The 55146-nt window shown below is 67.2% G+C and carries 55 protein-coding genes and 1 pseudogene (2 of these 56 only partly in view); 33 read left to right on the top strand and 23 right to left on the bottom strand.

Features of this window, described 5'->3' with window-relative positions; all coding sequences use genetic code 11:
• The 5 genes from GXN78_RS38315 to GXN78_RS38295 all read left to right on the top strand — a co-directional run.
• Positions 1–1076 carry the 3' portion of a heparan-alpha-glucosaminide N-acetyltransferase domain-containing protein gene (locus GXN78_RS38315; RefSeq protein ID WP_164256309.1) on the top strand. 46 nt of this gene lie to the left of the window's left edge, so the window shows 1076 of its 1122 coding nt (coding positions 47–1122); its start codon lies off the left edge, out of view; its stop codon occupies positions 1074–1076.
• A gap of 147 nt (positions 1077–1223) precedes the next feature.
• Positions 1224–1496, top strand: coding sequence for a hypothetical protein (locus tag GXN78_RS38310; RefSeq protein WP_106556871.1), 273 nt, complete (start codon positions 1224–1226; stop codon positions 1494–1496).
• Positions 1497–1591: 95 nt separating this feature from the next.
• Entirely contained in the window at positions 1592–2050 is a 459-nt protein-coding gene (locus GXN78_RS38305) for a guanylate cyclase (RefSeq protein WP_106556870.1), read from the top strand.
• Between the two features lie 113 nt (positions 2051–2163).
• Positions 2164–2475, top strand: a complete 312-nt coding sequence (locus GXN78_RS38300; protein ID WP_146163047.1) for a hypothetical protein — start codon at positions 2164–2166, stop codon at positions 2473–2475.
• 252 nt (positions 2476–2727) lie between these two features.
• Positions 2728–3144 (top strand): hypothetical protein, encoded by a 417-nt coding sequence (locus tag GXN78_RS38295; RefSeq protein ID WP_146163046.1) that lies wholly within the window; start codon positions 2728–2730, stop codon positions 3142–3144.
• On the opposite strand, the gene GXN78_RS38290 is transcribed toward GXN78_RS38295, so the two are convergent.
• Positions 3135–3554, bottom strand: a complete 420-nt coding sequence (locus tag GXN78_RS38290) for a hypothetical protein (RefSeq protein ID WP_164256307.1) — start codon at positions 3552–3554, stop codon at positions 3135–3137. The two genes, GXN78_RS38295 and GXN78_RS38290, sit on opposite strands and share 10 nt — an antisense overlap.
• A 98-nt stretch (positions 3555–3652) precedes the next feature.
• On the opposite strand from GXN78_RS38290, the gene GXN78_RS38285 reads away from it, so the two are divergent.
• Complete coding sequence (locus GXN78_RS38285) at positions 3653–4918, top strand: lytic murein transglycosylase (protein ID WP_239143076.1); 1266 nt, start codon at positions 3653–3655, stop codon at positions 4916–4918.
• Between the two features lie 162 nt (positions 4919–5080).
• On the top strand, positions 5081–6310 hold the full coding sequence (locus GXN78_RS38280; protein ID WP_164256305.1) for a c-type cytochrome: 1230 nt from the start codon (positions 5081–5083) through the stop codon (positions 6308–6310).
• Positions 6311–6318: 8 nt separating this feature from the next.
• Here the strand turns inward: GXN78_RS38280 and GXN78_RS38275 are convergent, their stop codons facing one another.
• Positions 6319–7200 carry a LysR substrate-binding domain-containing protein gene (locus tag GXN78_RS38275; RefSeq protein ID WP_106556975.1) on the bottom strand — a complete coding sequence of 294 codons (882 nt, stop codon included), beginning with the start codon at positions 7198–7200 and terminating at the stop codon, positions 6319–6321.
• 118 nt (positions 7201–7318) lie between these two features.
• On the opposite strand from GXN78_RS38275, the gene GXN78_RS38270 reads away from it, so the two are divergent.
• From GXN78_RS38270 to GXN78_RS38250, 5 genes are all read left to right on the top strand, one after another.
• Positions 7319–8755, top strand: a complete 1437-nt coding sequence (locus tag GXN78_RS38270) for an amidase (RefSeq protein WP_106556864.1) — start codon at positions 7319–7321, stop codon at positions 8753–8755.
• Complete coding sequence (locus GXN78_RS38265; RefSeq protein WP_106556863.1) at positions 8755–9753, top strand: tripartite tricarboxylate transporter substrate-binding protein; 999 nt, start codon at positions 8755–8757, stop codon at positions 9751–9753. Before GXN78_RS38270 ends, GXN78_RS38265 begins: the two co-directional genes overlap by 1 nt.
• 36 nt (positions 9754–9789) lie before the next feature.
• Positions 9790–10821, top strand: coding sequence for a tripartite tricarboxylate transporter substrate binding protein (locus GXN78_RS38260; protein WP_106556862.1), 1032 nt, complete (start codon positions 9790–9792; stop codon positions 10819–10821).
• Between the two features lie 44 nt (positions 10822–10865).
• Positions 10866–11615: a class II aldolase/adducin family protein gene (locus GXN78_RS38255; protein WP_106556974.1), complete on the top strand. Its 750-nt coding sequence runs from the start codon at positions 10866–10868 to the stop codon at positions 11613–11615.
• 155 nt (positions 11616–11770) lie between these two features.
• Entirely contained in the window at positions 11771–13048 is a 1278-nt protein-coding gene (locus GXN78_RS38250) for an IS256 family transposase (protein ID WP_106561513.1), read from the top strand.
• Positions 13049–13196: 148 nt separating this feature from the next.
• Here GXN78_RS38250 and GXN78_RS38245 read toward each other — a convergent pair whose 3' ends face one another.
• The gene (locus GXN78_RS38245) at positions 13197–14225 is read right to left on the bottom strand and encodes a helix-turn-helix domain-containing protein (protein WP_106555467.1); all 1029 of its coding nucleotides are present in this window, start codon (positions 14223–14225) and stop codon (positions 13197–13199) included.
• Between the two features lie 124 nt (positions 14226–14349).
• Here GXN78_RS38245 and GXN78_RS38240 point away from each other — a divergent pair, with 124 nt between their 5' ends.
• The 3 genes from GXN78_RS38240 (at position 14350) to GXN78_RS38230 (ending at position 16452) form a co-directional block, all read left to right on the top strand.
• Complete coding sequence (locus GXN78_RS38240) at positions 14350–14991, top strand: HD domain-containing protein (protein ID WP_106555466.1); 642 nt, start codon at positions 14350–14352, stop codon at positions 14989–14991.
• A gap of 97 nt (positions 14992–15088) precedes the next feature.
• Positions 15089–15970, top strand: a complete 882-nt coding sequence (locus GXN78_RS38235; protein ID WP_106555465.1) for an NmrA family NAD(P)-binding protein — start codon at positions 15089–15091, stop codon at positions 15968–15970.
• 35 nt (positions 15971–16005) lie between these two features.
• Complete coding sequence (locus GXN78_RS38230) at positions 16006–16452, top strand: MarR family transcriptional regulator (protein ID WP_106555464.1); 447 nt, start codon at positions 16006–16008, stop codon at positions 16450–16452.
• Positions 16453–16468: 16 nt separating this feature from the next.
• On the opposite strand, the gene GXN78_RS38225 is transcribed toward GXN78_RS38230, so the two are convergent.
• The 6 genes from GXN78_RS38225 to betC are packed head-to-tail and all read right to left on the bottom strand — an operon-like array spanning position 16469 to position 22876.
• The gene (locus tag GXN78_RS38225) at positions 16469–17155 is read right to left on the bottom strand and encodes a GntR family transcriptional regulator (RefSeq protein WP_106555463.1); all 687 of its coding nucleotides are present in this window, start codon (positions 17153–17155) and stop codon (positions 16469–16471) included.
• 30 nt (positions 17156–17185) lie between these two features.
• Entirely contained in the window at positions 17186–17923 is a 738-nt protein-coding gene (locus tag GXN78_RS38220; RefSeq protein WP_106555462.1) for a hypothetical protein, read from the bottom strand.
• A 4-nt stretch (positions 17924–17927) separates the two neighbouring features.
• Positions 17928–18893, bottom strand: a complete 966-nt coding sequence (locus GXN78_RS38215; RefSeq protein WP_106555461.1) for a tripartite tricarboxylate transporter substrate binding protein — start codon at positions 18891–18893, stop codon at positions 17928–17930.
• 23 nt (positions 18894–18916) lie between these two features.
• Positions 18917–19810 carry a 3-hydroxyisobutyrate dehydrogenase gene (gene mmsB, locus GXN78_RS38210; protein ID WP_106555460.1) on the bottom strand — a complete coding sequence of 298 codons (894 nt, stop codon included), beginning with the start codon at positions 19808–19810 and terminating at the stop codon, positions 18917–18919.
• A 29-nt stretch (positions 19811–19839) separates the two neighbouring features.
• Positions 19840–21339, bottom strand: coding sequence for an aldehyde dehydrogenase family protein (locus GXN78_RS38205; protein ID WP_106555459.1), 1500 nt, complete (start codon positions 21337–21339; stop codon positions 19840–19842).
• Positions 21340–21352: 13 nt separating this feature from the next.
• Positions 21353–22876 (bottom strand): choline-sulfatase, encoded by a 1524-nt coding sequence (gene betC / locus GXN78_RS38200; protein WP_106555458.1) that lies wholly within the window; start codon positions 22874–22876, stop codon positions 21353–21355.
• 83 nt (positions 22877–22959) lie between these two features.
• Here betC and GXN78_RS38195 point away from each other — a divergent pair, with 83 nt between their 5' ends.
• Together GXN78_RS38195 and GXN78_RS38190 are read left to right on the top strand one after the other, a co-directional pair.
• Positions 22960–24183, top strand: a complete 1224-nt coding sequence (locus GXN78_RS38195; protein WP_106555457.1) for a CoA transferase — start codon at positions 22960–22962, stop codon at positions 24181–24183.
• 98 nt (positions 24184–24281) lie between these two features.
• A complete protein-coding gene (locus tag GXN78_RS38190; protein WP_164256303.1) occupies positions 24282–24983 on the top strand; it encodes an enoyl-CoA hydratase/isomerase family protein in 702 nt (233 codons plus the stop codon).
• Between the two features lie 10 nt (positions 24984–24993).
• Here the strand turns inward: GXN78_RS38190 and GXN78_RS38185 are convergent, their stop codons facing one another.
• From GXN78_RS38185 to GXN78_RS38175, 3 genes are all read right to left on the bottom strand, one after another.
• Positions 24994–25218: a hypothetical protein gene (locus tag GXN78_RS38185; RefSeq protein ID WP_106555455.1), complete on the bottom strand. Its 225-nt coding sequence runs from the start codon at positions 25216–25218 to the stop codon at positions 24994–24996.
• Positions 25219–25363: 145 nt separating this feature from the next.
• Positions 25364–27172, bottom strand: coding sequence for a glycoside hydrolase family 15 protein (locus GXN78_RS38180; protein WP_106555454.1), 1809 nt, complete (start codon positions 27170–27172; stop codon positions 25364–25366).
• 9 nt (positions 27173–27181) lie between these two features.
• Positions 27182–27463 (bottom strand): hypothetical protein, encoded by a 282-nt coding sequence (locus GXN78_RS38175; RefSeq protein ID WP_106555453.1) that lies wholly within the window; start codon positions 27461–27463, stop codon positions 27182–27184.
• A gap of 384 nt (positions 27464–27847) precedes the next feature.
• Between GXN78_RS38175 and GXN78_RS38170 the strand changes: the two genes are divergently transcribed.
• Positions 27848–28744 carry a tyrosine-type recombinase/integrase gene (locus tag GXN78_RS38170; RefSeq protein WP_239143075.1) on the top strand — a complete coding sequence of 299 codons (897 nt, stop codon included), beginning with the start codon at positions 27848–27850 and terminating at the stop codon, positions 28742–28744.
• 22 nt (positions 28745–28766) lie between these two features.
• Here the strand turns inward: GXN78_RS38170 and GXN78_RS38165 are convergent, their stop codons facing one another.
• From GXN78_RS38165 to GXN78_RS38140, 6 genes are all read right to left on the bottom strand, one after another.
• On the bottom strand, positions 28767–29267 hold the full coding sequence (locus tag GXN78_RS38165; protein ID WP_106555451.1) for an H-NS family nucleoid-associated regulatory protein: 501 nt from the start codon (positions 29265–29267) through the stop codon (positions 28767–28769).
• 153 nt (positions 29268–29420) lie between these two features.
• On the bottom strand, positions 29421–30389 hold the full coding sequence (locus GXN78_RS38160) for a tripartite tricarboxylate transporter substrate binding protein (RefSeq protein ID WP_106555450.1): 969 nt from the start codon (positions 30387–30389) through the stop codon (positions 29421–29423).
• Positions 30386–31549 carry a CoA transferase gene (locus GXN78_RS38155; RefSeq protein ID WP_164256301.1) on the bottom strand — a complete coding sequence of 388 codons (1164 nt, stop codon included), beginning with the start codon at positions 31547–31549 and terminating at the stop codon, positions 30386–30388. Before GXN78_RS38155 ends, GXN78_RS38160 begins: the two co-directional genes overlap by 4 nt.
• A 44-nt stretch (positions 31550–31593) precedes the next feature.
• Positions 31594–32400 carry an SDR family oxidoreductase gene (locus GXN78_RS38150; RefSeq protein ID WP_106555448.1) on the bottom strand — a complete coding sequence of 269 codons (807 nt, stop codon included), beginning with the start codon at positions 32398–32400 and terminating at the stop codon, positions 31594–31596.
• On the bottom strand, positions 32397–33281 hold the full coding sequence (locus GXN78_RS38145; protein WP_106555447.1) for an enoyl-CoA hydratase/isomerase family protein: 885 nt from the start codon (positions 33279–33281) through the stop codon (positions 32397–32399). Before GXN78_RS38145 ends, GXN78_RS38150 begins: the two co-directional genes overlap by 4 nt.
• Positions 33278–34456 carry a CoA transferase gene (locus tag GXN78_RS38140; RefSeq protein WP_106555446.1) on the bottom strand — a complete coding sequence of 393 codons (1179 nt, stop codon included), beginning with the start codon at positions 34454–34456 and terminating at the stop codon, positions 33278–33280. Before GXN78_RS38140 ends, GXN78_RS38145 begins: the two co-directional genes overlap by 4 nt.
• A 103-nt stretch (positions 34457–34559) precedes the next feature.
• Between GXN78_RS38140 and GXN78_RS38135 the strand changes: the two genes are divergently transcribed.
• Positions 34560–35270 (top strand): FCD domain-containing protein, encoded by a 711-nt coding sequence (locus GXN78_RS38135; protein WP_164256299.1) that lies wholly within the window; start codon positions 34560–34562, stop codon positions 35268–35270.
• A 2-nt stretch (positions 35271–35272) separates the two neighbouring features.
• Positions 35273–36976 (top strand): AMP-binding protein, encoded by a 1704-nt coding sequence (locus tag GXN78_RS38130; RefSeq protein ID WP_106555445.1) that lies wholly within the window; start codon positions 35273–35275, stop codon positions 36974–36976.
• Here the strand turns inward: GXN78_RS38130 and GXN78_RS38125 are convergent.
• Positions 36924–37676 (bottom strand): TetR/AcrR family transcriptional regulator, encoded by a 753-nt coding sequence (locus GXN78_RS38125; RefSeq protein WP_164256297.1) that lies wholly within the window; start codon positions 37674–37676, stop codon positions 36924–36926. The genes GXN78_RS38130 and GXN78_RS38125 overlap by 53 nt on opposite strands.
• A gap of 127 nt (positions 37677–37803) precedes the next feature.
• Between GXN78_RS38125 and GXN78_RS38120 the strand changes: the two genes are divergently transcribed.
• From GXN78_RS38120 to GXN78_RS42335, 5 genes are all read left to right on the top strand, one after another.
• Entirely contained in the window at positions 37804–38745 is a 942-nt protein-coding gene (locus GXN78_RS38120) for a TauD/TfdA family dioxygenase (RefSeq protein WP_106555443.1), read from the top strand.
• Positions 38739–40238 (top strand): aldehyde dehydrogenase family protein, encoded by a 1500-nt coding sequence (locus GXN78_RS38115; protein WP_106555442.1) that lies wholly within the window; start codon positions 38739–38741, stop codon positions 40236–40238. The genes GXN78_RS38120 and GXN78_RS38115 overlap by 7 nt, the downstream gene beginning before the upstream one ends.
• A 39-nt stretch (positions 40239–40277) precedes the next feature.
• Positions 40278–41246, top strand: a complete 969-nt coding sequence (locus tag GXN78_RS38110) for a tripartite tricarboxylate transporter substrate binding protein (protein ID WP_106555441.1) — start codon at positions 40278–40280, stop codon at positions 41244–41246.
• 124 nt (positions 41247–41370) lie between these two features.
• Entirely contained in the window at positions 41371–42525 is a 1155-nt protein-coding gene (locus GXN78_RS38105) for an acyl-CoA dehydrogenase family protein (protein WP_106555440.1), read from the top strand.
• 16 nt (positions 42526–42541) lie between these two features.
• Complete coding sequence (locus GXN78_RS42335; protein WP_219910060.1) at positions 42542–44956, top strand: CoA transferase; 2415 nt, start codon at positions 42542–42544, stop codon at positions 44954–44956.
• Positions 44957–44985: 29 nt separating this feature from the next.
• Here GXN78_RS42335 and GXN78_RS38090 read toward each other — a convergent pair whose 3' ends face one another.
• On the bottom strand, positions 44986–45891 hold the full coding sequence (locus GXN78_RS38090) for a LysR family transcriptional regulator (RefSeq protein ID WP_164256295.1): 906 nt from the start codon (positions 45889–45891) through the stop codon (positions 44986–44988).
• A 179-nt stretch (positions 45892–46070) separates the two neighbouring features.
• Between GXN78_RS38090 and GXN78_RS42330 the strand changes: the two are divergent.
• From GXN78_RS42330 to GXN78_RS38055, 8 genes and pseudogenes are all read left to right on the top strand, one after another.
• Positions 46071–46202: pseudogene (locus GXN78_RS42330) on the top strand (GntR family transcriptional regulator); the annotation flags it as partial.
• A gap of 117 nt (positions 46203–46319) precedes the next feature.
• Positions 46320–46820: an FCD domain-containing protein gene (locus tag GXN78_RS38085; RefSeq protein ID WP_239143074.1), complete on the top strand. Its 501-nt coding sequence runs from the start codon at positions 46320–46322 to the stop codon at positions 46818–46820.
• A 133-nt stretch (positions 46821–46953) separates the two neighbouring features.
• Positions 46954–47748 (top strand): CoA-transferase, encoded by a 795-nt coding sequence (locus GXN78_RS38080; protein ID WP_106555436.1) that lies wholly within the window; start codon positions 46954–46956, stop codon positions 47746–47748.
• Positions 47745–48647 carry a CoA-transferase gene (locus GXN78_RS38075; RefSeq protein WP_219910059.1) on the top strand — a complete coding sequence of 301 codons (903 nt, stop codon included), beginning with the start codon at positions 47745–47747 and terminating at the stop codon, positions 48645–48647. Before GXN78_RS38080 ends, GXN78_RS38075 begins: the two co-directional genes overlap by 4 nt.
• 10 nt (positions 48648–48657) lie before the next feature.
• The gene (locus tag GXN78_RS38070; RefSeq protein ID WP_106555435.1) at positions 48658–49851 is read left to right on the top strand and encodes a CoA transferase; all 1194 of its coding nucleotides are present in this window, start codon (positions 48658–48660) and stop codon (positions 49849–49851) included.
• 38 nt (positions 49852–49889) lie between these two features.
• Entirely contained in the window at positions 49890–50894 is a 1005-nt protein-coding gene (locus GXN78_RS38065) for a tripartite tricarboxylate transporter substrate binding protein (protein ID WP_106555434.1), read from the top strand.
• Positions 50895–50928: 34 nt separating this feature from the next.
• Positions 50929–51624 carry a nitroreductase gene (locus GXN78_RS38060; RefSeq protein WP_106555433.1) on the top strand — a complete coding sequence of 232 codons (696 nt, stop codon included), beginning with the start codon at positions 50929–50931 and terminating at the stop codon, positions 51622–51624.
• 26 nt (positions 51625–51650) lie between these two features.
• Complete coding sequence (locus GXN78_RS38055; RefSeq protein WP_106555432.1) at positions 51651–52787, top strand: acyl-CoA dehydrogenase family protein; 1137 nt, start codon at positions 51651–51653, stop codon at positions 52785–52787.
• Positions 52788–52789: 2 nt separating this feature from the next.
• Here GXN78_RS38055 and GXN78_RS38050 read toward each other — a convergent pair whose 3' ends face one another.
• The 3 genes in view from GXN78_RS38050 to GXN78_RS38040 are tightly spaced (at most 30 nt apart) and all read right to left on the bottom strand, a layout consistent with a single transcriptional unit that may run on beyond the window.
• The gene (locus tag GXN78_RS38050; protein ID WP_106555431.1) at positions 52790–53599 is read right to left on the bottom strand and encodes a TIM barrel protein; all 810 of its coding nucleotides are present in this window, start codon (positions 53597–53599) and stop codon (positions 52790–52792) included.
• Positions 53600–53603: 4 nt separating this feature from the next.
• Positions 53604–54398, bottom strand: coding sequence for an amino acid ABC transporter ATP-binding protein (locus GXN78_RS38045; protein ID WP_106555430.1), 795 nt, complete (start codon positions 54396–54398; stop codon positions 53604–53606).
• 30 nt (positions 54399–54428) lie between these two features.
• Positions 54429–55146, bottom strand: the 3' portion of a protein-coding gene (locus GXN78_RS38040; protein ID WP_164256293.1) for a transporter substrate-binding domain-containing protein. It continues 116 nt past the right edge of the window; 718 of the gene's 834 nt are visible here — the last part of the coding sequence; the start codon falls outside the window, past its right edge; the stop codon is at positions 54429–54431.

The raw sequence follows: 55146 nt of genomic DNA, 5'->3' as shown, positions 1-55146 counted from the left end.
TCACGCCGTCCGCGCGGCAAGGCTATGTAGACGCCTTTCGAGGCCTCCTCATCGCCCACATGGCACTGGACCACGCTTCGCTGATGTTCAACGCCGGCCGGGCCGGCGAGGAGCTGGCCGCGGGCGCGGCGCCCGCGTCCGGCGACCTGCTGCAGTTCCTGACGCGCTTCACGGGTGTGCCGGTCGCACCGGCCTTCTTCTTCATGGCCGGCTTCATGGTGGCGCTGACCAGCGCTTCGCGCGAGCAGCGCGGCCTGCCGCATGCCGAGGTGACTCGACGGCTGATCCTGCGCGGCCTGGTCCTGATCGCCGTGGACGCGCTCGTCATGGGCCTGCCGCGCGCCGCCATGGGCTTCTATTCGTTCGTCGTGCTCAGTTCGATCGGCGCAGCCATCATCCTCCTCGCGCTCGTGCGCGACGCGCCGGGCAAGGTGCTGCTGGGCGCGGCGATCGCCATGCTGGCGCTGCACCCGCTGCTCGATGTGTCGGCGCTGCCGCTGCCCTTGCGGGCGGTGCTCTACGAGCCGGTTCGAAGCGGCGCGTTTCGTTCGCTCTACCCGGTGGTCCCCTGGGCCGGGATCGCCGTCGTGGGCTTCGTCGTGGGGCGCGGTGCGCTGCAGCGCCGTGAGCCGGCACGGTTCTGGCTGGGGCTGGCCGGCGCCTGCCTGGCGCTGTTCCTGGCGATCCGCCTGAATGGCGGCTACGGCAATGCCTACGCGTACACGAAGGTCGACAGCTTGGCGTTCTGGACCTTCGCCAAGTACCCGCCGGACCTGCCCTTTCTCGCCTGGTCTTTCGTCGCGATCTTCGCGGGCTTGGCTGTGCTGTGGTGGGTCACGCGCAGCGGCGTGCCCCTTTGGCTTCGCCCGTTCGTGATCTTCGGCCGGGTGCCGTTCTTCTTCTATGTCGTTCACTTCTACGTACTGGGCATCGCCGCAGCCGCCGTGCACACGAAATGGGGATTGGCACCCACCTATCTGATCTGGCTGTTGCTGTTGGTCCTCATGCTCTGGCCTTGTGCCTGGTACTACCGCAAGAAGCGGGACCGGCCGAACTGGGTCACACGCTACTTCTGATGCTCCGGCGGGCGGCCCACGGTGGCCGCAGGCAGAACCTGCCTCACTTGAACAGAAGTTCACCGAACTTCGCTGCAGCCTCACGCGTGCTTTACCTCTGGCCTGCAGGATTGGGGCTCCTGAACACAATGCCTCGAAGGAGCTGCCATGAAGAAGATGTTTTTCGCGTTCGGCGCTGCAGCCGCGGTCGCCCTGGCTACGTTGAGCGGTGCGGCACAGGCGCAGCCGCACCACGGTGACAGGGGTTATCGCCCCCACATCGTCGTCGTTCCGCCGCCCCCGCCGCGTCACATCGTCCGGCATGGCTACGACTCGCGTCATGACCATCGGGCTTACAACCGCCATGCGCGCAGAGACAGCGATCGCGATGGCGTGCCCAACCGCTACGACCGCCGTCCGCACAACCCGTATCGATACTGAGCACACGTGGCTCCTGCGCACCCCCTCGCCAGCGACACCCCTGGCGTGGGGGTTTTTGTTCGTTCGGCGTACTCGCGCAACGCGACAATCAAGCCATGGCGTTGCCCCGCGATCTGGAGACGTTTTCGGCCATCCTGCGTGCCGAGGGCCCGAGTGCTGCACTCGCCTACTTGAACGAAGGCGTGCCGCACCGGTTCAGCGCGGTCTATCGGTTCGCCGGCCCCCTCCTTCGCAACGTTTTGTTTCACGACAAAGCAGGAGAGATGCGGCCCGAGTTCCTTGCGGCGGTGCCTTTCGACGCGAGCTTTTGCCAGTTCGTGCTTCGCGATGGCGTGTTCCGGACGAACGACTCGGCGGCCGACACGAGGCTCAAAGGTCACCCTTACCAGGGCGTGGTCGTCTCGTATCACAGCGTTCCACTGATGAGCGACGCCGGCGAACCGTGGGGCACGCTGAGCCATTTCGACTTGGCATCCCTGCCGCTCTCGGACGATGAGTTCGAGCTTCTGAAGAGCGCCGCCAAGCTCATGCCGAGCTTTCTCGTCGAGCACTGACGGCGGAGCACCGTGGGTCCAGCCGCTTGGAGCGCCTGCAGGAATCGAGCCGCGCGTTAGGTCGCGCACTCTACTTTCCGCATACCCCCACACGCAAAATGCTGCACTGCACCATGGATACGCTCTCAGACAGTCTCTTGCTGGGCCTCGACGATCTCGTTGCGGACGTTAGCCATGCGCGGCGCAGGGAAGACCTCGGGCGCCTCGCGCTCCTTTGCTATTGCGACCTGCGGCCGTGGGCACGCTGTGCGGGAGCAGAGCGCCTGGCTGAACTCACCTGGGCGTTGAACACACGTGCCCCACCCGGCAGCCGGGCATTGTTTCTGCAACGAATCGACGTCGTTATCCAGGAGCTCGAAGACATCTGTCGCCGCTCCGGGCGGACAGCAACTGCCGAATCGCTGCTGGCTGCGCGGCGCCACTGACCACTGGTTGCTCTTCACGGCGTTACACCGGAAGATGATGCAGAGGCCATCGCCACGCCGACCCGCCTTCAACTGACGACTTTGGAACTCACGTCTGGCAACACGCTCGAGTGCGCAATCATGCTCCTGCAGGCACGTCACGAGAAATGCAAGCTTTCAGCGTAGGACCGAACCGCAAATTGACGACCTGCCTCCGCCGCACGCCCTAGCATTGCGCTCAAGTCCACATGAGCACCCGAAGGAGTTCGGCCCATGAATCAGCGCAGCGATGACACCGCAACGGTACCCCGAGATTTGGATGCCTATGCATTGCGGCCTCGCGCCTCTGCCGGCGGAGCGACGCTCGCATCCTCGCTCGCGAACTTCTTTCGCAAGAACGATCGCGCGACCCCTTCTTCTTCTTCTTCTGCCGCCGAAGTTGAATTCGCCGCGAGCGAAGCGGAAGCGCGAGAGGCGGCCGTGCAGGCGACGCTGTTCAGGCATTGGAACGCTATCAAGGCCGAAGGCATCTCCGCATCCCAGTTCATCGCATTCCTGCAGCCGCTCGCCGACCTGGACGGGATCATGGTCTCGTACATCTCCAGCGATGAGGACGGGGGCGAATGCCTGTACACGCCTCGCCGAAACGAGGCCGGGCCGAATAGCAAAGTCGAGGCGCTTTACCGATAGGTCGGTTGCTCGCGCCAGGCGTCGTCGGCGCGCCGCCGGCCGCTTAGCAAAGCGGACAACGCAGCACCCCCGATCGCGGCGATCAACACCGCACACATCGGCTGCCGGATCACATAGCCGCGCACAACGTCGAGCGAGTGCTCCACCTGACTTTTGAGTCGCGCTGTGCCCGGCGGCACCGATGCCGTGGGCAGCGTTTTCGATATCACCTGCGCGTCGTCGACCACGGCGCTGGCTTCATCCGCGACGGTCGGGGTCGGTTCATCGAGGTCGTTTGGCATCATCTTCAAGGTCCTTCGTCGCTGGGCGGTGCAATCTGTTGCGGTGAAGAAATCCTCCCAGACCTCGCGTCGCTCCTTGTCAGAACGGGACGATGCGCGACGTAAGAGCAACGCGGTGCCGGCTGCCAACTTGACCCGCCACGGACAGCCCTGACGATTGCAGGGTAAAAATCGATGGGATGCATCAAGTCCATTGCCCTTTGCCGCGTTTCCCTCGTCTCGCCCTGATGGCGCTCGCGCTTGCCCTGCTGGGAGGCTGCGCCTCTGCGCCGGCCACCGCGCCCTTGCAGCCATCGCCGCCGACCGCGAGCCCCGCAGCAGCCACAACGCCCCCCGCGCCCATGCCCGCGCCACCAGGCGAAGCGGAGCTGCAACCGGGCTTCGCACAGTGGGTGGCGGACTTCCGCGCCAGCGCGCGCGCAAGAGGCATCAGCGAGGCAACGCTGCGCAGTGCCTTCGACAACGTCCAGTACCTGCCCCGCGTCATCGAACTGGACCGCGCGCAGCCCGAGCTCACGCGCACGGTCTGGGACTACCTCGAGAACGCCGTGACGCCCCAACGCGTGGCGGCAGGCCAGGACAAGCTCCTGCAGTTGCGCATCGAGACCGAAGCGGCGGCGTCGCGCTACGGCGTGCCGCCCGGCATCCTTGTCGCGATCTGGGGCATGGAGAGCAACTACGGCAGCAACTACGGCAACACCCCGACCGTCGACGCACTCGCGACGCTCGGCTTCGAGGGGCGTCGCGGCGACTGGGCGCGCGCCGAGTTGCTCGCGGCCCTGAAGATCCTCGACAGCGGCGACATCGCGCGCGAACGCATGATCGGCTCCTGGGCGGGTGCGATGGGCCAGACCCAGTTCCTGCCGTCGAACTTCCTGGCCTACGCGGTGGATGCCGACGGCGATAGCCGGCGCGACATCTGGGGCAGCATGGCGGACGTCATGGCCTCGACCGCGAACTTCCTCTCGCGCGCGGGCTGGCAAGCGGGCAAGCCCTGGGGCGTCGAAGTCCGGCTGCCGCCGGGCTTCGACTTCGGCCGCGCCGACACGGCCGTGCGCCAGTCCACCGCTCAATGGGCCGCCGAGGGGCTGCGTGCGGTGGAGGGCCAGCAGCTGCCGGAATTCGACGACGGCACCATCCTGCTGCCCGCCGGCGCTCGTGGGCCCGCCTTCCTGGTCGGACCGAACTTCCGCGCCATCCTGCGCTACAACAACTCGACCAGCTACGCGCTGGCGGTCGGCCTTCTGGCGCAGCGCCTGGGCGGCGGCTCCGGCGTGCAGGCGTCCTGGCCGCGCGATCTGGTCGTTCTCACGCGCAGCCAGTTGCTCGAGCTTCAGACCGCGCTCAACCAGCGCGGCTTCGCCAGCGGAACGCCCGACGGCGTGATGGGCCCGGCCACGCGTGACGGGTTGCGCCGCTATCAGCGCAGTGTCGGCCTGCCTGCGGATGGCTATCCGAGCGTGGAGCTGCTTCAGCGGCTGCAGCAGCCTTAGCGAAGCACGCTTCTCTGCTCGCTTTTCGCAGCGCTCGGCCCGCCGGCGCTGCCCGCGGCGCTGGGAACAGGACGATCCCCTGCTCCATCCAATGGACACAGGCTGCTGATTCGCCATCCGCTGCGGGCGTCACGCAGCCCAGTGTCCGTCGAGGAGCTGCGCATGATCACGTCACGTTGTCGAACTCCAGTCGCTCTCGCGGCCGCTGCCGCGCTGACCGTTGCATGTGGCGGTGGTGGCGGTGGTGGCGGAGTTGGGAGGCACGAGCGGCTCGGCCGCCAACCAGGCCGCGCGCTCATCGCGGAGGGCCAGAAGATCTTCCGCTTCGACACCTTCGGCGACGAAGCTCGATGGACCGACACGCTTCGGATGCATGAGGTCATCAGCACCGCGGTCAGCCCCGCGACAGCGCTGGCGGTTGGGCTGAAGGTCGACGCCGAGGCGCTGCCGCCGTCCGTGGTGGCGGGCATCCAGGACGGCAGCGTCGATCTCGCGAGCCCCGCCACGACCGTTGCCTTGCTGAAGCTCGACGCGGTGGTCGGCCTCAAGGGCACCGTGGAAACTGTCAACGGCAAGGATGCGCTGACCCGCGTCGGCATCACCTGCGCGCTCTGCCACTCGACGGTCGACAACTCCTTCGCGCCAGGCATCGGCAAGCGGCTCGATGGCTGGGCCAATCGGGACCTGAACCCCGGCGCCATCATCGCGCTCTCCCCTGCGTTGGACGCCGCCAGGAAGGCCGTCTATCTCTCCTGGGGCAAGGGCAAGTACGACCCGCGCTTCAACATCGATGGTCTCAACAAGCCGGTGGTCATCCCGCCGGCCTATGGCCTGGAGGGCATTCACAGCGTGACCTTCACGGGCGACGGGGCCGACATCGCCTACTGGAACCGCTATGTCGCCGTGACCCAGATGGGCGGCCAGGGCAACTTTTCCGACCCGCGCCTGAACCTGAACATCACCAACGGCACCGTGGACCTGGTCACGAGCAAGCTGGCTGCGTTGCAGGCGTACCAGCTGTCATTGAAGGCCCCTGCCGCACCCGCGGGCAGCTTCGACCCCGCTGCAGCCGCGCGCGGCAAGATGGTCTTCGACGGCGCGGGAAAGTGCGTGACCTGTCACAGCGGCGCCCTCCTCACGGACGCCAATTCGACGTTGCATCCGCCCGCCGACTCGATGGCGGAACCGGAAACGCCGAGCTACGCCGCCCGCTCGGCGACCAGGATGTACCGCAGCTCGCCGCTGCGAGGCGCTTGGCAGCACGCGCCCTACTTCCACGACGGATCCGCCGCCACGCTCGAAGAGGTCGCCGCGACCTACAACACCCGGCGATCGCTGGGCCTCACGCCGCAGGAGATTGCAGATCTCGCCCAGTACCTGAAGTCGCAGTGAACGCCGTCTTATCGCAGCGCCTGCCTCGCAGCGGCGATGAACGGCTCGATGAACGGACTGTCCACGTCGTGGCGCCGGGAGACGGCCACATCGAAGCCTTCGCTGACGCCCGTCAGCTTGCGCACGACGACACCCGGAGGCAGGCCCGCGGCAGCGCACGCAGGAACCACGGCACAGCCCTCGCCGGCGAGCACCAGAGCCAGCGCAGCGTGCACGGTTTCCACGCGCTCGACCACCTGAACCGTCACCTGGTGCCGCCGAAACAGGGCGGCCACCATCGAGGTGTCCACGTCCTCCCTGAGCGAAGGCAGGGCAATCATCTTCTGGCCCTGAAGCCGTTCCATCGGAACCGAGGCGAGACGGGCGAGCGGCGAGCGTGACGGCATGGCGAGCCGCAGCGGCTGCGTGCCGACGATGGTGTTGGCCACTTCGGCGCGCTGGATCGCCGGCATGCACAAGCCGACGGTCACCTTATGCTGCAGGACCTGCGCTTCACAAGTGGCAGCACTCATCTCGACGAATTGCAGTTCGACGTCCGGCAAGGTGCGATGAAGAAGGGGGACGAGCTTGGGCAGGATGGCGTAGCCCAAGGAGAACATGTAGCCCACCGTGAGCCGGCCGCGTCGTCCGGACCCGACCGCGCGAGCGGCCTCGAAGCCTTCGTGCGCCAGGGCCAGGGCTTCACGCGCGCGCGCGAACAGGGCACTGCCTGCGTCGGTGAGCCGCATTCCCGTCGATTCGCGCAGGAACAGCGGCGTCCCGACCTGCGCCTCGAGGTTGCGAATCTGGACGGACAACGGCGGCTGCGCCATGTGCAGCCGCTGGGCCGCCTTGCCGACGCTGCGGGCCTCTGCCACGGCGACGAAGTAACGCAAGCTCTTGAGATCCATGCTCATACGATTTCGATATGTGCGGATTGTGAACGAGTATTGGACCGACAAGCAGGTCGTTGGCACTCTTGATCCTGTCGCCGGCTGAAGTGGCCGGCATCTGACAGAGGGATGCTGGATGACCGAGGAACTTTGCTTCTGGACTGCCGTGCGGCTTCGCGAAGCGATCGCGCGCCGTGAAGTCTCGCCCGTGGAGGTGACCCGTGCCGTGCTGGACCGCGCCGCGCGGCTGCAGCCGAAGCTCAATTGCTTCATCACGCTCTGCGCGGACGAGGCCATGCGCGACGCCAAGGCTGCGGAGCAGGCCGTCATGCGCGGCGAAGCCACGGGGCTGCTCCACGGCATTCCCTATGCCTGCAAGGACCTGGTCAACACCCAGGGCGTGAAGACCACCTTCGGTTCGCTGCTGTTCGCCGACAACATCCCGGCCGAGGACGCGGTGGCCATCGCCCGCCTGCGTCACCAGGGCGCGATCCTCGTCGGGAAAACGACGACCTCGGAGTTCGGCTCGAAGTGCCTGACCGATGCGCCCTTGTTCGGACGCACGCGCAACGCATGGCACCCGGATCGCACCAGCGGCGGATCGAGCGGCGGCGCAGCCGTGGCGGTGGCGGCAGGGCTCGCACCGATCGGCATCGCCACGGATGGCGGAGGCTCCACGCGGATCCCGGCGGCCTGCAATGGCGTCGTGGGCCTGAAGCAGTCGATCGGCCTGGTTCCGCATTCGCAGGCGGAGGACGTCATCGGCAATCTCACCTACGTCACGCCCATCTCGCGCACGGTCGCCGACACCGCGCTCATGCTCCAGGCGATGGCGGGCGAGGATGCCTGCGACCCCTGGTCTGCCGGCGCCCAGGCTGCGGACTACCTGCAAGCCGTGCAATCGGCGAGGAGCCTGCGCGGCAAGCGCATCCTCTTCGCGGATGTGCCGTCCGGAAGGCCGATCGCTGCCGACGTTGCGTCCTGCTTCGAGTCTGCCCTGGGACTGTTGCGGGACCTGGGCGCGGAGCTGGCCGAGATGCCGCCGGCGTCGGACTTCGACATCGAGCCGCTTTGGCGCACCATCAATCACACGGTGTGGAAGGCACGCTTCGGCAAGATGGCCGAGGAGCAGCCGGATCGGATGAGCCCCTCCCTGCTGCAGCAGCTCGCGCTCGCGAACGACTACACCGCAGTGGACTACCAGCAAGCAAACTTCGCTCGCACCCGGCTGTTCCGGCATGTGCAGGCGCTGCTGCGTGACCACGATTTCATCGTGGTCCCCACGCTTGCGCGCACCGCCCTGCCGATCGACCAGGACCTGTTCGGCAAGCTCGAGATCGACGGGCGGCTCTTCGACGAGGTGCGCTCCAACTGGTTCCCCTGGACCATGCCCTTCAATCTGACGGGCCACCCCGCGATCACCATCCCCTGCGGCTTCGGGCGCGACGGACTCCCGATCGGGCTGCAGCTGGTGGGGCGCCTGCGCCAGGAGTCGGACCTTCTTGCCGCGGCGGCGGTGTTCGAAGCCGCCAGTAATCTTTTGGGCCGTTGGCCGGATCTAGAGGTGCAGTGATGAATGTGTTGCAGTATTTCCGTTCCTCGTTGTGGGTCGCAGGCTTTGCGGCGCTTGCAGTCGCCTCGGCGCCGGCGCAAGCGCAAGTGCCGGCCGGAGGCGCCCATCCGCTGCGCCTCGTCGTCGGGTTTCCACCCGGCGGCGCGCTGGACACGCTGGCGCGGGCGCTCGCCGAGCAACTGCGCACCGGTGGCGAGGAACAGGTGATCGTGGACAACCGGCCCGGCGCCGCCACGCGGATCTCCATCGAGTATGCGAAGCGCGCTGCGCCCGATGGCAGGACCGTGCTCCTGTCTTCCAACGCGCCGTTGGTCATCTTCCCGATGACCTACAGGCAACTGGCCTATGACGTCGATCGCGACTTCATTCCCGTGGCCCATCTTGCCGAGGTTCCCACGGTGATTTCCACCGGCGCGGACCGGCCCTACAAGACCTTGCAGGACTACGTGGGCTGGGTGCGCGCCAACCCGTCGCAGGCGAGCGTGGGGCTCACCAACCTGGGCGGGACACTGCACTTCGCCGTCCTCGGCATGGCCAAGACCGTGGGCGTTCCGCTGACGCCCGTGGCCTACAAGGGTGGCGCGCCGCTGGTGACCGACCTGGTCGGCGGGCACGTTCCCCTGAGCGCGGATGCCCTGGCCAGCCAGTTGGAGCTCCATCGCGGCGGCAAGGTGCGCATCCTGGCAGTCTCCGGCACGCGCCGCAACGCGTCCCTGCCAGATGTTCCGACCGCGCGCGAGGCCGGCATCGATGCCTTCGACCATGCGAACGCCTCGTACAGCGCCTTCGTTCCCGCAGGCACGCCTGCGGCGGTCGTGCAGCGCCTGGAACGGGCCTTCGTGGCCGCCATGCAGCAGCCGCAGGTGAGGAGCGCGATGACGCGCGCAGGCCTGGAGGCCACGGGCCTGCCCGGCGCCGCAGTCAAACGCATGCTGGGCGAGGAGCGTGACTTCTGGCGTCCCCTGGTGCAGGCCTCGGGATTCCGCAGCGAGGAGTGACCGCGCCCCGCGCGCCGTTCAACCAAGGAGATTTCCATGCGCAAAGCGATCAGGAAGACTTCTGCCTGCACGCATCGTCGTGCAGCCGTTCGGGCCGTGGCCCTGCTCCTTGCGGCGTATGTGGTGCCGCTGGGACAGGCGGCCGCCGCGGCCTACCCCGAGCGTCCGGTGACGATCGTCTCCGCGTTCCCCGCCGGCGGCATCGTGGATGTCATTGCGCGCCGGCTCGCGCAGCATTTTTCCGAGCGCTTCAAGCAGAGCTTCATCGTCGACAACCGCTCGGGTGCTGCCGGCAGCATCGGCTATTCGGCCGTGGCCCGTGCAGCCCCCGACGGCTACACGCTGGTCGTGGCCAGCGGCCCCACGACGATGGCGCCACCCGGCGCGGCGGCGCCTTCCTGGCAGCCGCAGACCGCGTTCAGCGCGATCGGGATGATCGGCACCATTCCCCAGGCGATCATCGTGAGCAACGGCTTGCCGGTCCGCTCGCTGCCGGATCTCGTCGGCTACGCCAAGGCACGACCGGGCCATGTCAACTACGGCTCTGCAGGCGCAGGCACGACGCCCTTCTTCACGATGGAGCTGCTCAAGAGCCAGCAGAAGATCGATCTCACGCACGTGCCTTATCGAGGCCAGCCCGAGGTGATGACGGACCTGGTGCGGGGCGAAATAGGCGTCACCGCGATGACCGTGCCGCTGGTCGTCCAGCAGGTTCAGTCGGGCAAGATCAAGGCGATTGCCGTCACTTCGAGCACCCGGGTCGCGTCGCTGCCGGACGTGCCCACGGTCGTCGAACAGGGCATGCCCGACCTGGCCATCTCCAACTGGTTCGCCCTGATGGGGCCAGCCAGGCTGCCGCCGGAGGTGGTGGCCACCCTCGCCCGTGCGCTGACGGAAGCGCTCGCGGCGCCCGATGTCCAGGCCAGCCTCAAGGACCTGGGGCTGCTCATCCAAGCCGCACCGCCCGCCGAGACACAGGCTTTCGTGCAGGCGGATCTCGCGCGCTGGATCGCCATGTCCCGAACGCTCGGCACCGACACCCCTACCCTCAAGGAGACAACGAAGTGAACAACGATATCGCGCAACTTTCATCGCGTGCCAGACCCGAAGGCATGGATGCCGACGAGTGGCGGCTGCGCTGCGACCTCGCGGCCTGCTACCAGCTGACGGATTTGCATGGCATGTCGGACCTGGCCTCGACCCACATCTCCGTGATGCTGCCCGGACCCGAGCATCACTTCCTCGTGAATCCGCTGGGCACCCTCTTCGACGAGATGACGGCATCCGCCCTGATTAAGGTGGACCTCGACGGTCGCGTGGTGCAGGGGGACCCGTCACTGCTCAACCCCGCGGGGTTCATCATCCACAGCGCCGTCCACATGGCGCAGACGGACCTGGTGTGCGTCATGCACAGCCACACCCGTGCGAACAACGCGATCGCGATGCAAGCCATGGGCCTGCGGCCCCTGAGCCAGAAGGCCTGCGTCATGCTGGACTTCCTGGGCTACCACGACTACGAGGGCACGGCGCTCGACGAAGACGAACGCGAGCGCCTCGTGCGTGACCTCGGCCCCGAAGGCCGTGTCCTGGTCCTGCGCAACCACGGCGCCCTGACGGTGGGACGCAGCGTCGCAGAGGCTTTCTGCTGGATGCTGCGACTGGAGACGGCATGCCAGTTCCAGATCGACGGACAAGCCGGCGGAGTGCCGCTGCACGAACTGTCCGAAGCCACCATCCGGCACACCCGCGCCCAAGGCCGCAAGATGCTGGGGCCTGGTGGCTTCATGGAGGTCGGCAAGCTGGAGTGGCCGGGACTGCTGCGCAAGCTGGAGCGCGAGCGCGGGAGCTCCTATCGGACGTGAGCACGAGCTGCGACGGAGGCCGTTGGCGCGCCAATGTCGGTTCTCAATTCACCTGGAATTTTTGCAGCTTGGTTTGAACTTGAGCCTGTCAAAAATTTTGTGTTCGAGGCATAGCATGACGACCAGGAGCATGTATGCCAGTAAGCAAGACGAAGATGAAGAACGCGGCGATCGCCGCCAAGATGGCGGCGCTGCCGTCGATTCCGAAGGAGTTGATTGACCAGTTCGTCACCGGCCCCATGACCGGTGACGCAGTCAATGAGGCGACGGCCGCGTTCAAGAAGGCGCTGATCGAGCGCGCCCTGGGTGCCGAGATGTCGCACCACCTGGGCTACCCGAGCGGCGCGAGCAAGCCCGAGGCCAGCGGTGGCAATCAGCGCAATGGCAGGAGTGCCAAGACGGTTTTGGCCGGTGACGGGCCACTTCGCATCGAGGTGCCGCGCGACCGCGAGGGCTCCTTCGAGCCAGTGCTCATCCCAAAGCACGAACGCCGGTTCACCGGCTTCGACGACAAGATCGTGGCCATGTACGCGCGCGGCATGACCATGCGCGAGATCCAGGGCTTCTTGATGGAGAGCTACGCGGTGGAGGTGTCGCCCGAGTTCATCAGCTCGGTCACCGACGCCGTCATGGCCGAGGTCGGAGCCTGGCAGGCCCGGCCGCTGGAGCCGATGTACCCGGTGGTCTTTTTCGACGCCTTGCGCGTGAAGATCAAAGAAGACGCGGTGGTGCGCAACAAGGCCATCTACTTGGCCTTGGGGGTGCTGCCCGATGGCACGCGCGACATCCTCGGCCTGTGGATCGAAGGCACCGAGGGCGCCAAGTTCTGGATGAAGGTATTCAACGACCTGAAGACCCGCGGCGTGGGTGACATCCTCATCGCCGTCACCGATGGCTTGAAGGGCATGCCCGAGGCGCTGGCGGCGGTGTATCCGGCTACCACGTTGCAGACCTGCATCGTGCACCTGATACGCAACTCGCTGGACTACGCGAGCTGGAAGGACCGCAAGCTGCTGGCCGCGGCGATCAAGCCAATCTACACGGCCGCGAGCGCCGAAGCGGCCGAGGCCGAACTCGATGCCTTTGCTCAAGGCCCCTGGGGTATCAAGTTCCCGACCGTGGTCGCGGCTTGGCGCCGTGCGTGGGATCGGGTGATTCCGTTCTTCGCGTTTCCGCCGTCCATCCGCCGGGTGATCTACACGACCAATGCCATCGAGAGCATCAACGCGCAGTTGCGCAAGATCATCAAGTCGCGCGGCCACTTCCCCAGTGATGACGCGGCCTCCAAGCTGATCTGGCTGGCGTTGCGCAACATCACGACCGACTGGGGGCGCGCGGCGCACAATTGGAAGGAGGCGATGAATCAATTCGCGATCCTCTACGAAGAGCGCTTCACGCACGCGGCCCAAGGCAACGCAAAATCAGGAGGTTGAACCATGAATACATGGCTCAACCGGGGCGCCTCCGGCGGCCTGGCGGGGGCCTGAAGACATAAGAAAAAACAATCGAGAACAAATCAATCAACCGGCCTCGAACACAAAAATCCTGACAACTCCTTGAACTTCCCCGGCTCCATCGCCCCTAGGTCTGCGTGGCAGCCATCGCGAACCGTTGTGCGTACTCTTTTGGCGTCACCCCAAGGCGCCGGACAAACGCCCTCCTCAAGACGTCCGCGCTCTGGTAGCCGCATCGGCGCGCAATCGATTCCAGTGACCGCCCTCCAAGCTCCAGCGCTTGGCACGCTGCTTCGAGCCGTACCTCCTCAACATACTTCGCAGGCGTGGTCTTCATCTCTCGTTGGAACATCCGCACCAACGTTCTGACACTGGTGGTTGCGACCTCAGCAAGCATCTCGACCGTTATCTCCTTGCCCAGGTGCTCGTTTACCCAAATACGCAGGCCATCGAGGACAGGGCTCAACCCTTTCTGAGCCTGGAGCGAGACGCTGAACTGAGCTTGTCCTCCTGGTCGTCGAAGAAACAAGACCAGGCCCTTTGCGAGCTCCAACGCAACAGCGTTGCCCAGGTCTTCCGCTACCAATGCGAGGGCGAGGTCGATTCCAGCCGAGATTCCCGCGGACGTATAGAAGTTTCCGTCCTTCACCCAAATCGGATTCGGGTCGACCTGCACTGCAGGGTAGCGCTCGGCAAGCCGATTCGCCATGGCCCAATGGGTTGTCGCTCGGCGGCCGTCCAGCAGCCCGGCCTCTGCCAACGCAAACGCGCCAACACATATCGAGCAAACCCGCCTTACGGTTTTGGCTCGAACTCGTAGCCAATCGATAGCAGTGCGGTCCAAGTGCTCCAGTGAGCCCATGCCAGTGGCCACGATGAGCGTGTCGACGGGTCTGCCCGCGCGGCGCTCATCGGCCAGCGTCCGGTGCCCTCTGAGACCGATACCAGTGTCGCTTTCCAGGTGCACGTCTGTGCCTGCACTCACCAGCTCCAGCGTGTAGGGCGCAGTTTCTCCTGTGTGCATCTTGTTGGCCAAGGCAAACACCTCTGCCGGCCCTATGACATCCAGAGCGTCCACAGGCGGCAGGCCCAAGATGAGCACCCGCTTTTGAGCGGACCCGATAGGGGGGCTTCCATGCTTCGTTCGCTTGTTCATCAGACCTCCGGCGTCGAGGAATCAAGACTTCATTTTGGCGCAAATCGTCTGAATAATGTCTTTTGCGCCACCCCTCCGGTTTTTAAACTTGAGTCCAAGTCAACCAAATCCGAGGCATTCCAAAATGGGCTCACTTGTCACTGTCAGAGGAATCACAAGTCCCGACACGCAGCTTGCTCGCAAGGCCGTCTCGCTGGTCCATCGAATGCACTCCGAGACGATGAAGAACCACTTGCACCGCACCTGGTGGTTCTCCGAGTTCCTTGGCAAGAAGCGCGGCCTGAAGTACGACCGAGAAGCCGTCTACCTCGCCTCTCTTCTTCACGACCTGGGCCTCACCAACGAGTACGCAGCAGACAACCGATTCGAGGTCGACGGCGCGGATGCCGCCAGCCGATTCTTGATTGCAGAGGGCTACCCGGAGGCAAAGGCCCAGCTGGTCTGGGATGCCATCGCCCTGCACTCCAGTGCCGGCATTGCCGACCGTCGAGAGCCGGAAGTTGCCCTGGTGCACATGGGCGCGCACGTGGATGTCATGGGGCTTCGGATCGAAGAAATCACCCCCGGACTCATCGATGACACGCTTGCCCTGTACCCACGTCTTGGCTTCAAGGCGGCGTTTCAAGAGGCTCTCGCAGCGGTCGCGCGCAAAAAGCCGCATACCGCGGTCGGCACCGGCCTGGCAGACATCGGGCGCCGCCATGTTCATGGATTGGAGGTCCCGAACGTTTGCGACTTGCTCGACCACGCTCCGTTCGAGAGCTGAACCGCAAAAAGGAAAAAGTGGCCTTGTGCCTCCACTGAACGGGCACAGTTTTGTCGACTGCGAGCATATGCCCGTAGCGGCTGAAAGGAACGAAATCATGACTCAAGCAGACATTCTCGTAAGTGGCGCAACCGGCCGTACCGGCGGCGCAGCGATAGACACATTGTTGAAGATGGACAGGCGCGTGCGGGCCTATGTGCGTGCGGATGGCGACGCTGCCCAGGCCCTGCGAGAGAGGGGCGTCGAGATTGCCGTAGGCGACTTCACCGACCTCGATGCCATTCGCTCGGCGATGGAAGGGATTCGCTCCGCCTACTTTCTGCATCCCCTCAGCCCGGGCATCGTGCACGCAAGCGCATTCTTTGCGCAGGCTGCGAAGGAGGCGGGTGTCACTGCCATCGTCAACATGTCGCAGATTTCGGCCCGGCGGGACTCGAAGAGCCATGCCGCGCAGGACCACTGGGTTGCAGAACGTGTTTTCGACTGGTCAGGCGTGGCGACGACCCACCTGCGTCCCACCTTCTTTGCCGACTGGCTCGTCTACCCCCATTTCGCGCATGAGATCTGGGCGAAGAAGCGCATTCAGTTCCCGTTCGGAGACGGGCGTCACGCGCCCATCGGCACCGACGACCAGGGTCGCGTCATTGCAAACATCCTGCACAACCCTTCGGGACACGGGGGAAAGACCTACACCCTTCATGGCCCGGTCGAGATGAATCACGACCAGATTGCCGCAACCATGAGCGACGTACTTGGCGCGAAGATCGAATATGCGCCGCTCTCCATCGAAGCGTTCCGGCATGAGATGCAGCACACCTACAAGTTCAACCCGTTCCTCGTTCAACACCTGGTCGAGGTGGCCCAGGACTATCAGAACGGAGTGTTCGCGGGGACAAATGATGCCGTCGAGCAGGTGACGGGTGAGGCGGCGCTATCCGTTGCGGACTTCATCGCGAAAAACCGAGACGCGTTTGTCTAAAGGGCTGAGTCCGGCTCGGAATCCAGGAGCTTGGCATGCCTGTAGTCGATGCGCCCACAGGGGTCGAGGATTGCAGCTGCTTTGCCATCATGAGGGCCGCCCGGCAGGCCGCAAGGTTGTACGACGCGCATCTGAAGCCGACCGGGCTACGGATATCGCAGTTTCTGATCCTGGCTTTGCTCGAAGAGGTCAAGAGTGCGCCCATGAACACCCTTGCTGAGCGTCTCGACACGGAACGGACGGCCATGGGAAAGATGGCCTCCGTTCTGGAGCGAGATGGCCTGGTTCAGATTGGCCCCGCGCCCACTGATGGCCGCATGCGCCTGGTGGAGCTCACGCAGGCAGGGGAACGACGCCTTCGCCAAGCCTTTCCACTTTGGCTGCAAGCGCAGAGCCGGATGGACGCATTGAATGGAACGCAGAGAGTGATCGCGCTCAGGATGGAGTTGGCTGGGCTGGACATGCGCAACACATCCGCTTAGTGAGCCGGATCGACAGCTAGAAGATGGAAAAGGAAATCGACTTCGCGACCGCGTCGCGAATGTGCCGGATGCGTTCCCGGTTGAGTCGCTCGGCATCGTCGGCATCGCTGCGCTCGATGGCGTCCAGCAACTTCTGGTGTTCCTCGATGGCCGCTTCCAGGCGCCCCGGCAGCAGCGCAGTGCGGCTGCCCGTCAGCCGCAGGCGATTCTCGATTGCCAGGACATGTTCCGACAAGGTGGCGCTGCGGCAGCATTCCACGAGCGCACGCCGGAATGCCAGCGCGTGATCGAGGTACACGGCGACGTCGCCTTTCCTGGCGCTCGCGGCCAGTTGCTGCATCAGCTTCTTGAGTCGTTGCAGGTGATGGATGTCCATGTTGCGCGTGGCGAGCCGTGCGACCAGCCCTTCGAGGACTTCGCGGATGTCCAGCAGCTCGATCACTTCTTCCGGGCGGAGCTGGGTGACGGTGACGCCCACGAAGGGCGTCCGGCGGACCAGGCGCTCCACCTCCAGCTGGCGGATGGCCTCGCGGATGGGCGTCCGGCTCACTTCGAGTTCGGCCGCGAGATCCTGTTCCGTGAGCTTCGATCCCGGCTTGAGCTCCCCGCTCAGGATCGCGGCGCGGATCCGATCGCAGACCTGCTCGGCCGACAGCGGCTGGGGACCTCGCTTTCGCAATGCGCTGAAATTCTCTGATGTCATGCAACCGTTATACAAGAGATGGCGGGCCCTTCACCCGCTTGAATATTCGAGCGCGACGGCCGGCATCTGCAGCACCAGCAGGTGAACGCCGCTCGCGCCGGCGAGGCAGCCGCCTGCGTCTTCACCGGGCGAAAGATAGCGGCTTTCCCAGGCCTGCAGCCGCCGCTGCGGCGTTTCGAGCGCACCGGCAAGGACCAGCTGGAACTGGCCTGAGCCGCGCGCTTCGATCGGATCGAGTCGCGAAAAGGGCGGCAGCTGCAGGGCGTAGGCCTCGAGGCCGTCCTGCGGCGCGATCAACGGGATCTGCCGTACCGACTCCAGGCCGCGAAGCGCTTCGATCGCCAGAGGCTCATGCACCGGCCCGTGGGCATTGCGTTTCGGTCCGCGCCGCAGCCGGTCCCGTGCGGCCGGAAGGAAGTTCGCGCCCGTTTCGTACACCGCACGAATCGTGAAATAGCTCAGGCCGGCAGGGCCCGCCACCAGCGGCCCGTAGCCCGTGAAGGCGCCGGCGTAGTGAACGGAGCCGGGTCCCACCGCGTGCGCACCCAGGGTGCCGCTGCCGGCCTTGACGACCTGGAACTGATTCTGCGTGTGGAAGTGCGGCGCAAGTACGGCGTTCGGCGGCTGCTCCACGAGGAACACGGTCGGAGACAGCCCCGGGCCGCGATCGCTTTGCATCCACTCGCTTCGATGAAAGCTGAAGCCGTTCTCCAGCACACGATGGTGCCGGGTTTCGCCGGCGAGGGCGGCTGAGCCGAGTGCAATCATCGCGTCACTCCAGCCGGGCCCCGGAGCTCTTGATGATGGCCGCCCAGCGGTCGACCTCGACCCGCACGAAGCTCTTGAATTCCGCAGCCGATTTGAATCGGGGCCGCCCCCCCAGTCCGATGATCCGCTGCGAGAAGTCCGGCGAGCGCACGATCTTCGCGAGTTCTTCGCTGACCTTGTCGACGACGGCCCTGGGCGTGCCGGCAGGCGCCAGCAAGCCGACCCACGGCACGAGATCGAAATCGGCCAGGCCACTCTCTGCCACCGTCGGAACCGAGGGCAGCACGGAGATGCGCTCACTCGAGCTCACGGCGATCGGGCGCACCCGTCCGCCCGCCAGGAAGGGCTGGGCAGCGCCATAGGCGTCGAAGGAGACCTGCACCTGCCCCGCGGCCAGGTCTGTGAGCGACTTGGCTGCGCCTTGGTAGGGCACGTGCGTCATTTCGATGCCGGTGCGCCGCATGAGCTCCGACATGGCGAGGTGCGACACGGAGCCATTGCCCGGCGACGAGTAGTTCACCTTGCCCCGGTTCTCCTTCGCGTAGGCGATCAGTTCCTCGAGCGACTTGATCGGCAGGCTGGTGTTCACCATCAGCACGAGCGGCGCGTCATAGATCAACCCGACGGGCTCGAAGTCCTTCACGCTGTCGTAGCGCACGTTCTTGTACAGCACCGGATTGCCGGCGACGGCTGCGGAGGCGGACAAGGTCATGATGCTGCCGTCGGCGGGCATTCGCGCGACCGCCTCGAGCGCGATGCTGCCGGACTGGCCGGGCATGTTCTCCACGATCAGGGTCCGGCCGATCGCCGGGCCCAGGCGCTCGGCGAGCAGCCGGGCGACCGCGTCGACGGACTGGCCTGCCGGGTAGCCCACGATGAGCTTGCCCGTGTCCTTTTGCGCGAAGGCCGCGGTGCCGGTGCACAGCAGCGCGATGATCGCGCTGTTGAAGGTGCGACGGATGATTGTCATGCTCGTCTCCTTGTCCGGCGCGTTCAGGGATGCGCGGGCTGCGCAGCGCCGAGCATCTGGATGATGGAAGAGAAGTCGAGCCGGCCCCGGCCCGCGGCGCAATGCATCGCGTAGACGGACGCGGCAGCCGCGCCGAGCAGCGCAGGCGAGTGGCTCGCGACGGCGGCCTGCTCGGCCAGCCGCAAGTCCTTGAGCATCAGCTCGGACGCGAAGCCGCCCTCGTAGCCGCGATTGGCGGGCGCGGACGGCACCAGGCCGGGCTCGGGGGCATAGCTCGTGAGGGCCCAGCACTGGCCCGAGGACGTCGAGGCAATCTCGAAGAACTTTTTGGCATCGAGGCCCAGGCGCTTCGCCAGGTAAAGGGCTTCGGACACCGCCAGCATGGAAATGCCTGCAAGCATGTTGTTGCAGATCTTCGCGGCCTGTCCAGCGCCGGCCGCGCCTGCGTGGATGATGTTCTTGCCCATCGCGCGCAGGAGCTCGAGCGCACGCGCAAAGGCAGCGTCCGTGCCGCCCGCCATGATGGTGAGCGTCCCCGCGGCGGCGCCGCCGACGCCGCCGGAGACGGGGGCGTCGAGTGTGGCGAGCCCCTTGGCCTGCAAGCTCTCGTGGAAGGTGGCGCAGGACGCGACATCGATCGTCGAGCAGTCGATGACCAGTGCGCCCGGAGCGAAGGGCAGCGCGCGCGCCGCGAGCACGTCCAGCACGTGGCGCCCGCTGGGCAGCATCGTGATCACGACTTCCGCGCCGGCCACCGCCTCGTCGACCGATGTGCGTGGGTGCAGCCCCGCGTCATGCGCGCGCTCCATGGAGCCCGCGCTCACGTCGAAGCAGCGCACCTCGTGCCCTGCTTCCTTCAAGCGGCATGCCATGGGAAAGCCCATGTTGCCCAGTCCGATGAAACCGATCACTGCCATGGTGTCTCCTTGTTTTCAGAAAAGCCAACTCAGGTCATGTTGAAGATCACTGTCTTCTTGTGGGTGAAGTGGTCCAGCATCGCCTCCAGCGAGGCCTCGCGCCCCAGCCCGGATTGCTTCACGCCGCCGTAGGACAGGCCGGGCTGGACGACGATGTTCTGGTTCACCTGCACGAAGCCGGCCTGCAGTCGGCGGGTGGCGTCCAGGGCTGTCTTCAGGTTCTGCGTCCAGATGGTCGCTGCCAGCCCGAAGTCGCTGTCGTTCGCCATCTTCAAGGCCTCTTCGTAGCTGGAGAAGCGGATCACGCAAGTCACGGGGCCGAAGATCTCTTCCCGCGCGAGGCGGGAGGCGTTGTCGAGCCCGGTGAAGATGACCGGCCTCACGAAGAGCCCCGAGCGAAGCGCTTCGCCCGCGGGCAGCTGCGAACATTCGTGCGCCTGGGCTCCGAGCTCGGAGCGGCCGCTCTCGATGTAGCCCAGCACCTTGTCGAGCTGGGGCCGCGAGATGATCGTGCCGATGTCCGTCTCTTCATCGAGCGGGTCGCCCATCTTCATCGCATCGACGCGCGCCTTGAGCATCGCGACGAATTCGTCGTGGACCTTCTCATGCACGAGGATGCGGCTGGCCGCTGTGCAGCTCTGGCCCTGCCGGGTGAAGCGCATGCCGCTGACCGCGCCGGCGACGGCCTTGGGGAGGTCCGCGTCGTCCATCACGATCATCGGACTCTTGCCGCCCAGCTCGAGCGTGACGGGGATGAGCTTCTCTCCGGCAGTGCGCGCGACGATGCGGCCGGTTTCGACCGAGCCGGTGAAGGTCACCTTCCCGACGCTGGGGTGCGCGACGAGCGGCGCCCCGCAGTCCGCCCCGTAGCCGGAGACGATGTTCAGCACGCCCGGAGGTAGCTTCTGGTTGAGGATCTGGCACACGCGCAGAACCGCCAGCGGGGCCTCTTCCGCGGACTTCACGACGACCGTGTTCCCTGCCACCAGGGCCGGCGCGATCTTCAGCGCCATCAGCATCATGGGCGCGTTCCAAGGAATGATCACGCCCACCACACCGATCGGATCGCGCTGGGTGAAGGTCAGCATGTCGGGGCTGAAGGGAACGGTCTCCCCCTTGAGCTCCGAGCCCAGGCCGCCGTAGAACTGGAGTGCGTCGGCGACGACCGAGGCCTCGACGCGGCTCTCGGTGCGCAGGGCCTTGCCGGTCTCCAGCGCGACCAGCCGCCCGAGTTCTTCCACGTGCTCGGCCAGAAGACGCGAGCATTCGGCCACGAGGGTGCCCCGCTTGCGCGCGGCCGTGGCGGCCCACGCAGGCTGGGCACTTGTTGCGGCGGCGACCGCCTGGTCCACATCGCTCGCATCGCTATGGGCGGCGTGCCCGATCTCGCGTCCGGTGGCGGGGTTGACGACAGGGAAGGTACGCCCCGAGCGAGCCTCGACCAGTGCGCCGCCGATCAGGTTGTACCCGCTGATGGCGCGAGCGAGACGGTGCGGATCCGTGTCCGCAATGAGCTTGGCTTGAGTCATGCTGCGGCTCCTTTCATTTGTCTGCGGCGGCCAGCGGAGGCCAGCGCTTCTTGACCTTGATCACCCGGGCGCTGCCGCGGCGCACGAAGCGGCGCGTGTCGTCGGTGCTGGCCTGGTAGTCCCAGACCGGCTGCATGGCGTCGGGCAGCGAATTGATGAACTTGCGCCTCGCCTGGCTGGCCAGCACCTGCTGCGTGATCGCCTCCGGGTCCCAGCGGGAGAGCACGCGCGTCTTGAGGTCGGCCAAGACCTGCGGCTGTTGCTCCGCGATGTTGACCAGCTCGTTCGGGTCGGCCTCCATGTCGAACAGGAGGTTGGGATGGCCGTGCGTGTACACGTACTTGTACTTGCCGCGCCGGAGCATGCAGCAGGGGCCGGTCACCCCTTCGGCGGTGTATTCGACAAAGGCTTCCGCCTCGCCGCTGTCATCGCCCGTGGCGACCAGCGGCACCAGGCTGCGGCCGTCGATCGGTTCGACCCAGGCCGGCGTCTTCCCCTCGGTGGCGTAGTCCACGAGGGTCGGCAGCAGGTCCACGTGCGAGACCGGGTCTGCAATGCGCCGCGGCTTGGGTGCCCGGGGATCGAAGACCAGCAGGGGCACCTTGGCCGACCAGTCGAAGAACACCCGCTTGAACCACATGCCGCGTTCTCCCAGCATGTCGCCGTGGTCTGAGGTGACCACCACGATCGTGTTGTCGTCGAAGCCGGCACGCTTGAGCGTTTCGAGCAGGCGCCCGACCTTGTCGTCGATGTAGCTGACCATCGCGTAGTAGGCGTGCCGCGCGCGGCGGACCTGTTCGTCGGTCGCGCCCTTCTCGTTGAGCCCGTGGGAGTACTGGACCCACTGGCTGAGCTTGTCCCGCTCCTGCATCGGCATGTCGCCGACGATGGGCAGGTTGATCTCTTCCGGCGAATAGCGGTCGAGGTACTCCGGGGGGATGTGATAGGGCGGATGGGGATGCGTATAGGAAACGCACATGAAGAAGGGCTGCTCATCCTCCCGCGCCAGGTCGTACAGGCGCTGGATCGCCTTGGCCTCCACTTCCTCGTCGAAATCGAGTTGCAGGCTTCGGAAGCAGGAGCCGCTTTCATCCACCGTGCTCAGGTTATGGCCCGGCGAGTAGAAGCTGAATTCGCCTTCCGTCCAGTCCGCGACCCAGCCGAAGTCCGCGGGATAGATGTCGGTGGTGAGCCGCTCCTCGAAGCCGTGCTTCTGGTCGGGGCCCACGAAGTGCATCTTGCCGCTGAGGATGGTCTTGTAGCCCTGCTGGGCGAGGTAGTAGGGCAGCGTCGGCGTGGCCGCCTGGAACTCGCAGGCGTTGTCGAACGCGCCGATGCGCGTCGCGAACTGGCCCGCCAGAAGCGAGAAGCGCGCTGGCGCGCACAGCGGAAAGTTGCAGTAGGCGTTCTCGAAAACGGCAGACCGCTCGGCGAGCGCCTGCAGGTGAGGCGCCTTCACGACCGGGTTGCCGTGGAACGGCAGGACGGGGGCCGACAGTTGGTCGGCCATGACGAACAGGATGTTGGGTTTTCGCATGAGGTCTCCTTGATTGCACAACGATTGCATTTCCGTTGTATGCAATATAGACTGACCTCAACGATATGACAAGCGGAGAAAACATGAGCGACCCAACATCCCTGCCCCTGTCCGGGGTTCGCGTCCTGGATCTCACCCGCGCGCTGGCCGGGCCCTTCTGCACCATGGTCCTCGGTGACCTCGGCGCCGACGTGGTCAAGGTCGAGCCGACCGGCGGCGACATGATCCGCCACTGGGGGCCCTTCGACCGCGGCACCAGCGCCTACTACCTGAGCGGCAACCGGAACAAGCGCGGCATCGCCGTCAACTTCCGCGACCCTGCGGCGCTGGATCTGCTGCGAGCGCTGGCCGCAGACTGCGATGTGATCGTCGAGAATTTCCGGCCCGGCGCCATGGAGGCCATGGGCCTGGGCTACGAAGCGCTTGCAGCCGCGAACCCGCGATTGATCTATGCGAGCGTGACCGGCTTCGGCCGCACGGGACCGGCCGGCGGCCGTCCGGGCTTCGACCAGATCGCCCAGGGCTACTCGGGCCTGATGAGCGTCACGGGGACTGCCGAGTCCGGCCCTGTCCGCGTCGGGGTGGCCATCGGCGATCAGACCGCCGGCATGTGGTGCGCGATCGGCGTGCTCGCCGCCATTTCAGAGCGGCACGCGAGCGGCCGCGGCCGGCGCGTGGAAACTTCCTTGCTGGCGGGCCTGGTCGGACTCATGAGCGTGCAGGCGCAGCGCTACCTGAGCCTCGGCGAGGTGCCGGCGCTCGCCGGGAACACGCACCCCGTCATTTCGCCATACGGCGTGTTCCAGACCGCCGACGGCCCCTTGAACATCGCGCCGGCGACCGCCGAGATGTGGAAGCGGCTTTGCGAGGTGCTCGAACTGCAGGAACTGGTCGACGATCCGCGCTACGCCACCAACGCCGCGCGGATCGAGCGGCGCCTGGAACTCAAGGAACTCGTCGAGGCAAGATTGAAGGAGCGCAGCCGCTCCGAATGGACGCAACGGCTGCTCGCCGCCGACATCCCGGCCGGCCCCATCAACAACCTCGCCGACGTCTTCGCGGATGAACAGGTGCTCCACTCGCAGCTCGTGGAGGAGGTGCAGCACGCCGAGCTCGGCGCGATCCGGCAGGTGGGCAGCCCGATCTCGTTCGATGGCCGCCTGGGCGGCTCGATCCGCCGTGCACCGCCGGTCCTGGGGGAACACACCTTCGAAGTGCTTCGGGAGCACGGCTACGCGGAGGCGGACCTGCAGGCGCTGGTTCGCAAGGGGGTGATCGTGCAGCATGCACAAGGAGCCGGCGCATGAGCCGCACGGCCGCTCCGAAGGCTCATAGCACCGTAGCCGAAGGCGAAGGTACTCCAATGAACACCGACTCGGCGCCCACGCTGGAGATCGCGGACTCGATGGCGATCATCACCTTGCGCCGCCCGGGGCAACACAACCGCATCGATCCGGACGACCCCGCGGTCCTGCTGCAACACATCGAGCAAGTCCGCGCCGCGCCCTCGGTGCGGCTGCTCGTTCTGACCGGTGAAGGTGAAAAGACCTTCTGCTCGGGCTATACGCTGGGCCAGATCGGCGCGCGCCTGGATCGATCTCTCGAGCAAATGCTCGACGCCCTGGAGTCCATCGAGATCCCCACGCTGTGCGCCATGAATGGCAGCGCCTATGGTGGCGGCACCGACCTGGCCCTGGCGTGCGACTTCCGCATCGGCGTGCGTGGATGCCGCCTGTTCATGCCCGCCGCGAGGTTCGGCTTGCACTACTACCCGGGCGGGCTGCGGCGCTTCGTCACGCGGCTTGGCTGTTCGGCCAGCAAGAAGATCTTCCTGACCGGGATGACGATGGACAGCGAGGAACTGCTCAGAACCGGCTTCCTCACGGAGCTGGTGGAACGCGATGAGCTGCAGCCGCAGATCGACCTGTACCGCGACAATATCGCGCGCTGCGATGCGCAGGCAGTCCGCTCGATGAAACGCCACATCAACGCCATTTCGGCTGGCGAATGGGACGAGGCCTTCGGCAGGGCTGCGTACGAAGCCTCGATGTCGTCCGAGGAAACGGTCAGGCGCCTGGCGAAAGTGGCGGAACTGACGGCGAGGTGATCGCCAAGCCTTACGCCTTCTGTTCATGCGTCTGGCAGGCGGCAAAGCCACGCTCCGTCACTTTAAGAACGACAGCGGGTGCGCTGTAGCGATAGCTTTCCTCGTCCAGGAGCATCGGTGGAATGTCGGCTTCCACGAAGCCCGTGACCTTCAAGACCAGCAGTTTCTCGATGTCATCCGGTTCGAACACTGTCGAAGGCATGCGCGCTTCGCAGAGCGCGGCAAGCAGTTTCATTGGCAACTTCGTTCCTCCCCTCTTCGTCGCGGCTGTCGACTTTATGACAAGCGGCGGCCCACGACGCGTGAAGAGTGGGATATTCGGCTGCGGACGGTATCTGGTTGTAACGGCACCCAAAGGCACCGCGGCCTGTACCGGCAAATCAACGCCGGCGGTGAAGTCCGGTCGATCGCTGCTGCGCAGGCTTGTCGGCACGGCTGAGGTTGTGGGCCGTGTTGAGTAACGAAACATGCGAGAAGGCCTGAGGAAAGTTACCCAGCTGCCTGCCGGCGCGCGGGTCGTACTCTTCGGCCAGCAGCCCGACATCATTGCGCAGGGCCAGAAGGCGCTGGAACAGCCGTCTTGCGTCCTCGAGCCGGCCCATCAGGGTGTAGGCATCTGCCAGCCAGAAGCTGCAGGCGAGAAAAGCGCCCTCGCCGGCGGGCAAGCCATCGTCCGTCTGCACCGTGTCGTAGCGCAGCACCAGGCCGTCCACGAGCAAGCGGCGCTCGATCGCGGCGATGGTGCCGGCAATGCGTGCGTCCGAGACCGGCAGGAATCCGATCGTCGGCAACAGGAGCAGGCTGGCGTCGAGCAGCCGGCTGCCATAGGCCTGCACGAAGCTTCCGAGTTCGGCGTCGAAGCCGTGCAGGCACACATCCTCGTGGATGCGATCGCGAAGCGAGCGCCATCGCTCCGCCGGCCCCGGCAGGCCGAACTGCTCGACGCCCTTGACGGCACGATCGAATGCCACCCACGCCATGGCCTTCGAGAAAGTGAAGTGTTGCCTGGGGCCGCGAACCTCCCAGATGCCTTCATCCGGCTCCTGCCAGATGCGCTCCAGATGGTCGAGCAGCGCCTGCTGGAGTGCCCAGGCGCTGTCGCTTGCTGCCAGGCCACCGCATCGGGCCTGGTGCAGTGCGTCCATCACCTCGCCGAACACGTCGAGCTGCAGCTGTTCACAGGCGGCGTTGCCGATTCGCACCGGCCGCGAGGCCTCATGGCCGCACAGCCACGGCACCTCCCACTCGGTGGCCCGATGCTCGCCGGCGATGCCGTAGAGGATCTGCATCTGCTCGGGCGCACCGGCTGCTGCACGCACGAGCCAGTCTCGCCACGCCTTGGCTTCCTCATAGTGGCCTGCGTTCATGAGGGCCAGCAAGGTCAAGGTCGCGTCGCGCAGCCAGCAGAAGCGATAGTCCCAGTTTCTCGAACTGCCCAATTGCTCGGGCAGCGAAGTCGTGGGCGCAGCGACGATGCCTCCTGTCGGTGCATAGGTCAATGCTTTGAGCGTGACCAGCGAGCGCGCCACCTCCGGGGCCCACTCGCCGGCATCGTGGTGTGCGGACGACCATTCGGTCCAGAATCGTTCAGTCCGCTCGAGTTCGCGCTCCGCATCTGCCGGCGCAGGAGGAGCCAGGTGCGATGGCCCGTAGCCGAGGACGAAAGGCTGGCGCTCGCCCGCGCTGACGCTGAATTCGGCGACGCTACGCAGGTTCTCGCCACGGAGCGCGACGGGCGATCGCAGCACGAGCATGTCCGGTCCTGAGACTGCCATCAAGGTATGCGGGTCTAGCTTGCTGCACCAGGGCACGGTTGCGCCATAGCCGTAGCGCACGACGAGCTCCGTGCGCATGGGCATCGAACCGCGCTCGCCGACAACGATGCGAATCAGATCCGGCGGATCGCCATGGGGCGGCATGAAATCGATCACGACGACCGCTGCATCGTCGGTCTCGAAGCGAGTCTCCAGGATGAGCGTGTCCTCGCGATAGCGACGCGAGACGCGCGCGGTGGCATCCACAGGGGCCAGCAGCCAGCGACCGTTGTCCGGCGCGCCCAGCAGCGCCGCGAAGCAGGCATCCGAGTCGAAGCGGGGCCAGCAGAGCCAGTCGATGGAGCCATCCTTCCCTACCAACGCTGCGCTGTAGCAGTCTCCCAGGAGTGCATAGTCCTCGATGCGGAAAGCCATCGTTGTTCTTCAGGGTCTCGTGGCACCGAACGACCCGGCAGAATGGTCAGCGTCTTCCTCTCTGGCGATCGCCACGTCGACGAAGTGCCTGGCTTTGTCGAGCAGCTTCTTGAGCAGCGCACCTTCGTCGGAGAGCGGCCCGGTCAAGGCGACGCGCCCCTTGAAATCCCGATCTTCGTGGATGTCCGCTCGAAGCGCGAGCACCTCATTCTTGCGCGTCACTTCGATCGAAATGGCGAAGCCAAGATATTCCAGCTGGTCGCGGCGAGAGGCGGGAGATGAACCGGTCATGCGCTTGCTCCGGTTGGATCCAATGAGCCGCAGCGCTTCATGCCCGAAGCACTGTTCCCTGATCTGCTATCGGCAGCTCGGCCCACTCTAGCCCTATTTCGTCCAGATGTCGTGAGCCCGGACACTGAGCGATCTACAAATACACTAACGGCATCCGCTTACTCTCTAACCACGAATTCCACACCTCCTCCAAAACAACCACCAAACCCAAAACCCCGCACTCCACAACTCGCGTCCGCCGTTAGCGTATTTTCGATGTCCACTCTTTCCCTCTTCGATGAATCTCCGACCGACAGCCTCCGCCAGGCCTTCGAGCGCTGGCTGTCGGACCAGCAGGCCGCCGGGTCCTTGCGGCAAAGCTCCTCGATCCAGGTCTACCGGGACATGTGGGGCGGCTTCACCGCGTGGTGCCTGGGCCAATCACCGGTGGTGACGCTGGCGTCGCTGGACGTGCGGGACCTGGAGGCGTTCCAGGCGGCGCGCTTCGGCATGAAGAGCGCGGACCTGTCGCTCTCCCCTCGTCATGCGCTGCGGCTGCTGCGGCTGATCGACCGGGTGTCTCGCCATCACGCCGCGGAGACCGGCGTCCAGGCAAATACCGCGGCGGCCGACTGGATCGCAGCGCAGCCGCAGGTTCGATATGCCGAGGCCAAGCATGCCGACCCGCTGCCCGAGCACCTGTCCGTATCGGAAGCGAAGCACCTGATCGCCTTCCTGTCGAACGCGCGCCCTCGTCCCTCGGCGGTGGGGTCGCGCCGCGACAACCACAAGGCCTTCACATGGCAACAACTTCGCAATCGCGTGGCGGTTTCATTGCAGTTGGGTGCGGGGCTCGCGCCGGGCGATGTGCGGGTGCTCACCGTTCATTCACCGACAACACAAGGCGGGCGCACGCGTGAGCGCCCCTGGAAAGTCGCTGTTCCGGGCAACGGCAATTTGCCGGCGCGCGAGACGCCTATCGCACCCTGGGCGGGCGAGTTGCTGCAGCATTGGCTGCAGGTGCGCGCCGACATGGAGATTGCGGGCGACTATCTCTTTCCCTCGACGCGCTCGGGCAAGCCCTGGAGCAAGGAAGCCCAGTACAAGGCGGCCAAACAGGTGTTCGAGGAAGCCGGCCTCGATGGCACCGAAGGCGGCTCATTTCGATTGCGCCATACCTTTGCGCTTCGCCAGTTGCGCAGAGGTACGGATGCCGTGCAGGTCTCACGCTGGCTCGGAGTCGAACCTGAAGCGATGGCCAAGTACCGCCGGGTCGTGACCGGCCCGGAGCAAGTGGTTTAGCAAGGGCGCGCTGCGCAACGACTCAGCCTGCCATCTCCTCGAGCGTCTTCCCGGCTTCGAGTGCCTCTTTGAGCCAGCGTGGCTTGGGTCCCATTCCCGACCAGGTGTGTCCCGCCTGATCCCGGTAAGCAACCTTGGCCTTGCGCTTCTTGGCTGTGCGCCCCTTCGGAGTCTGCGCTTTCGGCGACAAGGACTCGGTGGCGAATTCTTCGAGCGCGCGGCCCGCGTTGAGCGCGTCGCGCAGCCAGAACGGGCGCTTTCCCATTCCCGACCAGGAGTTCCCTTGACCGTCGCTGTACTTGGCAGCCCGAACCGGCACGGCCTTTTTCGTCTTCGCCGTCGCTTTCGCATTGCCGGAACCAGACTTCGCGTTGAGGCCCAATTGCCCTGCCGTCAGCCCGTAATGGGCAATGGCAACTTTGATACGGTCGACCACGCCCTTGACTTCCTGATCGCGAATCTTGTCTGCCTGGCGCTGAAGTGCCTCGATTTGCTTCTGGATTTGCTTGTAACTCTGAGCCATTGAATGAGGTCTCCAAGATTGAGGTGAGAGTGCGACTTTAATCGCATTACCGGGTTGCCCGGAATTACGACCTCACGCAGGCAAGACTCAGACTGCTTTATTCCAAGCCCACCGTCAATCTTTGACTCTGACTCCGCGGCCTGTGGCGCTTCCTCAATCGGGTTTGATGTTCTGCATCTTCACCAGCTCCGTCCACCGTGTGGTGTCCCGCACCAGGCGTTCGTGAAACTCCTCAGGGGTCGAGACCTCGACCTCGAAGCCTTGCGCGCCGAGCGCTTTCTGCTCGTCGCGCAGGATCTCGTGGACTTCGCGATTAAGGCGAGCAATCAGCTCCGGCGGTGTGCCCTTCGGCGCGAACATGCCATACCAGATGTTGCCGTCGACGCCCTGCACATTGCCTTCCGCCATCGATGGCACGCCCGGAAGCACGGGTGAGCGCTTGTCGCCGGTGATGGCCAGCGGCACCAGCTTGCCGGAGCGCACGTGGGGTGCGGCCGCGATCGCGGTGAGCGGCGCCATGTCGATCTGCCCGCCCAGGATGTCCGTCAGCTGTTGCGCCGAGCCCCGGTAGGGGATGTGCATGATGTACGTCTGCGTCTTCGCCTTGAACAGTTCCGCTGCCAGGTGGTTGGGCGTGCCGTTGCCCGGTGAGCCGTAGCTCAACCGGCCTGGCGACTGGCGGACGGCGGCGAGGAAGTCGCCGATGGTTTTCATCCCGGTGCCGGGGTGCGTCACGAACACCAGCCGGCTCCACCCCATGAGCGTGACTGGCGCGAGGTCCTTGCTCGCGTCGAACGGCAGGCTCTTCTGCAAGGGCGCGCCCGTGGCGAGACTGCTCGCATGGATCAACAGCGTGCTGCCGTTCGGCGCGGCGCGCACGACGGCTTCGGTCCCGATGTTGCCGGAGGCGCCGACGCGGTTGTCGACCACGACCGTGCGGCCGATGCGCTCCGACAGCTTGGGCGCGATCGTCCGTGCGAGAAGGTCGGGGGTCGATCCGGGGGTGGTCGGGATGATCAGGCGCACCGGGCCATCCGGGAAGTTCTGGGCGTGCGCCGTGGGCGACAGCAGTGCTGCGGCGGCGCACAGGGCCGCCGCAGCAACGGACATGGGCAATCTCATGGTTGTCTCCTTGGTGGATCTCGGTGGCAGACGATGGCGCACGAACGCTCCAGCGCTTCGATGTCCGCGTCGCTCATGTGCAGCCGCTCCCGCAGCACCTGCGCCGTGTCGCCGCCCAGCGCGGCAACCCGGGCGCCCGGCAGCGGTCGGCGGCCATCGAAGCCAAAGGGCAGGCGCGTGCTGAGGTATTCGTGCGGGCCGTCGATGACGGGCGCGAAACTCTCGCGCTGCGCGAACTGCGGATCGCGCATGGCCTCCTCGACGCGCAGGTAGCGGGTGCAGGGCACGCCCTGGGCAGACAGGATGCGCTCGCATTCGGCGGCCGTGCGCTGCATCGTCCACGACTCGATGCGGCGCATGTACTCGGACCAGTTGCGAAAGCGTGCCGCGTCGGTCGCCAGCAGCGGATCCTCGGCCCACTCGGGGTGGCCGAGCGCCGCGCAGAGCTTGACGAAGTTGCGCGCATTGATCGGCGTGACGAGCACGTAGCCGTCCAGCGCCCGAAGCGGCTTGTAGCTGGGCCGCGGCTGCGCCGCACCCGCCTGCGCCGCCTGAAGCTCGTAGGGCAGCACGTTCATCACGCTGTCCATCAGGTTCACGTCGATGTGGGTGCCGAGGCCGGTGCGCTCGCGCTGCAGCAGCGCCGTCTGGATCGACATCGCGGCGAACATGGCCGTGAGGATGTCCGCCATGGGCACGTTGGAGCCGACGGGCCGGCCCTGCGCGTCCTCGCCCAGGGCGTGGTCGAAGCCGCTCGCGGCGTGCACGATCGGCGCGTAGGCCGGACGGTGAGACAGCGCCGTGTCTTGCCCGAACCCGGAGATGGAGCAGTAGATCAGCCTCGGGTTCTGCAGGCGCAACGCTGCCGCACCCAGACCCAGCCGCGCCATCACGCCCGGACGGAATGCGTCCACCACGATATCCGCGCCCGCTGCGAGGGTTTGCGCGATCTCCACGGCCGCCGCCTGCTTCAGGTCGAGGGCGATGCAGCGCTTGCCGCTGTTCAGGTGGCCGAAGTAGGCGCTGTGGCCCTCCCGCAGCGGAGGGCGATGGCGCATGTGATCGCCTTCGGGCGGCTCGACCTTGATGACCTCGGCGCCCAGGTCCGCCAGCCAGCGGGCGCAGTACGGGCCCGCGATCATCGCGGAGAAGTCGATCACTCGCAGGCCTCGAAGGGCGGGGGCAGGCGCGTCGCGGGACATCGTCAGTAGGAGGGGAAGGACAGGCCGCCGTTAATGCTCATGGTCGAACCCGTGATCTGGTCCGATGCAGGGCTGGCAAGGAACAGGATGTAGTCCGCCAGGTCCTGTGCGGTGTTGATGCGAAAGCCCACCTGCGCATGGGCCTTCGAGAAGGCCTTGACGAGCGTGTCCTCCCGCATCGCCTCCTTCGCTGCCAGGTAGGCGTCGTAGGGCGGCGTGCCGGCGGTGATGGTCGTCGCGACGGCGTTGATGCGGATGCCGTCGCGCGCGAGCTCCTTCGCCAGCGAACGGGTGAGCGACATGATGGCCGCGCCGGCGGCCCCCACCATGGACTCGCTCGGCGTCGGCGTGCGCGCGGCGTCCGTGGTGAGCAGGATGATCTTGCCGTTGCCCTGTTCCCGCATGACGGGGACGGCCGCGTGCAGCCCGTTCAGGCGGGGCATGAGGCGGCTTTGCAGCAGCGCAAGGCTGTGCTCGGGCGTCGCCATCTCGCGGAACAGCACGGGCCGCGGCTCGCGCGGCCCGCCGCTGCTCAGGTACACGTCGAGCCGGCCGAAGCGCTCGCGCGCCACGGCAACCAACTGCTGCGCATCCTCGAAGCGCATCAGGTCGCCGCGCACGAAGTGCGCTTCGCCCCGCCCTTTCGCGCACAGCCCCTCGATCTCGCGACCGGCGCCTTCGTCGGTGCCCTGGAACACCACGCGCGCACCGTTCGCGGCCAGGGTCGTCACGGCCGCGCGACCGATGCCCTTCGTGCCGCCCGTCACGGCGACCGAAAGGCCCTCCAGGTCTGCGTGCAGTGCGCTCATGGCCGCTCGCGCCCTTCGTCGCCGTAGCGTTCCTCGCGTCCATGCGACGCACTGCGCACACCTTCGTCGCGGCGCTTCTTCATGAAGTTGTATTCGTCTTCCTCATAGCGGATATTGGTGCTGAGTGCGTGCATCACATAGCCATGGGCGAACTGGCTCGTCATTCCGAGCGAATCGAGGGCCAGGTTCGTCGCCGCCTTGCCGAAGGCAATGGCGTCGCGCGGGAGCTTGGCGATGCGCTCGGCCCAGTCCTCGCCCGCGCGCTCGAGCTCTGCATCCGGCACGACCTTGTTGACCAGGCCCATCTGCACGGCTTCCTCGGGCTTCAGCATGTCCGCAATCAGCAGCAGCTCGCGCGCCTTTTTCGGCCCCGCGGCGAGGATGTTCCAGGCGGTCATATACGCGGCACCGGCCAGCCCGGCCTTCTGCTCGGGATGGCCGATCCGCGCGGCATCGCTTGCGATGGCCAGGTCGCAAGCCTCCACGATATGGAGCCCGGCGCCCACGCAATAGCCGCGCACGAGAGCGATCGTCGGCTTGCTGCAATAGAACAGGTCGCGGAATTGATTCAGGTGGCGGCGGTCGAAGTCGAGCCGCGCCCGCTGGCTCGGCCTGCGGCCCTTGCCGGAGGGATCGAAGCCATACTCGCTGCCGATTTCCGCCAAGTCGTGGCCGGCGCTGAAGTGGCCGCCCGCGCCGGTGATGATCACCACGCGCACATCGTCGTCCTGTTCCGCATCGGCGATGCACGCCATCAGCAGGTCGAAGGCTGCATAGGTCAGGGCATTGCGCTTCTCGGGCCGGTTGAAGGTGACATAGGCCTTGCCGTCCCGCTTCTCGTACAGGACCATCCCGTCGACCGGGGTTTCGTCTTTGCTCATCGATGGCTTTCGGTTTCGGTGTCGTGGGCGGCCAGTTCGGCACGGATGCGCGCGCCGTCGGCATCGACGAGCGGCGGGGCGCCGGCCGGCTCGAGCTGCCGGCGGTCGAAGCGTGCGGGAAAGCGCGGAACGCGCATCGGACCGGCCGGCGATGGCAGCTCGCGGTAGATGCGGTTGTGCTCCACCTGCGCGTCCGCGAGGTGTTCGTCGAGCGTGCGCACCGGCGCGATCGGCACGTCGAAGGGTTCGAGCAGCGCGAGCCAATGCGCCGCCGGCTTGGTGGACATGATCTCGTTGAGGTGCGCGTAGAGACAGTCGACCATCTTGCTGTGATCGTGGATCGCCAGCATCTGCGCCTTGATATCGGGCCGCTCCAAGGCCTTGAGCGTGCGCGATATCTGCCCGCCGTTGACCGGCGCGACGACCACGTAGCCGTCGGAGGTCCGCACCACCGGATTGAAGGCAGGCCGCCACGGCGTCTCGTCCTCGGTAAAGGTGCGGTGCTGGAACATGTCGGGGAAGTTGAAGTACGCCATCACGTCGAGCATCGGCAGCGAGACGTGGCTGCCCTTGCCGCTGCGCTCTCTTGCGTACAGCGCCGCGAGGATCGATTGCGAGCCGAAGGTGGCCACCACCTTGTCGACCACCCAGTACGGCGCGACGTCGGGCGCACCGGCCGCACTGAGGAGGTGGACCATGCCGGTGTGCCCCTGGATCAGCGAGTCGTAGGCCGGGGTGCGCGACAGCGGCCCGCTGTCGCCAAAGCCCGTGATGGACAGGCGCACCAGCCGGGGGTTGAGGGCTTCGAGCACCTCCTGGCCGAGGCCGAGCGAACCCGCGACGTGGGGCCGCCAGTTCTCCACCAGCACGTCGGCGGTGGCGAGCAGCGCCTTCATGGTGGCCAGATCAGTGGCCGACTTGAGGTCGAGCACGATGCTGCGCTTGCCGCGGTTGATGTTCGACCAGAGCGCGCTGAAGCCTGCAACCTTGTGCCCGAAGGCGCGGAAGCCATCGCCGCCCGGTGGCTCGACCTTGACGACGGTCGCGCCGAGGTCGGCCAGCATGGTGGCGGCGAGCGGGCCGGTCATGTAGCTGGAGGAATCGACGACGCGGATGCCCGCGAGCGGGCCCTGGCTTGGCGTGTCGGCGTTGGAAGGCTTGATTGGGTCATCCATTCGAGTTATTATGGGTCACCCAATCGCCATGCGTCAAGCTCCCTTCATGCCGACATCCCATCCCGCATCGAACAGGGCGCTTTCCGGAGCGTTGTTCCATCCCGTGACCGGCCCCCGTCCCGCCACGGAAATCATTCAGCAGATCCGCGAGCTCATCCACGGGCAGCGCCTGAAGGCCGACGACAGGTTGCCGCCGGAACGCGATCTCGCCGAGCAGTTCGGCGTCAGCCGCAACTCGGTCCGCCAAGCCCTGAGGTCGCTGGAAGAACAGGGGCTGCTGGCGATCCGCAAGGGCGCCACCGGCGGCGCCTTCATCCAGGGCGGCGGCGCCGTCGCGGTGCCCACGCTCATGTCGGACCTCTTCTCGCTGGGCGCGATCCGCCCGCAGGACCTGACGGAGGTGCGTGTGCTGATCGGCGTCGAAGTCGTGCGGCTCGCCTGCGGACGTTGCACCGAGGAGGACATCGATCGGCTCGAAGACAACGTCGACGCCGCGGAGGAAGCGGTCAAGACCGGCGACCTCGAGCGCCGGACCCGGCTCAACCTCGAGTTCCACAAGATGCTCGCGCGGATGTCGGGCAACAGTCTGCTCATGGCGATCACGGATGGCGTGGTCACCATCACCAAGCAGTTCGTGGACCGCATCGGCCGCACGCCGACGAGCTACGTCATGCCGTTTCGAAGGCGTCTCCTCAAACTGCTGCGCGCCCGGGATGCCGACGGGGCGGCCGCGGAGATGCGCCGCCATCTGCTGCAGCAGCAGAAGCTCTACCTCAAGGCCGCCGCCAACCTGGAGGCATCCGGCCCGCACTGAACATGGAACAGCGCCCTCCCCTCACGCAATCCCACTGGACCGCAGACCCCTCGCAAGCCCTGCTCGAGATCACGCTGGGCGACCTGCTTCGCAGGCTGGCGCGCGAGGTCCCGGAACGCGTGGCCTTCGTGGAGGCACTGGCCGATGCCGGCGCGCGCCGCCGATGGACGTACCGGCAGCTGCTGGAGGACGCGCAGCAGGTCGCCGCCGCCCTGCTGCGCCGCCATCGACCCGGCGACCGCATCGCGGTGTGGGCGCCGAACTGCGCGGAGTGGGTGCTCCTGCAGCATGGGGCGAGCCTCGCGGGCATGGTGCTCGTGACCGTCAACCCCGCCTATGTCGCCGACGAGGTTCGGCACGTGCTGGCGGCATCGGGCGCATCGGCGATCTTCCATGCGGACCGCTATCGCGACTGCGACATGACGGCCGTCGTCGCGCAGCTGCGGCACGCGCTGCCCGAATTGCGCCAGGCCGTGCCTTTCCCGCAATGGGATCGCTTCGTAGCCGACGGCCGGGGCATGCCGAGCGCCTTGCCCGAGGTGCGCCCCGGTGACATGGTGCAGATCCAGTTCACCTCCGGCACCACGGGCAGGCCGAAGGGCGCATGCCTGCACCATCGCGGCATCGTCAACGCGGCGCGCTTTGCGGCACAACGCGCGGGCTTTCCCGATGGCGGCGTGTGGGCCACGGCCATGCCCTTGTTCCATGTGGGCGGGTGCGCCGGCAGCCAGATCGGCGCCATGTCCTCGCGCGGCACCTTCGTGCTGCAGCCCGCCTTCGATGCGGGCGCGATGCTGGAGATCATCGAGAGCGAGAAGGTCGAGCACCTGCACGCGGTGCCGACGATGGTGCTCGCACTGCTGGACCATCCGCAGCGCCCGGCGCGCCAGCTCGGCTCGCTGCGCATGCTCATGAGCGGCGGCTCGCCGGTGCCGGCAGCGCTGGTCGAGCGCGCGCGTCGCGAGCTCGGCTGCCGCTTCACCATCACCTTCGGGCAGACGGAACTCAACGGCGTCGTCAGCCAGACCTCCCCCGACGACACGCTCGAGAGACAGACCGCATCCATCGGCCGTCCGGCTTCGCAGGCCGAGCTCAAGATCGCCGATCCGGACACGGGGGCCGTGCGGCCGCTGGGTGAGGCCGGCGAGGTCTGGGTGCGCGGCTACCAGACCATGCTGGGCTACTTCGACTCGCCCGAAGCCACGGCCGAGACGCTCGTGCCGGACGGCTGGCTTCGCACGGGCGACCTTGCCAGCATGGACGCGCAGGGCTACCTGCGCATCGAAGGCCGGCTGAAGGACTGCATCATCCGCGGCGGCGAGAACATCTATCCGCGCGAGATCGAGAACGTGCTGCTCGCGCATCCCCGCGTGCGCCAGGCCTGCGTGGTCGGCACGGCGGATGCGCGCTGGGGCGAAGTCGTCGCGGCGGTCATCGAGTGCGAAGCCGGGGAGGCGCCGTCCACCCTCGAGCTGCACCACCATTGCCGCCGCCACCTGGCGCCCTACAAGACGCCGGCGCTGTGGTTCTTCGTCGACCGCTATCCGACAACGAGTTCCGGGAAGATCCAGAAGTACGTACTGCGCAAATGGATCGCGCAGAAGCGCCTCGTTCCCGAAGCCTTCGAGAAGCCCGCGGCTCGACGGTCGCAGCTCAGGGTGCAGGACGCCGGCGAGTCTTGCGGGGAGCGGTCAAGTAGGACTTGACCATGCGCACGAGCTCCTGGTTCAACGCTGCGTCTTCCAGCTTCAGAGGGCCAGGATCGTTCAGCACGGCGTGGACCAGCGTGCCCGCCATCGCCTGGTAGGCAAAGAGCACGCGCAACTCGCGCTCCTTGACCGGAAGGTGCTTCAGGTGGGGGGCGAGCTTCGCCACCAGCACCGAGCGATAGCGGTCCCCCGACTGCTTGAACAGCTCCCACATGCCCTCCTTGCTGTGCTGCAAGGAGGCGCGCAGGACGCCCAGGTTGCTCCTGAAGGTGCTGACCGTCAGCTCCACCATTTCCTCGCAGAGGGCGTCCAGGTCTGCGTGGTCGACCTCGTGGCGCTGGGTGAAGCCGGCCAGCGTCTCGCGGGAACGGGCCGTCTGCAGGCGCTGCATGGTGATGAAGAAGGCGTGCTTGCTCTCGAAGCGGCCATAGAAGGCGCCGACCGTGGTCCCGGCGCGCTGGCAGACCATCTCCACCGACAGGTCCTCGAGGGAGCGCGTCATCAGCAGCGCGCGGCCGGCCTCGATCATGGCCAGCGCCGTGCGCAGGCTGCGCGCCTGGCGGGTCGGGATCAGCTCCGGCAGCAGGCCACGGTCGATCCACTCGCGCAAGCGGGCCAGCGCCTCCTCGGAGATGGCCGGGGCAGCGCCTGCATCGCTGTCCGCCTCCGGCGGCGCGTCGTCGGTCAGGGGGTTCATGGCAGCCGACTTTAAGCCCCTCCCGTGGGCCGTAGGTGAAAACGTGAATGGATGGACCATTTACTCTTTCCTTGATGAGAATCAGAATTCTGATTCTATTTTATCGAACCGAAAGAAGGAGCATCCGATGAACCCGTCCCTGGTCGAAGAGAAGCCCGCGGCAGCCGCCGCGCCCGCCGCCCGCCGCCCCGCGCCGGAGCGCGCCGCGGTGAGCGCCGGCCGCTGGTCCGGCCGGCTGCTGTCGCCCGCCCTCGGCCTCGAGCTGGCCGACATCTCGCTCGGCACCCCTTTCAGCGACGCGGAGATCCACGCCCTGCGCCAGTTGCTGGCGCAGCACAAGGTGCTGGTCTTTCGCGACCAGGACCTCACGCCGGCGCAGCACGTGGCCTTCGCGCGCCGCTTCGGCGAGCTCGAGGTGCACCCCATCATCAAGCGCCACCCCGAGCATCCGGAGTTGGTGACCTTCATGCATGACGCCGGCAACGTCGGCGTGGAGAACGTCTTCCATTCCGACACCTCCTTCTACCCGGCCCCGTCGATGGGCTCCATCCTGCGTTGCGTGGAATGCCCGGAGGTGGGCGGCGACACGATCTTCGTCAACATGGTGGCGGCCTACGAGGGCCTGCCGGAAGGCGTCAAGACGAAGATCCGCGAGCTGAGCGCCGTCCACGATGCCTCGGTCGTCTTCGCCAACCGCACGCCGACACCGGAAGGCCGCGGCAAGCTGCGCCGCGAGATCCCGCCGGTCGAGCATCCGGTGGTGCGCACCCATCCCGAAACAGGGGAGAAGATCCTGTTCGTCAACGAGGCCTTCACCACCCATTTCGCCAACTTCCGCCAGGTCAACGACGGCGTGTGGAACCAGGACGCGCCGACCCAGGCCCGCGACCTGTTCGCCTTCCTGGTGCGGCAGGCGCGCACGCCGGAGTACCAGGTGCGCATCCAGTGGCAGCGCAACACGGTCGTGTTCTGGGACAACCGCGCGGTGCAGCACTACGCGATCTCCGACTACTACCCCCATGTGCGCAGCATGATGCGCGCCACCATCATCGGCGACCGTCCATGCTGAGCCTTGAGCAAGACGCGCGCGAGCAGGTCCGCCCCGCATTCCTGGACGGCCGGCCCAAGCGGCTGCTGATCGACGGCCGGTGGGCGGAAGCGCTCTCGGGCCAGCGCTTCCGCACGCTGAACCCCAGCACCGGCCAGCCGCTCGCCGACGTCGCGCAGGCCGGGCCGCAGGACATCGACCTCGCCGTGGCCGCGGCCCGCCGCGCCCTGGAAGGCGACTGGGGGCGCATGAAGCCCTTCGACCGGCAGGCCCGCCTGCTGCGCCTGGCCGACTTGGTCGATCGCCACTTCGACGAGCTCGCCATGCTCGACACGCTGGACATGGGCAGCCCCGTGGCCGGCGCGCCCGCCAAGCGGCGGCGCGCGGTCGCGCTGCTGCGCTACTACGCCGGCCTCGCCACCGCCATTCATGGCCAGACCATCCCCAACTCCCAGCCCGGTCGGATCCATGCCTGCACGGTCAAGGAACCGGTGGGCGTGGTGGCCGCCATCAATCCGTGGAACGGGCCTCTGGGCCTGGCCATCTGGAAGATCGCGCCCGCGCTCGCCGCCGGCTGCACGGTGGTGCTCAAGCCCGCCGAACAGGCGCCCCTGTCGCCGCTGCGGCTGGGCGAGCTGTGCCTGGAAGCGGGCGTGCCGCCCGGCGTGGTGAACGTCGTGCCCGGCCTGGGCGACGCGGGCGCGGCGCTGGCGGCGCATCCCGGCGTGGACAAGGTGGCGTTCACCGGCTCGACCGAGGTCGGCCAGAAGATCATCCGCGCCTCGGCCGGCAACGTGAAGCGGGTGTCGCTGGAGCTCGGCGGCAAGTCGCCCGACATCGTGTTCGCCGATGCCGACCTCGACCTGGCCGTCCCGGGCGCGGCCATGGCCGTGTTCGCCAACTCGGGACAGATCTGCAGCGCGGGCTCGCGGCTCTTCGTGCAGCGAAGCATCCACGACGAGTTTCTCGAACGCATGGCGGCCTATGCCCGCGACCTGAGGGTCGGGGACCCGTGCGATCCTCGCACGCAGCTCGGCCCGCTGGTGTCGCAAGAGCAGTTGGACCGCGTCACGGGCTACCTGGATGCCGGCATCGAGGAAGGCGCCCGGCGCCTGGCCGGTGGCCATCGCAAGCGCGAACCCGAGCTGGCGGCCGGCTACTTCGTCGAGCCCACCGTCTTCGGCGAGGTGCGCGACGACATGCGCATCGCGCGCGAGGAGATCTTCGGTCCCGTCGTCTCGGCCATGCCATTCGACGACGTGGAGGAAGTCATCCGCCGCAGCAATGCCACCCCCTACGGCCTCGGCGCCGGCGTGTGGACGCGCAACCTCGACCAGGCGCTGCAGGTGGGCCACGGACTGCAGGCCGGCTCGGTGTGGGTCAACTGCTACCAGGCCATGGACCCCGCGGTTCCCTTCGGCGGCTACAAGATGAGCGGCTACGGCCGGGAATCGGGCATCGAGCACATGGAGGAGTTTCTCAACACCAAGTCGATCTGGATCAGGACCGCTTGAGACAGGCCCACGCGCCGCACACGACAAAGGAGACCTCCCATGCTGAATCGCCGCCAGGTGCTGGCGAGCGCACCGCTGCTCGCCCTCGCGCACGCCACCGCCGCCCCGCCGCCCTTTCCCACCAAGCCGATCCGGCTGGTCTACAACTTCGCGCCCGGAGGCCCGGGCGACGCGGTCTCGCGCTACCTCGCGCAGCAGATGGCACCGCTGCTGGGGCAGCCGGTGTTCGTGGAGAACCTGACCGGCGGCGCCGGCGCCGTGGGCATCCTCAATGCCGCGCGGGCACCGGCCGATGGTCACACGATCCTCTACACGCCGGTCTCGGGCGTGGTGCAGGTGCCGCTCGTCACCAAGGACGGCAAGTTCGACCCCTTCAAGAGCCTCTCTCCGCTGGCGGGTGTCGGGGTCACGCCGCTGGCCATCGTGGCCCATCCCAGCGTGCCGGCCGACGACGTGCCGAGCTTTCTCGCGTGGGCACGCACGCAGGCCTCGGGTGTCGATGTCGCCGGCGCCGGGCCGATCACGGAAGTCGCCTGCGCCCTGCTCGCGAACGAGGCGAAGCTGAAGCTGGTGTACGTCGGCTACCGCGGAGCGAGCCAAGCCTTGCAGGCCGTGCTCGCAGGCGAGGTCAAGGTGTACTTCATCGTGCCCTCGGCCGCCACCGCGGAGTTCCTGAAGGCGGGAAAGCTCAAGGCGCTCGGCGTCACGACCGCGCAGCCCTCGCCCCTGCTGCCCGGGGTGGGCACGATCGGCAAGCACGTGCCGGGCTATGTGCAGGAGATCACCTTCGCGCTGTGGGCGCCGGCAGGCGTCCCCGCCGAGGCCGCGACCCGGCTGGTCGATGCGCTGAAGAAAGTGCTGGACGAGCCGGAGACCGTCGAGCGTTTCAGTGCGAACGGCCTGAGCCTGCATTTCCGGCCGGCGCACGAGCTCGAGCAGGTCACGCGGCGCGAGGCCGAGAACATCCGCCGGATCCTCGAGACCACGCCCGTGAAGTTCGGCGGCTAGATGGCGCAAGCGAGGTCGGGCAACCATGAACTCGCTTCACAGATGATGTGCCCCCTGCGTTCTGTTCACGGCTGAGCAGGCATCGCACCATTGCGCCAGCCAGGACATGGACACGGAGACAGCGATGGAAGAATTCACCGAACTGCAGGCCTCCCTGCTCGACAGCCTGCAGCGCGTGGTCGACAAGGAGATCGCGCCGCTCGCGCAGGAGATGGACGAGACCGAGACCTTCCCCCGGCACCTGATCTCGGTCTTCGGCGAGCTGGGCCTGATGCAGGCCCGCGTGCCCGAGGAATACGGCGGCCCGGGCCTGGACCTCACCACCACCTGCATGGCCAAGGAACTGGTGGCAAAGGTGTCGATGACGGGCGCGCAGCTCATCAACCAGAACACCATCTCCTTCGTACTGCCCCTGCTGCACTTCGGCACCGAGGAGCAGCGCCGCAAGTGGCTGCCCCTCGTCGCCAGGGGCGGCGTGGTGAGCTCGGTCGCCATGACCGAGCCGCATGCCGGCTCCGACATCGGCGCGATGCGGACTTGCGCCGTTCGCGACGGCGATCACTACGTGGTCAACGGCCAGAAGTGCTTCATCACCATGGCGCCGCTGGCCGACTACATCACCCTCTTCGCCAAGACCGGCGACATCGGCCGGCGCGGCGTGGACAACATCAGCTGCTTCATCGTCGACATGAAGTCGCCCGGCATCACGCTGGGCAAGAGCGAGAAGATGATGGGCCAGCGCGGCACCCCGCATGCCGACATCTACTTCGACCAGGTGCGCGTGCCGGTCGAGAACCGCATGGGCGAGGAAGGCAAGGGCTTCCTGTCCTGCATGCACATCCTCGACCTCAACCGCCCGACCGTCGCCGCCAGCGCCGTGGGCGTGGCGCAGGGCGCCTTCGACATCGCGGTCGCGTATGCGAAGGAGCGCAAGGCCTTCGGCAAGTCCATCGGCGAGTTCCAGGGCATCCAGTTCATGCTGGCCGACATGCACATCCAGATCGAGGCGGCGCGCGCCCTCCTCTACAAATGCACGCGGGCCATCGATGCCGGCCGCACCGAGCGGCTCACCGAGATGGCCTCCATGGTCAAGTGCTTCTGTACCGACACCGCGATGAAGGTCACGACCGACGCGGTCCAGATCCTCGGCGGCCACGGCTACGTGCGCGGCAACCACGTGGAGCGCATGATGCGCGACGCCAAGGTGCTGCAGATCTACGAGGGCACCAACCAGATCCAGCGCATGGTGGTGGCCCGCCGCGCCCTCGGGTTGCGCTGAGCGGGAAGGCGACGCCATGGCCGCCGTCCCGCCCGGAACGCCGGGTGCCCTCACGGGCATCCGCGTGCTCGACTTCAGCTTCGTGATGTCGGGCCCCTACTGCACGCGTCTGATGGCCGATCTGGGCGCCGACGTGATCAAGATCGAGTCCAAGGCCGGCGACCTGACGCGCAGCCGCCCGCCGCTGCGCGAGGGGCGCAGCAGCTACTACGCCTCGCTCAACTGCGGCAAGCGCAGCATCGTGCTGGACCTCAAGAAGCCCGAGGCGATCGGCGTGGTGCGCGGCATGGTCGAGCAGGCCGACGTCGTGGTCGAGAACTTCCGCCCCGGCGTGATGAAGCGCCTCGGGCTGGACTACGAGACCCTCAGCGCGATCAATCCGCGGCTGGTGTACTGCTCGATCTCCGGCTTCGGCCAGGGCGCCACGAACGACGGCAAGGGCGCCTACGCGCCCACGCTGCACGCGATGTCGGGCTTCGACAGCGCGCTGCGCGGCTACCAGGACGATGCGAGCCGTCCGCCCAACACCGGCATCTTCGTGGCCGACGTGCTCGGCGGCGCGCTGGCCTTCGGCGGCATCCAGGCCGCGCTGGTGCAGCGCGCGCGCACCGGGCGCGGCGACCACGTCGACCTGTCGCTGCTGGAGTCGATGATCAGCCTGCTGGTCTGCGAGCTGCAGGAGGCGCAGTTCCCCGAGCAACCGCTGCACTTCGTCTACAAGCCCACGCCGGCGCGCGACGGCCACTTGGTGGTGGCGCCGACCACACAGGAGAACTTCATCGCGCTGTGCAAAGCCACGGGCCATCCCGAGTGGCTGGAGGACCCGCGCTTCGCCACCGGGCGCGGGCGCCAGGTGCACTGGGATGCGTTCCTCGCCGAGCTGGCAGGCTGGGCCGGGCAGCACAGTGCCGAGGAGTGCGAGCGCATCCTGGAGGCGCACCAGGTGCCCTGCTCGCGCTACCTGGGCATCGAGGAGACGATGGCACTGCCGGTGGTGCAGGCGCGCGGGACCCTGTGCGAGGTGGACGACGGCGCCGGCCGCTTCAAGGTCGCCGCGCCCCCCCTTCAGGCTGCGCGACGGCAACGCGGCGCCGCGTGCGCACATTCCCGCGCTCGGCGAGGACGGGCCGGCCGTGCTGCGGGAGCTGTTGAGACTGGCGGCGCCCGAGATCGATCGGCTGCGAAAGGCCGGCGTGCTCGGCGGCTGAGACTTCCGGGTGCGGCATTCGCGCTCGACGCAACCAACGGGCCTCGGCCCGAGGAAACACCACCCATGGACTTCACCCCCGAAGAGCTGGCCTTCCGCGACAGTGTGCGCAAGATGGCCGAAAAGCATGTTGCGCCGATCGCCGCCGAGATCGACGAGAACGACCGCTTCCCCGCCGAGCTGATCCCGATCTACGGCGACATGGGCCTGCTGCAGCTGTGGGTGCCCGAGGCCTATGGCGGCCCGGGCGCCAACCTCACGATGGTCTGCATGGCGCGCGAGGAGATCTCGCGCCACTCGGAGGCCTGCGGCCTGCTGGCCGGCGAGACCACCATGTTCGTGCTGCCGCTGATCCACTTCGGCACCGAGGCGCAGAAGCAGAAGTGGCTGCCCCTGGTCGCCGAGGGCCGCACCCTGACCGCGATCGCGCTGTCCGAGCCCGGCGCCGGCTCCGACGTGAGCGCAATCCGCACCCGCGCCGTGCGCGACGGCGACCACTACGTCGTCAACGGCCAGAAGCAGTGGTGCTCCTTCGGCAGCGTGGCCGACCACATCCTCGTCTTCGCCAAGACCAGCGAGGCCGGCGGCGTCGACAACATCAGCCCCTTCATCGTCGACGTGAAGAACATGCCCGGCGTGAGCTTCGGCAAGAAGGAACGCAAGATGGGCCTGCGCGGCGCGGTGAACGTGCCGGTGTACCTCGACAACGTGCGCGTGCCGGCCGAGAACATGCTGGGCGAGGAAGGCAGGGGCTTTCGCGCCGCGATGCGCGCGCTCGACCTCAACCGCCCGGCGATCGCGGCGGCATCCGTCGGCCTCGCCCAGGGTGCCCTCGATGTCGCCCTCGCCTACGCTCGGGACCGCAAGCAGTTCAAGCGTCCCATCGCCGAGTTCCAGGGCATCCAGTTCATGCTGGCCGACATGGCGATGCAGATCGAGGCTGCGCGCTGCCTGCTCTACGAATGCACCCGCGCCGGCGACCGCGCACAGTGGGACCGCCTGCCGCTGCTGGCGAGCATGGCCAAGTGCTTTGCCAGCGACATGGCGATGAAGGTCACGACCGACGCGGTACAGATCCTCGGCGGCTACGGCTACGTCAAGGACTATCCGGTGGAGCGCATGATGCGCGACGCCAAGCTCAACCAGATCTTCGAGGGCACCAACCAGATCCAGCGGGTGGTGATCGCGCGCGAGCTGCTGCGCAATGCGGCCAGGGCGCACTGAAGGCGATCGTCGGCCATCGCGTCATGAGCCTAAAGACCGGTCCACCCGGCCTTGAACTTGTCGTTGAGGAAGTCGAGAAAGGCGCGCACCCGAAGGCTCAGGTTGCGCTTGCTCGGATACACCACGAAGAGCGGTTCCTCCGCCTCGTGCTGGAAGGCCTCGAGCACCCGCACCAGCCGGCCGGAGGCGAGGTCGGCGCCCACCAGCAGCTCCGACAGGCGCGCGATGCCCATGCCCTCGCCCGCGAAGGAGCGCAGCAGTTCGGCCGAGTTGCTGCCGATGTTGCCCTTGACCTCGATGGCCGCCGCATCGCCGCGCACCTGCATCGGCCAGGTGCTGCGAAAGGACCCGGCCAGGAAGTTCAGGCAGTTGTGGGCGCGCAGGTCCTCGACGGTTCGGGGAACGCCTGCCTTCGCCAGGTACCTGGGCGCCGCGCACAAGGTCCAGCGGGTGGTGGCGATGCGGCGCGCGACCATGGAGGAATCGGGAATGTTCCCGCTCTGGAAGGAGATGTCGATCTGGTTCTCGAACAGGTCGATGGGTGTGCCGGTGAGGATGAACTCCACCCGCATGCCGGGGTGCTTCTCGAGAAACTCCGGCACCAGCGGCGACAGCTGGTGCTGCGCGATCAGCAGCGGGCTGTTGATGCGCAGCACGCCCGAGGCCACCGCGCGGCTTTGCGTCAGGCCGTTCTCGGCCTCCTCCAGCGCATCCATGACACGGTGCGCACTCTCCAGGAACTGCTGGCCCTCGCGCGTGAGCTTGAGCACGCGCGAGGTGCGGTGGAACAGGCGCACCTGCAGGCGATCCTCCAGGCGCTGGATCAGCTTGCTGACGGTGGACGGGTCGCAGTCCAGGCTGCGCGCCGCGGCCGAAAAGCTGGTTTCCTCGGTCACGCGCAGGAAGACATCGAGCTCGCGGATTCGGTCGTTCATTGGCTGAGGATTCACAGTGGGAGATCTCGCAAGCCTAGTGCGTCTTGATCCATGCCATGGGGCCGCAGCATTGCCGAACATTGGTATAAAGGTCCAACTTTTATGCCTTTGAAAGGGGCCACCATGCCCGCCGCCGCCCTCTCCGCCCCGCATCCCGCCGCCGCCCCTCCTTCAAGGCCATCCGCTCGGCCCGCGCCTTCGAGGAAATCGCCCAGCAGATCCGCACCGAGCTGGCCGAGGGCCGGCTCAAGGTCGGCAGCCGCCTGCCCTCGGAGCGTGCGCTGTCGGAGCAATTCGGCGTTTCGCGCAACACCCTGCGCGAGGCGCTGCGCTCGCTGGAGCACGCGGGCCTGATCCGGCTGCAGAAAGGCGCCACCGGCGGCGCCTTCATCAGCGAGCGCAGCGGCGAGGCCATCAGCACCGGGCTGATGGACATGTACCACATGGGTTCGATCCACCCCGAGCAGCTGACCGAGGCGCGCATCTGGCTCGAATCCGTGATGGTGCGCGAGGCCTGCAAGCGCGCCACGCCCGAAGACATCGCCGCCCTCAGCGCCAACATCGAGCAGACCGCGCAGGCGCTGGAGGAAGGCGATTTCGAGGCCCGCGCGCGCCGCAACCTCGACTTCCACCGCCTGCTCGCGCGCGCCACCGGCAATCCGATCATGGTGACGGTGATGGACGGCCTGCTCGACGTGCTGGGCGAGTTCGTGCGCAAGATCGGCAATGTCGACAACGCCTTCGTGCTGCCCTCGCGGCGGCGCTTCATGAAGCACTTCGCGGCGCGCGACGCCGAGGCGGCCGTGGCCGAGATGGAGGCCAGCCTGCGGCGCCTGCAGCGCGGCTACCTGTCGCGCGTGGAGGACCGCGGTGCCGCGCCCGCGGCGCCCAAGCCGAAGCGCAGGAGCGCTGCCGCCGCCGTGCGCTGACGCGCCGCTTCCCTCCCGGGCCGCCGCATCGCCGGCGGCTTTTTTTATTGCGCCTGCCGCGGGCCACCCCGCTTGACAGCACCCGCTTGCGCCACTATCGTCTCAATGGTTGGACCATTTAAAGAAAGACGCAATGCAACCAGGCGAAAGCCCCTCGACCGGCGAGTTGCTCGCCGTCCTGCTCGCGCGCGACATGGCGGATGGCGAGAAGGTGATCATCGGCACCAACTCCGACATCCAGCTCGCGGCCTGCAACCTCGCGCGCCACATGCAGGCGCCGCGCCTGTGGTGGATCTCCGGGCCCGGCGGCATGGTGAACCCCGTGCGCGACCACCTGCTTTCCACCGCCGACTTCGAGAACATCGAGAGCTCGGAGGCGTGGATGGACCTTCCGAACATGATCGATTTCATCGACTGGAAGATCCACTTTTTCGACTTCGCGATCCTCTCGGCGCTGCAGGTCGATCGCTTCGGCAACATCAACACGGTGGCGGTCGGCGACCCCGCCCGGCCCAAGGTGCGCGGGCCCGGCACGGTGGGCATCAGCGCGCTGTGCGGGCTGGCGAAGCGCTTCTACGTCGCGCTCACGCGCCACGACAAGAGCGCCTTCGTGCCGCGGGTGGACTTCCTCTGCGGACCCGGCCACATGGAGGGCGGCGATTCGCGCGAGCGCGCCGGGCTGCCGCCGGGCGGTCCGAAGCTGGTCGTCTCGCCGCTGGGCGTGTTCGACTTCGAGCCGGTGTCCAAGGCGATGCGCGTGCGCTCGGTGCATCCGGGCGTGACGCTGGACCAGGTCCACGCGGCCACCGGCTTCGAGCTGCTGGTCGAGGGCGAGCCGCCCGTCACCCCGATGCCGACGGCCGAGGAGCTGCACCTCCTGCGCACCCGCGTCGACACCCGCGCCACGCTGCGCCGCAAGTTCCCATGACCACCATGCGCTCCACAAGCAAACTGATGTCCGCGGCCGAGGCCGTGGCGACCATTCCCGACGGTGCGACCGTCGGCCTCGGCGGCTGGATCTTCAACGCCCAGCCGATGGCCCTGGTGCGGGCACTCATCCGCAAGGGCGCGCGCGAGCTGTCGCTGATCCCGGCGCCGGGCTCCATCGCGCCGGACATGCTCATCGGCGCCGGCTGCGCGCGCCAGACGGCCTGCGTGTTCATCAGCTTCGAGCAGTTCGGCTTGGCGCCGCATTTCCGCAAGCAGGCGGAGGCCGGCACGCTCAAGGTGGTGGACCTCGACGGCCCCGCCATCGCCGGCGGCCTGCGCGCCGGCATCTGCGACCTGCCCTGGATGCCGGTGCCCGACCTCGGCACTGACTTGCCGAAGCATGCGCCGGAACATTACTGGCCGCTGCCGCACAAGGAAGGCGAGCGCAGGATGCTCGCCGTCGCCGCGATCAAGCCCGACGTGTGCCTGCTGCACGCGCAGCAGGCCGACGAGCACGGCAACGTGCAGTACCTGGCCTCGCCCTTCTTCGACGCCATGCTGGCGCAGGCCAGCCGGCGCGTGATCGTCTCGGTGGACCGCATCGTCTCCAGCGAGACCATCCGCCGGCACAACCACCTGACCAAGCTGCCGAGCGCGATGGTGGACGCGGTGGTGGAAGCGCCCTACGGCGCGCATCCCACGGCATCGCCCACGCTCTACCGCACCGACGAGCGGCACCTGAAGGACTACGTGAAGGCCAGTGCCAGGGACGAGAGCTTCGCCGCCTACCTCGATCGGCACGTGCGCGGCCCGGCCGACCACGCGGCCTACCTCGACACGCTGGGCGCCTCGCGCCTCGCGGGCCTCGCCGTGTCCGAAACCAACCTCGCCGAGTGAGGCAGCACCGATGACGGCCGATACCCGCCCCGGCATCCTCGACGGCGTGCGCGTGCTCGACTTCACCGCCATGATGTCGGGCCCCTACGCCACCCGGCTGATGGCCGACCTCGGCGCCGAGGTGGTCAAGGTCGAGCCGCCCGAGGGCGACCACATCCGCATGCGCCCGCCGCGCCGCCAGGGCCGCAGCACCTACTTCGCACAGCTCAACGCCGGCAAGAAGAGCATCGCGCTGGACCTGAAGAAGCCCGAGGCGATCGCAGCCATCCGCGAGCTGGTCGTGCGCTGCGACGTGGTGGTGGAGAACTACCGCCCCGGCGTGATGAAGCGGCTCGGCCTGGACTACGCGTCGCTCTCGGCCCTGAACCCGAAGCTGGTGTATTGCTCGATCTCCGGCTTCGGCCAGGAGGGCGCCTGGGCCGGCCGCAGCGCCTACGCCCCCGTGCTGCAGGCCGCCAGCGGCTACGACATGGCCAACCTGGACTACCAGGAAGGCGACATCGAGCGGCCGCTCAAGAACGGTATCTTCGTGGCCGACGTGCTCGGCGGCTCGCTGGCCTTCGGGGCGATCCAGGCGGCGCTGTTTCGCGCGGCACGCACCGGCCAGGGCGACCAGGTCGACCTCTCGCTGATGGATGCCATGCTGGGCATGCTGGTCTACGAATGCCAGGAGGCGCAGTTCCCGGCCGAGCGGCGCCGGCCGCTGTACAAGCCCACGCGCGCGAGCGATGGCTTCGTGATCATCGCGCCGGTGAGCCAGAACAACTTCGAGGCGCTGGCGCGCGGCGTCGGCCATCCGGAGTGGATCGGCGACCCGCGCTTTTCCACCGGCACCGAGCGCGAGCACCACTGGTCCGAGCTCATGCAGCTGCTGGACGACTGGGCCGCGCCGCAGACCGCGGCCGACTGCGAGGCCGCCATGCACGCGGCCGGCGTGCCCTGCTCGCGCTACTACACCGTGCGCGAGGCGATGCAACTGCCGCCGCTGGTGGAGCGCGGGGCGCTGCAGACCATCGACGACGGCGCCGGCGCCTTCCAGGTGCCCAACCCCGCCTTCCGGTTCGCGCACACCGCCGCGCATGCGCGCAACCGGGTCGCCGGCCTGGGGGAAGACGGGCCCGCGCTCCTCGCCGACTGGCTGAACTGGAGCGAGCCGCGCATCGCCGCACTGCGCGAGCAGGGCGCGCTGCACGTGAAGGCCTGAGCGCCGGCGCCACGAATTCCAAACCAAGGAGACAAGCGATGACCCCAGGAATCGATGCGCCGCGCCGCAGCCTTCTGGCAACCCTGCTCGGCCTCTGCGCGCTGTGCGCCTGCGCCTTGCCGGAGTTCGCGCACGCGCAGGCCGCGGGCTTTCCGAGCAGGCCGATCACGATCGTGGTCCCCTACCCGCCCGGCGGCACCACCGACGTGCTGGCGCGCACGCTGCAGGAGCCGATGCAGCGCTTCCTGGGCCAGCCGGTGATCGTGGAGAACAAGCCCGGCGCGGCGGCCGTGCTGGGCGCGAAGTTCGTGGCCAACGCACCGGGCGACGGCTACACGCTGCTGTTCCCGAACAACGGGCTGGTGATCTCGCCGCAGATCTCGAAGGAGGCCAACTACGACGCGCTCAAGGACTTCGCCCCGGTCTCGCTGGTGTCGCTTCAGCCGATGATCCTGACGACGAACCCGGTGGTGCCGGCGACCAACGTGCGCGAGCTCATCGCCCATGCGAAGGCCAATCCCGGCAAGCTGGAGTACGCGACCGCCGGGCCGGCCTCTTTCGGCCACCTCGCCACCGAGCTCTTCAGCCAGCAGGCCGGCATCCAGATGGTGCACGTGCCCTACAAGGGCCAGGCGCCGACCACGCAGGCCATCCTCACCGGCGAGTCGAAGGTACTGCTGAGCACCACGTCCTCGCAGATGAATGCCTTCATCAAAGAGGGCAAGGTGCGCATGCTGGGCGTGGCCTCGAAGAAGGCTTCGCCGCTCGCGCCCGGCGCCGCGCCCATTGCCGAGACCCTGCCCGGCTTCGAGGCCGAGGTGTGGTTCGGGCTGGTCGCGCCCAAGGGCACGCCGGCCCCGGTGATCGCGAAGCTCAACGACGCGGTGGTGAAGGCGCTCGCGCTGCCCGAGGTGCAGCAGAAATTCGAGATCGCCGGCGCCGCCGCCACCGGCAGCACGCCTGCGGAGTTCGCGCGCCGCATCGCGGACGAGTACGGCATCTGGACCGCGGTGATCCGCGACGCAAAGATCGAAGGCAAATGACAGCGCACGTCGGCGCCGTGGCACCCTCTGCCTCATGAACACGACCACGCCCTCCTCCTTCCCCGATGCCGACGCGCTAGAGCGCCTGCTCGCCGAGCGCTACAGCTGCCGTGGCTTCCTGCCGCAACCCGTGCCGCAGGCCACCATCGAACGCATCCTCGCGCTCGCGCAGCGCACGGCCTCGTGGTGCAACGCGCAGCCGTGGCAGCTGGCGATCACCCGTGGCGCCGGCACCGAGCGCTTCCGCCAGACCATGTTCGCCCACGCGCGCGAGCCTGCGGCGCCCGACTTCCCCTGGCCGCGCGAGTACCAGGGCGCCTACCTGCAGCGCCGCCGCGAATGCGGCTATGCGCTGTACGAAAGCGTCGGCGTGGCGCGCGGCGACCGTGAGGGCTCGGCGCGCCAGACGCTGGAGAACTTCCGCTTCTTCGGCGCGCCCCACGTGGCCGTCGTCAGCACCGCCGAGGCACTGGGCGTCTACGGCGCGATCGACTGCGGCGCCTACGTGGCGAACTTCATGCTCGCGGCGCGCAGCCTCGGCGTGGCCTGCATCGCGCAGGCGGCGCTGGCCTCGCATTCCGGGCTGATCCGGTCGCACTTCGGGCTGGGCGATGACCGGCGCGTGGTGTGCGGCATCTCCTTCGGCTACGAAGACACCGGCCACCCGGCCAACCGCTTTCGCACCACGCGCGCACCGCTTGAAGAGGCGGTGCGCTGGGTGGACGACTGACCCCACCTTTCTTTTCTGGAGCCACGATGGATTTCAACCTGGACCCCGATGCCGAAGCCATGCGCGCCGCCACGCGCGAGGCCGTCGACGCACTGCTCCAGCTCGAGCCGCAATACCACGAGACCGGCATCGTGCCGGAACAGGTGGAGCACACGCTGCGCGAGATGGGCTTCTACGGCATGGCGATTCCCGAGGCCTACGGCGGCTCGCCGGTCGACCACCTGACCAGCGTGGCCGTGCAGCTGGAGCTGGCGCGCCTGCCGCCGCAGTTCTGGCCCTTCGTGCGCTCGACCATCGGGCCCGGCGTGCACATCATCGTGGAGCATGGGTCGGAGGCGATCAAGAAGAAGTGGTTGCCGAAGATCGCCACCGGCGAATCGCGCAACTGCATCGCGATCACCGAGCCGCAAGCGGGCTCGGACGCGGCCAAGATGGCGACCACGGCGGTGCGCGACGGCGAGCACTACGTGCTCAACGGCACCAAGACCTTCATCTCGAACGCGAACCACGCGCACTCGATCACGGTGCTGGCCTCGACCGACCGCAAGGCCGGCAAGAACGGCATCTCGGCCTTCCTGCTCGACACGAAGACGCCCGGCTTCGCGGTCACGCGCACCATGCCGACCATGGGCTGGATGGACAACAGCCTGTGCGAGATCGCCTTCACCGATTGCCGCATTCCGGCGGAAAACCTGCTCGGCGAGGAAGGGCGCGGCCTGCGCTATGCGATGTCGGGCATGAACGAGGGCCGTCTCAATGTCGGCTGCCAGGCCCTGGGCCCGGCGCAGATCGCGCTGGAGCAGACCATCGAGCATGCCAAGACCCGCATCACCTTCGGCCAGGCGCTGGCCGAGCACCAGGCCATCCAGCACATGATCGCGGACATGGCGATGGACCTGCATGCCGCACGCATGGTGCTGTTCGAGGCGGTGTGGCGCGCGATGCGCGGCGAGGAGGCGCGCATGAAGGCCTCGATGGTGAAGGTGATCTGCACCGAGGCGGCCTGCCGCATCGCGGACAAGGCGCTGCAGATCTTCGGGGGGTCGGGGTATTGCCGCGGCACGGTCGTGGAGCGCGTGTACCGGGACCTGCGCGTGCTCCGGATCTACGAAGGGGCTTCGGAGATCCACCGCAACATGATTGCGAAGCAGCTGCTGGCCTGAGCTCAGCGCGACGGCCGCCAGGCCTCGAGCAGCGCGCGCGATGCCGCGCAGGCTCTCGCGGCGAGTTCCGCAGGCCCGAGCGCAGGGTGGGTCGCGGCGGCCGGCACCTCCACCCCCACGGCGATGTCGGCCGGCAGCGCGTCCATGAAGGCCGCAAGCGGCAGCTCGCCTTCGCCCGGGAACAAGCGCCCCTGGCGCGCCTCGTCCGCGAGGCCGGCGTCCGTCGGATCCTTGCGGGGCGCATCGCAAAGCTGCACCGAGCCGAAGGCGCTCGACGGCACGGCCCGCAGCATCTCGGCCGTGCCGCCGGAGCGGAACAGATGCAGCAGGTCGATGAGCAGCCGGCCGTTCGGCCGCCCCGCGCGCGCGATGACGTCCAGCGCCTGCTGCAGCGTGCCGACGATGCGGAAGCGCATGAACTCCAGGTCGACGCCGAGACCGACACCGGCGGCCAGATCGCACAGCGCGCCGAAGCGCTCGGCCAGGCGATCGAAGTCCGCGTCGTCGCCGGACACGTTGAGCCGCTTCGCGCCGAGCTCGGCGGCCAGCGCCAGGGCCTGCGCGTAATCGCCGACGCGAAGCTCCGGCGTCAGCGGGATGAACTCCACGTCGTGGACGCCGACGCCGGTGTCGGCCATGCGGCGCCGCCACGCCACCACCGCGAGGCGGTCGAGCGGATAGGAGACCGCGCCGGGCACGGCAGGAAGAATGCGGATGCCGACAGCCTGGTAGCCGGCCCCGGCAGCCAGATCGAACAGCGCCGGCGGCGCCACATCGAGCACCGTCAGGTGGGAGAGGGACAACGCGATCATGGTCCTACTTGTGAAGAATCTGGCCGAGGAAATCGCGCAGCCGCTCGTGCCTCGGGTTGACGAAGAACTCCTCCGGCGGCGCCTGCTCGACGATCTCGCCGCAGTCCATGAACAGCACCCGGTGCGCGACGCTGCGCGCAAAGCCCATCTCGTGCGTCACGCACAGCATCGTCATGCCCTCCTCGGCCAGGCCGATCATGGTGTCCAGCACCTCCTTGACCATCTCGGGGTCCAGCGCCGAGGTCGGCTCGTCGAAGAGCATGATCTTGGGCGTCATGCACAGCGCCCGGGCGATCGCCACGCGCTGCTGCTGGCCGCCCGAGAGCTGCGCCGGGTACTTCTTCGCGTGATCGGGGATGCGCACGCGCGTCAGGTACTTCATCGCGATGGCCTCGGCCTCGTCCTTGCGCGTGCCGCGCACCTTCATCGGCGCGAGCATGCAGTTCTCCAGCACCGTCAGATGCGGGAACAGGTTGAACTGCTGGAACACCATGCCGACCTCGGCGCGCACCGCGTTGACGTTCCTGGCGCTGGCGCCGAGGTCGATGCCGTCGACCACGATGCGGCCCTTCTGGTAGGGCTCGAGCCGGTTGATGCAACGGATGGTGGTCGACTTGCCCGAGCCCGAGGGCCCGCAGATCACGATGCGCTCGCCCCGGCGCACCTTCAGGTTGACGTCGGTCAGCACCCGCACCGCGCCGTACCACTTGCTGACGTCTTCCATCGTGATGATGGTTTCGCTGCCGACCGCGCGCGGCACGGCGTGGTCCGGCGTGATGCCGGAGTCCTTGGAGGTCATCGTCGTCGCTCCCGGTGTGCCGTGCCCGGGCTACTTGCCCACGACCACTGGCAGGGCCGCTTCGGTCTCGCCGGTGGCCGGCATCTCCCGGTTCATGTCCTGCCCGATCCACTTCTTGTAGAGCGCATTCAATTCGCCGCTGGCGATCTTGCGGCCGATGAAGTCGTTGATGTAGCTCACCCATTCGCGCTCGCCCGGGCGCACGGCGGCCCCCTGGAAGCCGCGGGCCACCACGAGCTTGATGTCGTACTTGCCGGGGCCCGCGATCTGCGCGATCGAGCCGAGCTGCGTATGGGCCGCCCCGGCCAGGTCCACCTGCCCCGAGAGCAGCGCCTGCACCGCCGCCGCGTCGTCGTCGAAGCGCTGGATGGTGGCGCCGGTGTTCGCCTGCGTCACGGCCGAATCCTGCACGCTGCCGCGCGGCACGCCGATGCGCTTGCCCTTGAGCTCGGCGTAGCCGTTCACCGCCGGCAGCGATGTCTTGCCGATCAGCACGGTCTCGAGGTACGAATAGGGGCGCGAGAACAGCACGACCTTCTGCCGGTCGGCGAGGATCGTGACGACCGCGGCCAGCATGTCGACCTGCCCGGTCAGGAGCGCCGCGGTGCGGTTGGCCACGGTCACCGGCGTGAACTCGGGCTTGACGCCGAGGTCCTTCGCGAGCAGTTCCGCGAACTCGATGTCGTAGCCCGTCAGCTTGTTGTTCTTGTCGCTGAAGCCCCAGGGCACCTGGGCGACCTGCGCCCCG

Origin of the sequence: Variovorax sp. WS11, from assembly GCF_010499245.1 — a bacterium.
In the GTDB taxonomy this organism is placed as follows: Bacteria; Pseudomonadota; Gammaproteobacteria; order Burkholderiales; family Burkholderiaceae_C; genus Variovorax.
This window is presented reverse-complemented; position numbering and strand designations above follow the sequence as displayed.

Bases quoted from the DNA above. Each gene is read 5' to 3' on its own strand.
- GXN78_RS38180 (WP_106555454.1), bottom strand. From the start codon at position 27,172: ATGGCTTTCCGCATCGAGGACTATGCACTCCTGGGAGACTGCTACAGC.
- GXN78_RS38215 (WP_106555461.1), bottom strand. From the start codon at position 18,893: ATGACAATCATCCGTCGCACCTTCAACAGCGCGATCATCGCGCTGCTG.
- GXN78_RS38255 (WP_106556974.1), top strand. From the start codon at position 10,866: ATGGATGCCGACGAGTGGCGGCTGCGCTGCGACCTCGCGGCCTGCTAC.
- mmsB (WP_106555460.1), bottom strand. From the start codon at position 19,810: ATGGCAGTGATCGGTTTCATCGGACTGGGCAACATGGGCTTTCCCATG.
- GXN78_RS38160 (WP_106555450.1), bottom strand. From the start codon at position 30,389: ATGAGATTGCCCATGTCCGTTGCTGCGGCGGCCCTGTGCGCCGCCGCA.
- GXN78_RS38225 (WP_106555463.1), bottom strand. From the start codon at position 17,155: ATGACATCAGAGAATTTCAGCGCATTGCGAAAGCGAGGTCCCCAGCCG.
- GXN78_RS38125 (WP_164256297.1), bottom strand. From the start codon at position 37,676: ATGAACCCCCTGACCGACGACGCGCCGCCGGAGGCGGACAGCGATGCA.
- GXN78_RS38265 (WP_106556863.1), top strand. From the start codon at position 8,755: ATGAATGTGTTGCAGTATTTCCGTTCCTCGTTGTGGGTCGCAGGCTTT.
- GXN78_RS38280 (WP_164256305.1), top strand. From the start codon at position 5,081: ATGATCACGTCACGTTGTCGAACTCCAGTCGCTCTCGCGGCCGCTGCC.
- GXN78_RS38285 (WP_239143076.1), top strand. From the start codon at position 3,653: ATGGCGCTCGCGCTTGCCCTGCTGGGAGGCTGCGCCTCTGCGCCGGCC.
- GXN78_RS38105 (WP_106555440.1), top strand. From the start codon at position 41,371: ATGGAAGAATTCACCGAACTGCAGGCCTCCCTGCTCGACAGCCTGCAG.
- GXN78_RS38220 (WP_106555462.1), bottom strand. From the start codon at position 17,923: ATGATTGCACTCGGCTCAGCCGCCCTCGCCGGCGAAACCCGGCACCAT.
- GXN78_RS38245 (WP_106555467.1), bottom strand. From the start codon at position 14,225: ATGAACAAGCGAACGAAGCATGGAAGCCCCCCTATCGGGTCCGCTCAA.
- GXN78_RS38190 (WP_164256303.1), top strand. From the start codon at position 24,282: ATGGCGATCATCACCTTGCGCCGCCCGGGGCAACACAACCGCATCGAT.
- GXN78_RS38185 (WP_106555455.1), bottom strand. From the start codon at position 25,218: ATGAAACTGCTTGCCGCGCTCTGCGAAGCGCGCATGCCTTCGACAGTG.
- GXN78_RS42335 (WP_219910060.1), top strand. From the start codon at position 42,542: ATGGCCGCCGTCCCGCCCGGAACGCCGGGTGCCCTCACGGGCATCCGC.
- GXN78_RS38240 (WP_106555466.1), top strand. From the start codon at position 14,350: ATGGGCTCACTTGTCACTGTCAGAGGAATCACAAGTCCCGACACGCAG.
- GXN78_RS38075 (WP_219910059.1), top strand. From the start codon at position 47,745: ATGACCACCATGCGCTCCACAAGCAAACTGATGTCCGCGGCCGAGGCC.
- betC (WP_106555458.1), bottom strand. From the start codon at position 22,876: ATGCGAAAACCCAACATCCTGTTCGTCATGGCCGACCAACTGTCGGCC.
- GXN78_RS38115 (WP_106555442.1), top strand. From the start codon at position 38,739: ATGCTGAGCCTTGAGCAAGACGCGCGCGAGCAGGTCCGCCCCGCATTC.
- GXN78_RS38140 (WP_106555446.1), bottom strand. From the start codon at position 34,456: ATGGATGACCCAATCAAGCCTTCCAACGCCGACACGCCAAGCCAGGGC.
- GXN78_RS38070 (WP_106555435.1), top strand. From the start codon at position 48,658: ATGACGGCCGATACCCGCCCCGGCATCCTCGACGGCGTGCGCGTGCTC.
- GXN78_RS38275 (WP_106556975.1), bottom strand. From the start codon at position 7,200: ATGGATCTCAAGAGCTTGCGTTACTTCGTCGCCGTGGCAGAGGCCCGC.
- GXN78_RS38130 (WP_106555445.1), top strand. From the start codon at position 35,273: ATGGAACAGCGCCCTCCCCTCACGCAATCCCACTGGACCGCAGACCCC.
- GXN78_RS38045 (WP_106555430.1), bottom strand. From the start codon at position 54,398: ATGACCTCCAAGGACTCCGGCATCACGCCGGACCACGCCGTGCCGCGC.
- GXN78_RS38260 (WP_106556862.1), top strand. From the start codon at position 9,790: ATGCGCAAAGCGATCAGGAAGACTTCTGCCTGCACGCATCGTCGTGCA.
- GXN78_RS38085 (WP_239143074.1), top strand. From the start codon at position 46,320: ATGGACATGTACCACATGGGTTCGATCCACCCCGAGCAGCTGACCGAG.
- GXN78_RS38305 (WP_106556870.1), top strand. From the start codon at position 1,592: ATGGCGTTGCCCCGCGATCTGGAGACGTTTTCGGCCATCCTGCGTGCC.
- GXN78_RS38300 (WP_146163047.1), top strand. From the start codon at position 2,164: ATGGATACGCTCTCAGACAGTCTCTTGCTGGGCCTCGACGATCTCGTT.
- GXN78_RS38050 (WP_106555431.1), bottom strand. From the start codon at position 53,599: ATGATCGCGTTGTCCCTCTCCCACCTGACGGTGCTCGATGTGGCGCCG.
- GXN78_RS38060 (WP_106555433.1), top strand. From the start codon at position 50,929: ATGAACACGACCACGCCCTCCTCCTTCCCCGATGCCGACGCGCTAGAG.
- GXN78_RS38270 (WP_106556864.1), top strand. From the start codon at position 7,319: ATGACCGAGGAACTTTGCTTCTGGACTGCCGTGCGGCTTCGCGAAGCG.
- GXN78_RS38150 (WP_106555448.1), bottom strand. From the start codon at position 32,400: ATGAGCGCACTGCACGCAGACCTGGAGGGCCTTTCGGTCGCCGTGACG.
- GXN78_RS38055 (WP_106555432.1), top strand. From the start codon at position 51,651: ATGGATTTCAACCTGGACCCCGATGCCGAAGCCATGCGCGCCGCCACG.
- GXN78_RS38090 (WP_164256295.1), bottom strand. From the start codon at position 45,891: ATGAACGACCGAATCCGCGAGCTCGATGTCTTCCTGCGCGTGACCGAG.
- GXN78_RS38205 (WP_106555459.1), bottom strand. From the start codon at position 21,339: ATGACTCAAGCCAAGCTCATTGCGGACACGGATCCGCACCGTCTCGCT.
- GXN78_RS38170 (WP_239143075.1), top strand. From the start codon at position 27,848: ATGTGGGGCGGCTTCACCGCGTGGTGCCTGGGCCAATCACCGGTGGTG.
- GXN78_RS38250 (WP_106561513.1), top strand. From the start codon at position 11,771: ATGAAGAACGCGGCGATCGCCGCCAAGATGGCGGCGCTGCCGTCGATT.
- GXN78_RS38235 (WP_106555465.1), top strand. From the start codon at position 15,089: ATGACTCAAGCAGACATTCTCGTAAGTGGCGCAACCGGCCGTACCGGC.
- GXN78_RS38110 (WP_106555441.1), top strand. From the start codon at position 40,278: ATGCTGAATCGCCGCCAGGTGCTGGCGAGCGCACCGCTGCTCGCCCTC.
- GXN78_RS38065 (WP_106555434.1), top strand. From the start codon at position 49,890: ATGACCCCAGGAATCGATGCGCCGCGCCGCAGCCTTCTGGCAACCCTG.
- GXN78_RS38165 (WP_106555451.1), bottom strand. From the start codon at position 29,267: ATGGCTCAGAGTTACAAGCAAATCCAGAAGCAAATCGAGGCACTTCAG.
- GXN78_RS38175 (WP_106555453.1), bottom strand. From the start codon at position 27,463: ATGACCGGTTCATCTCCCGCCTCTCGCCGCGACCAGCTGGAATATCTT.
- GXN78_RS38230 (WP_106555464.1), top strand. From the start codon at position 16,006: ATGCCTGTAGTCGATGCGCCCACAGGGGTCGAGGATTGCAGCTGCTTT.
- GXN78_RS38295 (WP_146163046.1), top strand. From the start codon at position 2,728: ATGAATCAGCGCAGCGATGACACCGCAACGGTACCCCGAGATTTGGAT.
- GXN78_RS38310 (WP_106556871.1), top strand. From the start codon at position 1,224: ATGAAGAAGATGTTTTTCGCGTTCGGCGCTGCAGCCGCGGTCGCCCTG.
- GXN78_RS38120 (WP_106555443.1), top strand. From the start codon at position 37,804: ATGAACCCGTCCCTGGTCGAAGAGAAGCCCGCGGCAGCCGCCGCGCCC.
- GXN78_RS38145 (WP_106555447.1), bottom strand. From the start codon at position 33,281: ATGAGCAAAGACGAAACCCCGGTCGACGGGATGGTCCTGTACGAGAAG.
- GXN78_RS38195 (WP_106555457.1), top strand. From the start codon at position 22,960: ATGAGCGACCCAACATCCCTGCCCCTGTCCGGGGTTCGCGTCCTGGAT.
- GXN78_RS38080 (WP_106555436.1), top strand. From the start codon at position 46,954: ATGCAACCAGGCGAAAGCCCCTCGACCGGCGAGTTGCTCGCCGTCCTG.